This window comes from Streptosporangium sp. NPDC000095 (assembly GCF_042899335.1).
In the GTDB taxonomy this organism is placed as follows: domain Bacteria; phylum Actinomycetota; class Actinomycetes; order Streptosporangiales; family Streptosporangiaceae; genus Streptosporangium.
Window position 1 is genome coordinate 1 of record NZ_JBIAZS010000027.1, and the last position, 57,671, is coordinate 57,671.

A 57,671-nucleotide genomic window follows, 5' to 3' on the forward strand; every position below is an offset into this window, starting at 1 on the left:
CGGAGTCGGTGGAGGTGCGCCGGGAGTTTCGGGAGTTGGGTTTCGACTCGTTGACCTCGGTGGAGTTGCGTAATCGGTTGAACGCGGCGACCGGGCTGAGGCTGCCGGCGACGTTGGTGTTTGATTATCCGACTCCGGTGGTGTTGGCGGAGTTCCTGCTGGGTGAGCTGCTCGGCGAGCGAGCCGACGTGATCATTCCGACCACGCTCGCATCGGTCTCGGACGACCCCATCGTCATCGTGTCGATGGCGTGCCGCTATCCGGGCGGAATCACGTCTCCGGAGGACCTGTGGCGGCTGGTCGACGAAGGCGGGGACGGGATCTCGTCGTTCCCGACGACGCGCGGCTGGGATCTGGCCGCTTTCTACAGCCCCGATCGGGAGAGCCGGGGGACCAGTTACGTGCGTGAGGGTGGGTTCCTGCACGAGGCCGGGGAGTTCGATCCCGGGTTCTTCGGGATCTCGCCGCGTGAGGCGCTCGCGATGGACCCGCAGCAGCGACTGTTGCTGGAGACGTCGTGGGAGGCGGTCGAGCGGGCCGGGATCGACCCGCTCTCGCTGCGTGGCAGCCGTACCGGCGTGTTCGCCGGGATCATGTACCACGACTACGCGTCCAGTGTGGAGCTGCCGCCGGAGGCGATGAGCTTCTTCGGCATAGGTAACGCCGGGAGCGTGCTGTCGGGGCGGATCTCGTACACGCTGGGCCTGGAAGGTCCCGCGATGACGGTGGACACGGCGTGTTCATCGTCTCTCGTCACGATTCACCTGGCGGCGCAGGCGCTGCGCAGCGGTGAGTGCTCGCTGGCGCTGGCCGGTGGTGTGACGGTGATGGCGTCGCCGGGTGCGTTCATCGACTTCAGCGCGCAGGGCGGGCTGGCCGGCGACGGGCGCTGCAAGTCTTTCTCTGACGCGGCCGACGGGGTGAGCTGGGCCGAGGGCGCGGGCATGGTCGTGCTGGAGCGGTTGTCGGACGCGCGCCGCAACGGCCACGAGGTGCTCGCGGTGGTGCGCGGGTCGGCGGTGAACCAGGACGGCGCGTCGAACGGCCTGACGGCGCCGAACGGTCCTTCGCAGCAGCGGGTGATCCGCCAGGCGCTCGCCGGGGCGGGTTTGAAGCCCTCCGAGGTCGACGTGGTGGAAGGTCACGGCACCGGTACCACGCTGGGTGACCCGATCGAGGCGCAGGCGCTGCTCGCGACCTACGGTCAGGATCGGCCGGAGGATCGGCCGCTGCTGCTGGGTTCGATCAAGTCGAACATCGGTCACGCCCAGGCGGCTGCGGGTGTGGCGGGTGTGATGAAGATGGTGCTCGCGATGCGGCACGGGGTGCTGCCTCGGACGTTGCACGTGGACGCGCCGTCGTCGCATGTGGACTGGTCGGCCGGTGCGGTGAGGTTGCTGACCGAGCCGACGCGGTGGCCGCAGGTGGAGCGGCCGTGGCGGGCGGGGGTGTCGTCGTTCGGGATCAGTGGCACCAACGCGCATGTGATCATCGAGCAGTTCCCCGAGTCAGAAGCCGAGGAGCCGGAGGCTCCACGAGGCGAGGTCGAGCCGGACGTGGTGCCGGTGCTGGTGTCGGGAAGATCTGCGGGGGCGTTGCGGGCGCAGGCCGGGCGGTTGGCGTCGTTCCTGGAGGGTGAGCCTGATCTCGGTCTGGTCGATGTGGCGTTCTCGCTGGCGACGACGCGCTCGGCGTTCGATCATCGGGCGGTGCTGGTCGGTGACCGTGACGGCGTGCTGGCCGGGTTGGGTGCGCTGGCCGAGGACCTGCCGGGTGCGGGTGTGGTGCGCGGGGTGGCAGCGGGCGAGCTGAAGCTGGCAGTGTTGTTCACCGGTCAGGGTAGCCAGCGGGCCGGGATGGGCCGGGAGTTGTACGAGCGGTTCCCGGTGTTCGCCGAAGCCTTGGACGAGATTTTCGCCGAGTTCGAGCCGCTGCTGGACGGGTCGTTGCGTGAGGTGGTGTTCGCCGAGCCGGGATCTGTGGAGGCGGAGGCGCTGGATCGGACCGGGTGGGCGCAGCCTGCGTTGTTCGCGGTGGAGACCGCGCTGTTCCGGCTGGTGTCCTCGTGGGGGATCCGGCCCGATGTGCTGGCCGGTCACTCGATCGGAGAGATCACCGCCGCTCATGTGGCCGGTGTGCTGTCGTTGCAGGACGCGTGTGCGCTGGTGGCGGCGCGGGCGCGGTTGATGCAGGCGCTACCTGCGGGCGGGGCGATGGTGGCGGTCCAGGTCGCCGAGGAGCAGGTCGCCGAGCTGCTGGCCGGGCGGGAGAAGGAGGTGTCGGTCGCGGCGGTGAACGGCCCGTCCTCGGTGGTGATCTCCGGGGGTGAGGAGGCGGTGCTGGAAGTGGCCGCCACTCTGGAGGAGCGGGGGATCAGGACGAAGCGGTTGCGGGTGTCGCACGCCTTCCACTCCCCGTTGATGAACCCGATGCTGGAGGACTTCCGCACCCTGGCCCGGACGCTGTCCTACGGCCCGCCGCGAATCCCGGTGGTCTCGACCCTGACCGGGGAATCCGCCACCGACGAGCAGCTGTGCTCGCCGGACTACTGGGTGGAGCAGGTCCGTGGCGCGGTTCGCTTCTCCGACGGCGTCCGCACCCTGCACGACCAGGGAGTACGCGCCTACCTGGAACTCGGCCCCGACGGGGTGCTCACCGCGATGGCCGACGACACCCTGAGGGTGCTCGCCGATTCGGACGAGACCGCCCGTTCCCAGGTGGCAGAGGACTCAGGCGCCCACCACCCCGCCACGGGCACGAACGCGGATGCGAATCCTCTGCTCGTATCGGTGCTGCGGAGAAACCGCGATGATCAGTCGGCGATCCTGGCGGCGCTGGCCGAGCTGCACGTGCACGGGGTACCGCTCGACTGGCAGGCGGTGCTCGCGGGCGGGCGCCGGGTGGCGCTGCCCACCTATGCCTTCCAGCGTCAGCAGTTCTGGCCGACCGGTAAGCGCGCCGGGGACGCTCGTGGCCTGGGTCTGGCCGCGGCCGAGCATCCGCTGCTGGGCGCCGCCGTTCGCCTCGCCGACTCCGACGGCGTACTGCTGACCGGGCGGTTGTCGTCGCAGTCGCACCCGTGGCTGGCCGATCACGTCGTGGCCGGGATGGTGTTCTTCCCCGGTACCGGTTTCCTGGAGCTGGCGGTGCGGGCGGGTGACCAGGTCGGCTGCGACCTGGTGGAGGAGCTGACGCTGGCGACGCCGCTGGTGCTGGGTGAGGACGACGCGGTCGCGGTGCAGGTGTCGGTGGGTGCCCCGGACGAGTCGGGCAGGCGTGTGCTCGGCATCTATGCCCGCCCGGCCGAGGCCGAGGATCACGTGCCGTGGATCCGGCACGCCACCGGCACGCTGACGACCAGGGGCGAGGGCGACGGCCAGGCTGCCGCGTTCGACGCCACGGTGTGGCCCCCCGAGGGGGCGACCGCGATCGGGCTGGACGGGTTGTACGGCCGGCTCGCCGAGGGCGGACTCGCCTACGGGCCGGTGTTCCAGGGACTGAAAGCCGCCTGGCGCGGCCAGGACGGCGAGGTTTTCGCCGAGATCGCCCTGCCCGAGCAGGAGATGTCGAACGCGGCTTCGTTCGGGTTGCATCCGGCGCTGCTGGACGCGGCGCTGCACACGGTGCCGTTCGCCGGGCTGGAGGCGGCCGAGGGCGGAAGGCTGCCGTTCTCCTGGAGCGACGTGAGCCTTCGCGCCGAAGGCGCGTCGGCGCTGCGCGTGCGGCTGGCCGTGACCGGCGCCGACTCCGTGTCGCTGACGGCGGTGGACGCCGTCGGCGCACCGGTGCTGTCGGCGCGCTCCCTGGTGCTGCGGCCGGTCTCGTCCGACCAGGTCGCCGCGGCCTCCCCCGACCGTGGGGTGGAGCGGGACTCGCTGTTCCGGCTGGACTGGGTCACCGTGCCGATGACGGTCTCCCCGGTGGACGCCGTGATCGGGTTGGAGGTGGCCGAGCTCACCGGCGACCTCGATTCGCTGGAACTGCCGTTCGGCAGGATGCCCGACCTGGTGACCGTCGAGATCGACACCGATGACTCCACGGACGTGGTGGAGGCGGCGCACGCGCTGACCACACGGGTTCTCGGCCTGCTTCAGCAGTGGCTGGCCGACGAGCGGTTCGGTGACTCGCGTCTGGTGTTCGTCACCCGGGGCGCGGTCGCGACCGATGACAGCGAGACCGTGTCGAACCCGGTCGCGGCCACCGTGTGGGGACTGGTCCGCAGCGCCGAGGCGGAAAACCCCGGCCGCTTCCTGCTGGCCGATGTGGAGGAGTACGAGACGGCCCTGTCCGCGCTGCCCGTCGTACTGGCTTCCGGTGAGCAGCAGGTGGCGGTGCGCGAGGGTGGGGTGCGGGTGCCGAGGCTGGCGTCGCTGACCTCGGGTGCGGGTCTGTTGCCTCCGTCGGGTACGCCGTGGCGGTTGGGCAGCCGGGCCAAGGGCAGCCTGGACGCGCTGGAGTTGCTGCCGTTCCCGCAGGCGGCCGAGCCCCTGGAGGCCGGACGGGTTCGGATGGCCGTGCACGCGGCGGGGGTGAACTTCCGTGACCTGCTGGACGGTTTGAACGCGCTGGGCTGGTTCCAGGACAAGGTCGGCCTGATGGGTGGCGAGGCCGCGGGCGTGGTGCTCGAGGTCGGTCCCGGCGTCGAGGACCTGCGGCCGGGGGATCGGGTGGTCGGCCTGGTCGAGGGCGGCTTCGGTCCGATGGCGATCACCAGCACCCAGGTCCGGGCGAAGATCCCCGACGGGATCTCCTTCGAACAGGCCGCGACGATCCCGGTGACGTTCCTCACGGCCTTCTACGGGCTGATGGATCTGGCCAGGTTGCGAGAAGGCGAGCGGCTGCTCGTGCACGCGGGTACCGGTGGTGTGGGTATGGCGGCGATCCAGCTGGCGCAGCGGCTCGGGGTGGAGGTGTTCGCGACCGCGAGTCCGGCGAAGTGGGGCGTGCTGCGGTCGATGGGCATCCCGGATGATCACATCGCCTCGTCGCGGAGTGTGGAGTTCGAGGAGCGTTTCCGCGCGGTGTGTGGTGAGCGGGGCGTCGATGTGGTGCTCAACTCGTTGACGGGTGAGTTCATCGACGCCTCGGCGCGTCTGCTGCGTCCGGGTGGCCGGTTTGTGGAGATGGGCAAGCTCGACATTCGTGATCAGGAGAGTTTCCCGGGGCTGGAGTATCACTGGTTCGATGTGATGGATGCCGGCTCTGAGCGGCTGGAGCGGATTCTCGCCGAGTTGATGGAGTTGTTCGCGGCGGGTGAGTTGCGGCCGTTGCCGGTGACGGCGTGGGATGTGCGCCGTGGCCGGGAGGCGTTCCGGTTCATGAGCCAGGCCAAGCACACCGGCAAGATCGTGCTGACCATGCCCCGGCGCTGGGACGCGCAGGGCACGGTGTTGATCACCGGCGGCACCGGCGGTCTGGGCGCGGAGCTGGCCCGGCACCTGGTGGCCGAGCACGACGTACGGCACCTGCTGCTGGCCAGCCGCCGGGGTCTGGAGGCTCCGGGCGCGGTGGAGTTGCAGGCGGAGTTGATCGCGCACGGGGTCGAGGTCACCGTCGCGGCGTGTGACGTGGCCGACCGGGATCAGGTGGCCGAGGTGCTGGCCGGGGTTCCGGAGGAGCACCCGCTGACGGCGGTGATCCACACCGCGGGTGTGCTGGACGACGGCACGATCGCCTCGCTCACGCCGGAGCGGCTGGCCGGGGTGCTGCGGCCGAAGGTCGACGCGGCCTGGCACCTGCACGAGCTCACCCGCGACATGGACCTGGTGGAGTTCGTGGTGTTCTCGTCGGTGGCGGGAACGTTCGGCGGGGCGGGGCAGGGCAACTACGCGGCGGGCAACGCGTTCCTGGACGCGCTGGTCCAGCACCGGAGAGCCGCGGGACTGCCGGCGGTGTCGCTCGCCTGGGGCCCGTGGTCGCAGGACGTCGGGATGACGAGCCGGATGTCACAGGCGGACGTGCAGCGGTGGGGCATGAGCGGCCTGCTGCCCATCTCACCTCCGCAGGGCATGGCGCTGTTCGACGCGGCCATCGGGTCCGGTGCGCCGGCGGTGGCCCCTGTCCGCCTGAACATGCCGGCGCTGCGGGCGCACACGGAGCTGCCGCCGATGCTGAGCGGGCTGCTTCCCGCCGCACGCCGCTCGACGGCCGCCGCCCCGCAGGTGCGGAGCAAACTGCCGCAGAGGCTGGCCTCGCTGGGGACCGCGGAACGCATCGAGGTCCTGCTGGACGTGGTGCGGACCGAGGTGGCGCTGGTGTTGGGGCACACCACGCCGGACACGGTGGAGGTGCGGCGTGAGTTCCGCGAGCTGGGCTTCGACAGCCTCACCGTGATCGAACTGCGTAACCGGCTGAACGCGGCGACGGGTCTGCGCCTGTCGGCCACGCTGGTGTTCGACTATCCGACGCCGACCGTGCTGGCCAGGCACCTGCTCGACGAGCTCATGGGCGCGCAGGCGGAGGTTCAGGAGACGGCGCCGTCGGTGCTGCCGCCGGTGGACGACGACCCGATCGTGATCGTGAGCATGGCCTGCCGCTTCCCGGGCGGGGTGAACTCCGCCGAGGATCTGTGGCGGCTGGTGGCCGAGGGCGGGGACGGGATCAGCGGGTTCCCGACGACCCGCGACTGGGACCTCGACGGGCTGTACAACCCGGATCGGGAGAACCGCGGGACCAGCTACGTGCGTGAGGGTGGCTTCCTGCACGAGGCCGGGGAGTTCGATCCCGGGTTCTTCGGGATCTCGCCGCGTGAGGCGCTCGCGATGGACCCGCAGCAGCGACAGCTTCTTGAGGTTTCCTGGGAGGCGATCGAGCGGGCCGGAATCGACCCGGTCTCGCTGCATGGCAGCCGTACCGGCGTGTTCGCCGGGATGATGTACCACGACTACCGGTCGGGGCGCCTGGAGTTCCCCCCGGACGTGATGAGCTTCATGGGAACCGGCACCGCGGGCAGCGTGCTGTCCGGCCGGATCTCCTACACGCTGGGCCTGGAGGGTCCGGCGGTGACCGTGGACACCGCCTGTTCCTCCTCCCTGGTGGCGATCCACCTGGCGACGCAGGCGCTGCGCTCGGGTGAGTGCTCGCTCGCGGTGGCCGGTGGGGTGACGGTGATGGCGTCGCCGGGTGCGTTCATCGACTTCAGCGCGCAGGGCGGGCTGGCCGGCGACGGGCGCTGCAAGTCCTATTCGGACGCGGCCGACGGGGTGAGCTGGGCCGAGGGCGCGGGCATGGTCGTGCTGGAGCGGCTGTCGGACGCGCGCCGCAACGGTCACCAGGTGCTCGCGGTCGTGCGCGGGTCGGCGGTGAACCAGGACGGTGCCTCCAACGGCCTGACCGCGCCGAACGGTCCCTCGCAGCAGCGGGTGATCCGCCAGGCGCTCGCCGCCTCCGGGTTGTCGCCCGCCGAGGTCGACGCGGTGGAAGGGCACGGTACGGGCACGACGCTGGGTGACCCGATCGAGGCGCAGGCGCTGCTCGCCACCTACGGTCAGGATCGGCCGGAGGACCGGCCGCTGCTGCTGGGGTCGGTGAAGTCCAACATCGGTCACACCCAGGCCGCCGCCGGTGTCGCGGGTGTGATCAAGATGGTGATGGCTCTGCGGCACGGCGTGCTGCCTCGGACGCTGCACGTGGACGAGCCCTCCTCGCATGTGGACTGGTCCCTGGGGTCGGTGGAACTGCTGACCGAGACCACGCCCTGGCCGCAGACGGACCGCCCGTGGCGGGCGGGTGTGTCGTCGTTCGGGATCAGCGGCACCAACGCGCACATGATCCTGGAGCAGGGACCGGAAGCGCCGGAAGTGTCTGAAGGAGAGAACAGGGCTCCGGTCGCGGGTGTGGTGCCGTGGGTGGTCTCGGCCCGCACCGATCAGGCGTTGCGCGCGCAGGCCGGACGCATGGTCTCGTACGTGGACGGCGAGCCCGATCTGAGCCTCGGCGATGTGGCGTTCTCGCTGGCCACGACGCGCTCGGCGTTCGAGCACCGGGCGGTGGTGGTCGCCGGGGACCGGGCCGACGCGCTGGCCGGGCTGCGGGCCGTTGCCGAGGACCTGCCGGGTGCGGGTGTGGTGCGCGGGGTGGCAGCGGGCGAGCTGAAGCTGGCGGTGTTGTTCACCGGCCAGGGCAGCCAGCGGGCCGGGATGGGCAGGGAGCTGTACGACCGTTTCCCGGTGTTCGCCGAGGCGCTGGACGCGGTGATCGCCGAGCTGGACCCGCTGCTGGACGGGTCGTTGCGTGAGGTGCTGTTCGCCGAGCCCGGTACGGCTGAGGCGGAGCCGCTGGATCGGACCGGCTGGGCGCAGCCGGCCCTGTTCGCGGTGGAGACGGCACTGTTCCGGCTGGTGGAGTCCTGGGAGGTGCGGCCGAACGTGCTGGCCGGGCACTCGGTCGGGGAGATCGCCGCTGCTCATGTGGCTGGTGTGCTGTCGTTGCAGGACGCGTGTGCGTTGGTGGCGGCGCGGGCGCGGTTGATGCAGGCGCTGCCCGAGGGTGGGGCGATGGTGGCGGTCCAGGTCGCCGAGGAGCAGGTGGCCGAACTGCTGGCCGGACGCGAGGGTGAGGTGTCGGTCGCGGCGGTGAACGGCCCGTCCTCGGTGGTGATCTCCGGGGTCGAGGAGGCGGTGCTTGAGGTGGCCGCCGCCCTGGAGGAGCGGGGAGTGCGGACGAAGCGGTTGCGGGTGTCGCACGCCTTCCACTCGCCGCTGATGGACCCGATGCTGGAGGACTTCCAGGCGGTGGCCGGGTCGCTCACCTACGACCCGCCGCAGATCCCGATCGTGTCCACGTTGACCGGGCGGGCGGCCACGGCCGAGCAGCTGTGCTCACCGGACTACTGGGTGGAGCAGGTCCGCGGCGCGGTCCGCTTCGCCGACGGCGTGCGCACCCTGCACGGCCAGGGCGTGCGGGCCTACCTGGAGCTGGGCCCCGACGGGGTGCTCACCGCGATGGCCGCCGACACCCTCGCCACCGACGCGGAGGCGCACGAGTCGGACGCCGTGCTCGTGCCGATGCTGCGCAGGGACCGCGACGAGCAGGTCACGTCCATGACGGCGCTCGCCGAACTGCACGTGCACGGGGTGGAGATCGACTGGAAGGCCGTCCTCCCCGGCGCTCGCCGGGTCGACCTGCCGACGTACGCCTTCCAGCACCAGCGGTTCTGGCCCAGGAGGGTGAGGGCCGGCGTGGGCAACGTGGCCGCGGCCGGGTTGGCGACGGCCGGGCACCCGCTGCTGGGCGCCGCCGTGGGCCTCGCCGACTCCGACGGGGTGCTGCTGACCGGGCGGTTGTCGGTGCGATCGCACCCGTGGCTGGCCGATCACGTCGTGTCCGGATCGGTGCTCTTCCCGGGTACCGGGTTCCTTGAGCTGGCGGTGCGGGCCGGTGACCAGGTCGGTTGTGACCTGGTGGAGGAGCTCACCCTGACGGCGCCGCTGGTGCTGGGCGAGAGCGACGCCGTCGCGGTGCAGGTGTGGGTGGGGGCCGCGCAGGAGACGGGCCACCGGAGCGTGAACGTCTACGCACGGTCGGCCGAGGCGGCCGACGATGTGCCGTGGGTGCGGCACGCCACCGGCACGCTCGCGACCGGGGTTTCCGAGGCCGCGCCGTTCGACGCGGGGGTGTGGCCTCCGCAGGGCGCGACCGCCGTCGAGTTGGACGAGTTGTACGAGAACCTGGCCACCGGAGGGTTCGCATACGGCCCGGTCTTCCGGAACCTCCGCGCCGCCTGGCACGGCGCGGACGGAGAGGTGTTCGCCGAGGTCGCGCTGCCCGAGCAGGTCGGTGACGCCGGTTCGTTCGGGATGCATCCGGCGCTGCTGGACGCGGCGCTGCACGCGGTGCCGTTCGTCGGGCTGGAGCCGGTCAAGGGCGGCCGGATGCCGTTCTCCTGGGGTGAGGTGAGCCTGCGCGCGGCCGGCGCGTCGATGCTGCGGGTACGGCTGGCCAGGACGGGCGACGATTCCGTGTCGCTGGCGGCCGCGGACGCCGCCGGGGAACCGGTGCTGTCGGCGCGCTCCCTGGTGCTGCGTCCGGTCACGTCCGACCAGCTCGCCGTCGACGGCGGTCGTGGCGTGGAGCGGGACGGGCTGTTCCGGGTGGAGTGGAGCACACTGCCTGAGACGTCGGAATCGACCACCGGGGTGAGCGTGGCCGAGACGACCGGAGACCTCGCTTCGCTGGATCCGGTGCCGGACGTGGTGACGTTCACCGTTGATTCCTCCGAGAACACCGGCGTGGTGGAGTCGGCGCACGCGGTGACGGCCGGGGTGCTGGATCTGCTGCGACGGTGGCTGGCCGATGAGCGGTTCGCCGACTCGCGGTTGGTGGTGGTGACGCGGGGTGCGGTGGCCGCGGGTGAGGGTGAGGCGGTCGCCGATCTGGCGGCCGCGGGAGTGTGGGGCCTGGTGCGCTCCGCACAGTCGGAGAACCCGGGCCGGTTCGTGCTGGTCGACGTCGACACGGAGGTGCCTCCCGCCTCGTTGGCCGTGGTGCTGGCTTCCGGTGAGCCGCAGGTGGCGGTGCGTGAGGGTGGGGTGCGGGTGCCGAGGTTGGCGTCGCTGACCTCGGGTGCGGGTCTGTTGCCTCCGTCGGGTACGCCGTGGCGGTTGGGCAGCCGGGCCAAGGGCAGCCTGGACGCGCTGGAGTTGCTGCCGTTCCCGCAGGCGGCCGAGCCCCTGGAGGCCGGTCAGGTTCGGATGGCCGTGCACGCGGCGGGGGTGAACTTCCGTGACCTGCTGGACGGTTTGAACGCGCTGGGCTGGTTCCAGGACAAGGTCGGCCTGATGGGTGGCGAGGCCGCCGGTGTGGTGCTTGAGGTCGGCCAGGGGGTGGAGGACCTGCGCGTGGGTGACCGCGTGGTCGGCCTCACCGAGGGCGGCTTCGGTCCACTGGTCGTCGCCGAGGCGAAGACCTTGGCGAAGATCCCCGATGGGATCTCCTTCGAGGGGGCCGCGACGATCCCGGTGGTGTTCCTCACCACCTACTACGGGCTGATGGATCTGGCCAGGTTGCGAGAAGGCGAGCGGCTGCTCGTGCACGCGGGTACCGGTGGTGTGGGTATGGCGGCGATCCAGCTGGCGCAGCGGCTCGGGGTCGAGGTGTTCGCCACGGCCAGTCCGGCGAAGTGGGATGTGCTGCGGTCGATGGGCATCCCGGATGATCACATCGCCTCCTCTCGGAGTGTGGAGTTCGAGGAGCGGTTCCGCGCGGTGTGTGGTGAGCGGGGCGTCGATGTGGTGCTCAACTCGTTGACGGGTGAGTTCATCGACGCCTCGGCGCGTCTGCTGCGTCCGGGTGGCCGGTTCGTGGAGATGGGCAAGCTCGACATTCGTGATCAGGAGAGTTTCCCGGGGTTGGAGTATCACTGGTTCGATGTGATGGATGCCGGCTCCGAGCGGCTGGAGCGGATTCTCGCCGAGTTGATGGAGTTGTTCGCGGCGGGTGAGTTGCGGCCGTTGCCGGTGACGGCGTGGGATGTGCGCCGTGGCCGGGAGGCGTTCCGGTTCATGAGCCAGGCCAAGCACACCGGCAAGATCGTGCTGACGATGCCCCGGCGCTGGGACGCGCAGGGCACGGTGCTCATCACCGGCGGCACCGGCGGTCTGGGCGCGGAGCTGGCCCGGCACCTGGTGGCCGAGCACGACGTACGGCACCTGCTGCTGGCCAGCCGCCGAGGCGCGGAGGCGGCCGGCGCGCGGGACCTGGAGCGTGAGCTGGCAGCGCGAGGCGCTCAGGTGACCGTGGCCGCCTGTGACGTGGCCGATCGCGATCAGGTGGCGGCGCTGCTGGCCGGGGTTCCGGAGGAGTACCCGCTGACGGCGGTGATCCACACTGCGGGTGTGCTGGACGACGGCACGATCGCCTCGCTCACGCCGGAGCGGCTGGATGCGGTGCTGCGGCCGAAGGTCGACGCGGCGTGGCATCTGCACGAGCTCACCGAGGGCATGGATCTGGCCGGGTTCGTGGTGTTCTCCTCGCTCGCCGGGCTGATGGGCGGCGCGGGTCAGGGCAACTACGCGGCGGCGAACGCCTGGCTGGACGCGCTGACGGCGCGGCGCCGGGCGCAGGGATCGCCGGGGCTCTCGCTGGCCTGGGGACTGTGGGCGCAGACGACCGGGATCACCGAGGGTATGTCGCAGGCCGACGTGCAGCGGATGACCGCCGCCGGGCTGCCGCCGATCACCACCGATCAGGGGCTGGCGCTGTTCGACGCGGCGATCGGGTCGGACTCACCACTCGTGATCCCGGTGCGGCTGAACCCGCCGACACTGCCGCAGGAGCAGGTGCCGCCGTTGTTCCGCGGCCTGGTGCGCGGCACTCGCCGTACGGCCGCCGCGCTCTCGGAGACCGGCGGTGCCGGCGCGGGCGCGGCACTGTCCCGGCGACTCGCCGACCTGCCCCACCCCAAGCGGATCCGCATGCTGATCGACCTGGTCCGCGCCCAGGCCGCCGCCGTACTCGGACACCCCGACTCCACGGCGGTGGAGGTACGGCGCGAGTTCCGCGAGCTGGGCTTCGACTCGCTGACCGCGATCGAGCTGCGCAACCGGCTCAACACCGCCACCGGGCTGCGGCTGCCCTCCACCCTCGTCTTCGACTACCCCACTCCCACCGTGCTCGCCGAGCATCTCCTCGCGGAAATCGCGCCCGGAGAGACCGAGGTCGCGAAGCCCTCGTTGCTGGAGGACCTCGACCGGTTCGAGGCCGCCCTTTCCGAGGACACGATGGACGAAATCACTCGGAACGGCATCGCGACCCGGCTTCGGCAGCTGCTGGGCAAGGTGAGCGGCAGCGGCGCAGGAACTAGTGAAATCGCTGTCGCAGACATGCTCGAATCAGCGAGTGCCGAGGACCTTCTCGGCATCATCGAAAGCGAACTGGGTCACTTGAAAGAGCTGTGATCCCGGCTCGCCTCGGAGTACTTCGGAGGTACGCGCCGATGTCGCAGGACCGGAAGCTCGTTGACTACCTGAAGTCGGTCGCCGCCGACCTGCGCGAGACCCGTCGGCGGCTCCAGGAGGTCGAGTCGGGCAGGCACGATCCGATCGCGATTGTCTCGATGGCGTGCCGCTTCCCCGGTGATGTCAACTCCCCTGAGGACCTGTGGCGTCTTGTGGCCGAGGGTGGGGACGGGATCGGGGAGTTCCCGACGTCGCGTGGCTGGGACCTCGGGATGGTGTACAACCCGGACCGGGAGAGCCGGGGGACCAGTTATGTGCGTGAGGGCGGCTTCCTGCACGACGCGGGGGTGTTCGATCCCGGGTTCTTCGGGATCTCGCCGCGTGAGGCGCTGGCGATGGACCCGCAGCAGCGGTTGCTTCTTGAGGTCTCCTGGGAGGCTTTCGAGCGGGCCGGGATCGACCCGATCTCGCTGCGCGGCAGCCACACGGGCGTGTTCGCCGGTGTGATCTACCACGACTACGGTCCGAGCGTCGAGTTCCCGCTGGACGTGCGGGGCTTCGTCAGCACCGGCACCGCGGGAAGCATCGCCACCGGGCGTATCGCCTACACGCTGGGCCTGGAGGGTCCGGCGGTGACGGTGGACACCGCCTGCTCGTCGTCGCTGGTGGCGCTGCACCTGGCCGCGCAGGCGCTGCGCTCGGGCGAGTGCGACCTGGCCCTGGCCGGAGGCGTGACCGTGATGGCCACGCCCGGAATGTTCATCGACTTCAGCGCGCAGGGCGGCCTGGCGGGTGACGGGCGGTGCAAGGCGTTCTCCGACGCGGCGGACGGCACGAGCTGGGCCGAGGGCATCGGCATGCTGGTGCTGGAGCGGCTGTCGGACGCCCAGCGCAACGGCCACGAGGTGCTGGCGGTGGTGCGGGGTTCGGCGATCAACCAGGACGGCGCGTCCAACGGGTTGACCGCGCCGAACGGTCCGTCCCAGCAGCGGGTGATCCGCCAGGCGCTCGCCGGCGCCGGACTCACTCCCGCGAACGTGGACGTGGTGGAGGCACACGGTACCGGCACCACGCTGGGTGACCCGATCGAGGCGCAGGCGCTGCTGGCGACGTACGGCCAGGACCGGCCGGAGGATCGGCCGCTGCTGCTGGGTTCGGTGAAGTCGAACATCGGTCACACGCAGGCGGCCGCCGGTGTGGCGGGTGTGATGAAGATGGTGCTCGCGATGCGGCACGGGGTGCTGCCTCGGACGCTGCACGTGGACGCACCGTCCTCGCACGTGGACTGGGCCTCCGGTGCGGTGGAACTGCTGACCGAGAGCAGGCCGTGGCCCCAGGTGGATCGGCCGTGGCGGGCGGGTGTGTCGTCGTTCGGTTTCAGCGGCACGAACGCGCACGTCATCATCGAACAGGGGCCGGGAGCTCCTGACGCCGAGCCGGGCGCGGATGAGCGGGCACCGGCGGGCGCGGGTGTGGTGCCGGTGGTGGTGTCGGGTCGTACGGCGGGGGCGTTGCGGGCGCAGGCCGGGCGGTTGGCGTCGTTCCTGGAGGGTGAGCCCGGTCTGGGGCTGGCCGATGTGGCGTTCTCGCTGGCGACGACGCGGTCGGCGTTCGAGCATCGGGCGGTGGTGCTGGCCGATGGTCGTGAGGGTGTGCTGGCCGGGTTGGGTGCGCTGGCCGAGGATCTGCCGGGTGCGGGTGTGGTGCGCGGGGTGGCCGGGGCGCAGCCGGAACTCGCGGTGCTGTTCACCGGTCAGGGCAGCCAGCGCGCCGGGATGGGCAGGGAGCTGTATGCGCGGTTCCCGGTGTTCGCGACCGCGTTGGACGCGGTGATCGCCGAGCTGGATCCGCTGCTGGACGGGTCGCTGCGTGAGGTGCTGTTCGCCGAGCCGGGGTCGGCGCAGGCGGAGTTGCTGGATCGGACCGGGTGGGCGCAGCCGGCGCTGTTCGCGGTGGAGACCGCGTTGTTCCGGCTGGTGGAGTCCTGGGGAGTGGCGCCGGATGTGCTGGCCGGGCACTCGGTCGGGGAGATCGCGGCGGCTCATGTGGCCGGTGTGCTGTCGTTGCAGGACGCGTGTGCGTTGGTGGCGGCGAGGGCGCGGTTGATGCAGGCGCTTCCTGCCGGTGGGGCGATGGTGTCGGTTCGGGCCTCCGAAGAGGTGGTCGTCGAGCTGCTGGCCGGGCGGGAGAAGGAGGTGTCGGTCGCGGCGGTGAACGGCCCCGCGTCAGTGGTGATCTCCGGTACCGAGGAGGCCGTGCTGGAGGTGGCCGCCGCCCTGGAGGAGCGGGGAGTGCGGACGAAGCGGCTGCGGGTGTCGCACGCGTTCCACTCGCCGTTGATGGACCCGATGCTGGAGGAGTTCCGGGCGGTGGCGGCGACGCTCACCTACGACCCGCCGCAGATCCCGGTGGTCTCGACGCTGACCGGGGAACCCGCCACCGACGAGCAGCTGTGCTCACCGGAGTACTGGGTGGAGCAGGTCCGTGGCGCGGTCCGCTTCTCCGACGCCGTGCGCACCCTGCACGGCCAGGGGGTGCGGGCGTATCTAGAGCTGGGCCCCGACGGGGTGCTCACCGCGATGGCCGCCGACACCCTCGCCACCGACGCGGAGGCGCGCGAGCCGGACGCCGTGTTCGTGCCGGTACTGCGTAAGGACCGCGACGAGCACACGGCGGCGATGACGGCGCTCGCCGAGCTGCACGTGCACGGGGTGCCGGTGGAGTGGCGCTCGGTGCTGCCGGGCGGGCACCGGGTCGACCTGCCCACCTACCCGTTCCAGCACGAGTGGTACTGGCCCCGCGAACGGCGGATGGGCGACGCCAGAAACCTGGGACTGGCCGCGGCGGGGCACCCTTTGCTGGGCGCCGCCGTGGCGCTCGCCGCCTCGGACGGCGTACTGCTGACCGGTCAGCTGTCGTTGCGGTCGCAGGCGTGGCTGGCCGATCACGTCGTGGCCGGAAGGGTGCTCTTCCCCGGCACCGCGTTCCTGGAGCTCGCCATCCGAGCCGGTGACCAGGTCGGCTGCGACCTGGTGGAGGAGCTCACCCTGGCGACGCCGCTGGTGCTGGGCGAGACCGACACCGTCGCGGTGCAGGTGTGGGTGGGCGCCGAGGAGTCCGGCCGGCGCGACCTGAGCATCTACACCCGGCCGGCCACGGCCGACGACGACGAGCCGTGGGTACGGCACGCGGTCGGTGTCCTCGCCGCCGGCGGCCAGGTCGCCGAGCGACTCGACACCGACGTCTGGCCGCCCCGGGGCGCGTCCGCGATCGAGCTGGACGGGCTGTACGAGCAGCTCGCCGAGGGCGGACTGAGCTATGGGCCGCTGTTCCAGGGACTGCGGGCGGCCTGGCGGCATGATGACGAGATCTTCGCCGAGGTGAGCCTGCCGAGCCGGCTTGAGTCGGACGCCGGTTCGTTCGGCGTGCATCCGGCCCTGCTGGACGCGGCACTGCACGTGGTGACCTTCGCGGGACTGGACGATGCCGAAGGCACCCGCCTGCCGTTCTCCTGGGGTGAGGTGTGCCTGCACGCCGGTGGGGCGTCGGCACTGCGGGTACGACTGGCCAGGACCGAGGGCGACGCCGTCTCGTTGACGGTGACCGATGTCACGGGTGAACCGGTGCTGACGGCGCGGTCACTCGTACTGCGCCCGATCGCGGCGACCACCGGCGAAGGCGGCCGCCGGAGCGAGCAGGACCCCCTGTTCAGGGTGGAGTGGACGGCGCTGCCGTCGGCGCGGGTGGCACCGGTGGCCGACCCCGCGCCCAGGGTGACGGTGGCCGCCCTCGACGCGCTCGACCTCGCGGATCCGTCGGCCTTCGGGGACACGGACCGGGCACCGGGGGTCGTGGTGACCGAAGTGGTCTCCGATCGGGCCGGCGCGGTGGTGGACGCGACGCACCTCCTCACCACGCGTGTTCTCGACCTGCTGCGCCAGTGGCTCGCCGACGAGCGGTATCGCGATTCACAGCTGGTGTTCGTGACCCGGGGTGCGGTCGCCGCCGAAGACGGTGAGGTGGTGTCGGATCTGCCGGCCGCCGCGGTGTGCGGATTGGTGCGCAGTGCCCAGTCGGAGAACCCGGGCAGGTTCCTGCTGGTCGACATCGACGAAGACCAGGAGTCGCTGGCGGCTCTGCCCGGGATGCTGCCCATGGTGTTCGCCTCCGGTGAGCCGCAGGTGGCGGTACGAGCGGGTGGGGTGCGGGTGCCGAGGCTGGTGTCGCTGACCTCGGGTGCGGGTCTGTTGCCTCCGGCCGGTGCGGGTTCGTGGCGGTTGGGCAGCCGGGCCAAGGGCAGCCTGGACGCGCTGGAGTTGCTTCCGTTTCCGGCGGCGGCCGAGCCGCTGCAGAGCGGGCAGGTTCGGGTGGCGGTGCGTGCGGCGGGGGTGAACTTCCGCGACCTGCTGGACGGTCTGAACGCACTCGGCTGGTTCCAGGACAAGGTCGGCCTGATGGGCAGCGAGGCCGCCGGAGTGGTCCTTGAGGTCGGTCCCGGTGTCGAGGACCTGCGAGTGGGTGACCGCGTGGTCGGCCTGGTCGAGGGTGGTTTCGGCCCGGTGGTGGTCGCCGGTGCCGGCGGGTTGGTCAAGATTCCCGACGGGTTCTCGTTCGAGCAGGCCGCGACGATCCCGGTGGCGTTCCTCACCACCTACTACGGGCTGATGGATCTGGCCGGTTTGCGTGAGGGTGAGTCGCTGCTGGTGCACGCGGGCGCCGGTGGGACCGGGATGGCGGCGATCCAGCTGGCGCAGCGGCTCGGGGTGGAGGTCTTCGCGACCGCGAGTCCGGCGAAGTGGGATGCGCTGCGGGCGATGGGCATTCCGGATGATCACATCGCGTCGTCGCGGAGCGTGGAGTTCGAGGAGCGTTTCCGCGCTGTGTGCGGTGAGCGGGGTATCGATGTGGTGCTCAACTCGTTGACGGGTGAGTTCATTGACGCCTCGGCGCGCCTGCTGCGCCCCGGGGGCCGGTTCGTCGAGTTGGGCAAACTCGACATCCGCGACCAGGAGAGCTTCCCGGGGCTGGAGTACCACTGGTTCGACGTGATGGACGCCGGGCCCGAGCGGCTGCGGCAGATCCTGGCCGAGTTGATGGAGCTGTTCGCGGCGGGTGAGCTGCGGCCGTTGCCGGTCACGACCTGGGACGTGCGCCGGAGCCGGGAGGCGTTCCGGTTCATGAGCCAGGCCAAGCACACCGGCAAGATCGTGCTCACCATGCCCCGGGCCTGGGACCCGCAGGGCACGGTGCTCATCACCGGCGGCACCGGCGGTCTGGGCGCGTTGTTCGCGCGGCATGCGGTGGCTGAGCACGGGGTACGGCGCCTTTTGCTGGTCAGCCGCCGGGGTCTGGAGGCTCCGGGCGCGGTGGAGCTGCAGGCCGAGCTGATCGCGCACGGAGTCGAGGTCACGGTCGCCGCCTGCGATGTGACCGACCGAGGTCAGGTCGAGGACCTGCTGGCCGGGATCGATGCCGATCATCCGCTGACCGCGGTGATCCACACCGCCGGTGTGCTGGACGACGGGACCATTCTCTCGCTGACACCGGAGCGGCTGGATGCGGTGCTGCGGCCGAAGGTGGACGCCGCCTGGCATCTGCACGAGCTCACCCAGGGCCTGGATCTGGCCGAGTTCGTCATGTTCTCGTCAGTGGCGGGTGTGATCGGAGCTCCCGGGCAGGGCAACTACGCCGCGGCGAACTCGTTCCTCGACGCGCTGGCTCAGCACCGTGGGGCCGCCGGGCTGGCCGGGTTGTCACTGGTCTGGGGTGCGTGGGCTCAGGACAGTGGGATGACCGGCACCCTGAGCGACGGCGACATGGAGCGGCTGGCCCGTGCCGGCACGCCACCGATCGCACCGGAGCAGGGCGTCGCCCTGTTCGAGGCGGCGATCCGTTCCGGCGAACCGGTCGTGGCCCCGGTCCGGCTGGATCTGCCGGTGCTCCGCGCGCAGGGCGAGGTTCCGCCGCTGCTGCGCAAGCTGGTGCGGGGAAGGCGCCGGTCCGCCGCGGGGAGGTCGGAGGCGGCCAGCACGCTGCTCCAGCGACTGGCTCCGCTCACGGTGGCCGAACGCGCCGAGGTCCTGGTGGACCTGGTACGTACCGAGGTGGCCCTGGTGCTGGGGCACGTCTCGCCGGAGACGGTGGAGGTGCGGCGGGAGTTCCGCGAGCTGGGGTTCGACTCGTTGACCTCGGTGGACCTTCGCAACCGGCTGAACGGCACGACCGGGTTGCGGTTGCCGGCCACGCTGGTGTTCGACTACCCGACGCCGGCCGTGCTGGCGGAGTTCCTGCTGGCCGAGTTGCTCGGCGAGCACGCGGACGTGGTGGCTCCCAGCGCGGTCCGGCCGGTGGCCGACGACCCCATCGTGATCGTGGGCATGGCGTGCCGCTATCCGGGCGGAGTCACCTCTCCGGAGGACCTGTGGCGACTGGTCACCGAGGGCGCGGACGCGATCTCACCGTTCCCGACCACGCGTGGCTGGGATCCGGCGGCGTTCTACAGCCCCGATCGGGAGAACCGGGGCACCAGTTACGTGCGTGAGGGCGGCTTCCTGCACGAGGCCGGGGAGTTCGACCCCGGGTTCTTCGGGATCTCGCCGCGTGAGGCGCTGGCGATGGACCCGCAGCAGCGGTTGCTGCTGGAGACGTCGTGGGAGGCGATCGAGCGGACCGGGATCGACCCGGCGTCGCTGCGCGGCAGCCGTACCGGCGTGTTCGCCGGGGTCATGTACCACGACTACGCGACCAGCGTGTCGTTCCCGCCGGAGGTGATGGGGTTCGTCGGCACCGGCACCGCCGGAAGCGTGGCGACCGGTCGCCTTTCCTACACCTTCGGGCTGGAGGGCCCGGCGGTGACGGTGGACACCGCGTGCTCCTCCTCGCTGGTGGCGTTGCATCTGGCATCGCAGGCGCTGCGGAGCGGTGACTGCTCGCTGGCGCTGGCCGGCGGTGTGACCGTGATGGCCAACCCGGGACCGTTCATCGACTTCAGTGCCCAGGGCGGGCTGGCCGGTGACGGCCGGTGCAAGTCGTATTCGGATGCGGCCGACGGGGTCAACTGGTCCGAGGGTGTGGGCATGCTGGTGCTGGAGCGGCTGTCGGATGCCCGCCGCAACGGCCACCAGGTGCTGGCGGTGGTGCGGGGTTCGGCGGTGAACCAGGACGGCGCGTCGAACGGGTTGACGGCGCCGAACGGTCCCTCCCAGCAGCGGGTGATCCGTCAGGCGCTGGCCGGGGCCGGGCTCTCGGTGTCCGAGGTGGACGCGGTCGAGGGCCACGGTACGGGGACGACGCTGGGTGACCCGATCGAGGCGCAGGCGTTGCTGGCGACCTACGGTCAGGATCGGGACGAGGATCGGCCGCTGCTGCTGGGATCGATCAAGTCGAACCTCGGTCACGCCCAGGCGGCCGCGGGTGTGGCCGGTGTGATCAAGATGGTCATGGCGATGCGCCATGGGGTGCTGCCCAGGACGTTGCACGTGGACACGCCGTCCTCGCACGTGGACTGGTCGGCGGGTGCGGTGGAGCTGCTGACCGAGCAGGTCGAGTGGCCTCAGACGGATCGTCCGCGCCGGGCGGGTGTGTCGTCGTTCGGGATCAGCGGCACCAACGCGCACGTGATCTTGGAACAGGGGCCGGAGGCTCCTGAGCGGGAGTCGCGTGACCAGGGACAGGCGCCGGGTGCGGTGCCGTGGGTGGTGTCGGCGAGGACCTCTGAGGCGTTGCGCGAGCAGGCGAGCCGTCTGGGTGCGCTGGTGGAGACGGCCGACGAGCTTGACCCGGTGGATGTGGGGTCGTCGCTGGTGGTGTCGCGGTCGGTGTTCGAGCACCGTGCGGTGGTGGTCGGCGGGGATCGTGAGGGTTTGCTGGCGGGGCTGGCGGCGGTGGCTTCGGGTGAGCCCACGGCGGGTGTGGTGTCCGGGGTGGCCGATGTGGTTGGGAAGTCGGTGTGGGTGTTCCCGGGTCAGGGGGCGCAGTGGGTGGGGATGGGTGCGGCTCTGTTGGAGGAGTCGGCGGTGTTCGCGGCTCGGATGGCCGAGTGTGCGGCGGCGTTGGAGCCGTTCGTGGAGTGGTCGCTGCTGGATGTGGTCCGGGGTGTGGAGGGTGCTCCGGGGCTGGATCGGGTGGATGTGGTGCAGCCGGTCTCGTTCGCGGTGATGGTGTCGTTGGCGGCGGTGTGGGAGTCGTTGGGGGTTCGTGCGGATGCGGTGGTGGGTCATTCGCAGGGGGAGATCGCGGCGGCGGTGGTGGCCGGTGGCCTGTCGTTGCAGGACGGTGCGCGGGTGGTGGCGTTGCGCAGTCAGGTGATCGGGCGCGGGCTGGCGGGGTTGGGGGCGATGGCGTCGGTCGCGCTCCCGGTCGAGCAGGTCACCGAGCGGGTGGCGGCGTGGGACGGGCGGATCTCGGTGGCGGCGGTCAACGGCCCCAGTTCGGTGGTGGTGGCCGGTGAGGTCGCGGCCGTTGAGGAGTTGGTCGAGCAACTGGGCACTGAAGAGGTGCGGGTGCGGCGGATCGCGGTGGATTACGCCTCGCATTCGGCGCAGGTGGATCTGATCGCCGAGGAGCTGGCCGGGGTGCTGGCGGGGGTGGCGCCGCAGCCGGTGCGGGTGCCGATGTTGTCGACGGTGACCGGTCAGTGGCTGGAGGGCCAGGAGCTCGATGGCGGGTACTGGTGTGAGAACCTGCGGCGCACGGTGGGCTTCGCTCCGGCGGTCGGGCAGTTGCTGGAGCAGCGGTATCGGGTGTTCGTCGAGGTGAGCTCGCATCCGGTGCTCACCGTCGGGGTCGGCGAGTGCGTGGACGCGGCTGAGGTGGAGGCCGTGATCGCCGGGACGCTGCGCCGTGACGAGGGCGGCCTGGAGCGGGTGCTGACGTCGGCGGCCGAGCTGTTCGTCCGTGGCGTGACGGTCGACTGGCAGCAGGTGCTGACCGGCGGCCGCAGGGTGGATCTGCCCACCTACGCCTTCCAGCATGAGCGGTTCTGGCCGGTGGGAGCGGGTTCCCAGGTGGGGAATGTGGCCGCGGCGGGGCTGGCGGTGGCGGGGCATCCGCTGCTGGGCGCCGCCGTGGGCCTGGCCGACTCCAACGGTGTGCTGCTGACCGGGCGGTTGTCGCTCTCGTCGCATCCGTGGCTGGCCGATCACGCGGTGGCCGGGACGGTGATCTTCCCGGGTACCGGTTTCCTTGAGCTGGCGGTGCGGGCCGGTGACCAGGTCGGTTGTGACCTGGTGGAGGAGCTCACTCTGACGGCGCCGCTGGTGCTGGGTGAGACCGATGCCGTCGCGGTGCAGGTGTGGGTGGGGGCCGCGCAGGAGACGGGCCACCGGAGCGTGAACGTCTACGCCCGGTCGGCGCAGGCCGCCGACGACGTGCCGTGGGTGCGGCACGCCACCGGCACGCTGGCCGTCGGCGCCCCGGCCACCGGTGCTCCCGATGCCGGGCCGTTCGACGCGACGGTCTGGCCTCCGGCCGGCGCGACCGCGATCGGGCTGGACGGGGCGTACGAAGGGCTGGCCGCGGGCGGGTTCGAGTACGGCCCGGTGTTCCAGGGGCTGCGGGCGGCCTGGCGTGGTGCCGATGGTGAGGTGTTCGCCGAGGTCGCGCTGCCCGAGCAGACGGCGTCGAGCGCGGGTTCGTTCGGGGTGCATCCGGCGCTGCTGGACGCGGCGCTGCACGCGGTGCCGTTCGTCGGGCTGGAGCCGGTCGAGGGCGGCCGGTTGCCGTTCTCCTGGGGGCAGGTGAACCTGCAGGCCACCGGAGCGGCGATGCTGCGCGTGCGACTGCTCCGGACGGGTGATGACGCCGTGTCGCTGACGGCGGTGGACGCCGCGGGCGAGCCGGTGCTGTCGGCGCGGTCGCTGGTGCTGCGCCCGTTCACGCCTGATCAGCTCGCCGTCGGCGGCGGTCAGGTGGCGGAGCGGGATGGGCTGTTCCGGCTGGACTGGACGCCGCTTTCCGAGATTTCGGTGGCTGACCCTGCGCCGGTGGCGGTGGTCGGTTTCTCCGGGTTCGAGCCGGACGCCCTGGGCCTCGTGGCGATGTGGGAGTCGGCCGGGCACTCGGTGCCGGTTCACCGTGATCTGCCGGCATTGGGCGAGGCGGGGCCGGTGCCGGGGACGGTGCTGGCCGAGGTGGTGGCCGATTCCGCCGGGGACGCGGTGGCCTCGGCGCGTGCGGTGACGGCCGGGGTGCTGGCTCTGTTGCAGGGGTGGCTGGCCGACGAGCGGTTCGGCGATTCGCGTCTGGTGTTCGTCACCCGGGGCGCGGTCGCGGCCGGTGACGATGAGACGGTCTCCGATCTGGCGGCAGCTGCCGTGTGGGGCCTGGTGCGTAGTGCGCAGTCGGAGAACCCGGGCCGGTTCGCGCTGGTCGATCTGCGCCATGGTGAGTACGGAGACGAGTATCCGGACCCGGCTGCGGATGAGACCTCGCCCGATGCGCCGAGGGTTGCGCTTCCCGTGCTTCCCGCACTGCTGAGCGGGGTGCTGGCTTCCGGTGAGCCGCAGGTGGCGGTGCGTGAGGGTGGGGTGCGGGTGCCGAGGTTGGCGTCGCTGACCTCGGGTGCGGGTCTGTTGCCTCCGTCGGGTACGCCGTGGCGGTTGGGCAGCCGGGCCAAGGGCAGCCTGGACGCGTTGGAGTTGCTGCCGTTCCCGCAGGCGAGCGAGCCGTTGGAGGCCGGTCAGGTTCGGGTGGCGGTGCGTGCGGCGGGGGTGAACTTCCGTGACCTGCTGGACGGGTTGAACGCGCTGGGGTGGTTCCAGGACAAGGTCGGCCTGATGGGTGGCGAGGCCGCCGGTGTGGTGGTCGAGGTCGGTCCCGGGGTGGAGGACCTGCGCGTGGGTGACCGCGTGGTCGGCCTCACCGAGGGCGGTTTCGGCCCGGTGGTGGTCACCGGTGCCGGCGGGGTGACCAGGATCCCCGACGGGGTCTCCTTCGAGGAGGCCGCGACGATCCCGGTCTCGTTCCTCACCACCTACTACGGGCTGATGGATCTGGCCGGGTTGCGCGAGGGCGAGTCGCTGCTGGTGCACGCGGGCACCGGTGGGACCGGGATGGCGGCGATCCAGCTGGCGCAGCGGCTCGGGGTGGAAGTCTTCGCGACCGCGAGTCCGGCGAAGTGGGATGTGCTGCGGTCGATGGGCATCCCGGACGATCACATCGCCTCCTCGCGCACCCTGGAGTTCGAGGAGCGTTTCCGCGCTGTGTGCGGTGAGCGGGGTATCGATGTGGTGCTCAACTCGTTGACGGGTGAGTTCATCGACGCCTCGGCACGTCTGCTGCGCCCCGGTGGCCGGTTCGTGGAGATGGGCAAGCTCGACATCCGTGACCAGGAGCAGTTCCCCGGCCTGGAGTACCACTGGTTCGACGTGCTGGACGCCGGGCCCGAGCGGTTGCGGCAGATCCTGGCCGAGTTGATGGAGTTGTTCGCGGCGGGTGAGTTGCGGCCGTTGCCGGTGACGGCGTGGGATGTGCGGCGGGGCCGGGAGGCGTTCCGGTTCATGAGCCAGGCCAGGCACACCGGCAAGCTCGTGCTGACGATGCCCCGGGTCTGGGACGCGCAGGGCACGGTGTTGATCACTGGCGGTACGGGTGGTCTGGGTGCGGAGGTGGCCCGGCATCTGGTGGCCGAGCACGGGATGCGTCATCTGCTGCTGGTCAGCCGCCGGGGTCTGGAGGCTCCGGGTGCGGTGGAGTTGCAGGCGGAGTTGATCGCGCACGGGGTCGAGGTCACGGTCGCCGCGTGCGACATGGCCGACCGGGACGCGGTGGCCGGTCTGCTGGCCGGGGTGTCGGAGGAGCATCCGCTGACCGCGGTGATCCACGCGGCCGGTGTGCTGGACGACGGCACGATCGCCTCGCTCACGCCGGAGCGGCTGGATGCGGTGCTGCGGCCGAAGGTCGACGCGGCGTGGCATCTGCACGAGCTGACCGAGGGCATGGATCTGGCCGGGTTCGTGGTGTTCTCCTCGCTCGCCGGGCTGATGGGCGGCGCGGGTCAGGGCAACTACGCGGCGGCGAACGCCTGGCTGGACGCGTTGATGGCGCGGCGCCGGGCGCAGGGACTGCCGGGGCTGTCGCTGGCCTGGGGTTTGTGGGCGCAGGCCACCGGGATGACCGGGGCCATGTCGCAGGCCGACGTGCAGCGGATGACCGCCGCCGGGCTGCCGCCGATCACCACCGAGCAGGGGCTGGAGCTGTTCGACGCCGCCATCGACTCGGATGCGCCGCTGGTGGTCCCGGTGCGGCTGAACGTACCGGCGATGCCCGCTCAGCTGGTGCCGCCGCTGCTGCGCGGCCTGGTGCGCGGCACCCGCCGTACGGCGGCATCGGCGCCCGTCCTGGGTGAGGGCACCCTGTTGCGGCAGTTGGCCGGGTTGACGCAGGCCGAGCGGACCCGGTTCGTGACCGACCTGGTCCGCACCCAGGCCGCGGCCGTCCTCGGGTACCCCTCGCTGGAGGCGGTGGACGTCAGGCGGGAGTTCCGCGAGCTGGGCTTCGACTCGCTGACCGCGATCGAACTGCGCAACCGCCTCAACACCGCCACCGGGCTGCGGCTGCCCTCCACCCTCGTCTTCGACTACCCCACCCCCACCGCGCTGGGAGAGTATCTGCTGAGCGAGGTGCTCGGCGCGCACGGCGACGCCATCCTGCCGGTGGCCACGGTCTCGGTCGGAGACGACCCGATCGCGATCGTCTCGATGGCCTGCCGCTACCCCGGAGGGGTGAACTCCCCGGACGACCTGTGGCGGCTGGTCATCGAGGGACAGGACGCCATCACCCCGCTGCCGACCGACAGAGGCTGGCAGACCCACGGTGACATCGACCTGAAGGGCGGATTCGTCTTCGACGCGCCCGAGTTCGACGCGGAGTTCTTCCGGATCTCGCCACGTGAGGCGCTCGCGATGGACCCGCAGCAGCGGCTGCTGCTGGAGGCGGCCTGGGAGGTCCTGGAGAACGCGGGCATCGACCCGGACTCGTTGCGCGGCAGCGACACCGGCGTCTTCATCGGTTCCGTCGGCTCGGGCTACATGCCGGGGGAGGAGTCTCGCGGTCACATCATGACCGGGCAGCTGGCCAGTGTGGCCTCCGGCCGGATCTCCTACACCCTGGGCCTGGAGGGTCCGGCGGTGACGGTGGACACCGCGTGCTCGTCGTCGCTGGTGACCATCCACATGGCGGCACAGGCCCTGCGCAACGGGGAGTGCTCGCTCGCGGTGGCCGGTGGCGTCACCGTCATATCGACGCTCGCGGCGTTCGGAGAGCTCGGTGAGCAGGGCGGCCTCGCACCGGACGCCCGCTGCAAGGCGTTCTCCGACTCGGCGAACGGCATCGGATGGTCCGAGGGCGTCGGCCTGGTGATGCTGGAGCGGCTGTCGGACGCCCAGCGTAACGGCCACCAGGTGCTCGCGATCGTTCGCGGGTCGGCGATCAACCAGGACGGCGCGTCCAACGGTCTGACCGCGCCGAACGGCCCCTCGCAGCGGCGGGTGATCCGCAAGGCCCTGGCCGTCGCCGGGCTGTCCGCCGACGAGGTGGACGCGGTCGAGGCGCACGGCACCGGCACCGCCCTGGGCGACCCGATCGAGGCGCAGGCGCTGCTGGCGACGTACGGCCAGGACCGGCCGGAGGATCGGCCGCTGCTGCTGGGTTCGGTGAAGTCGAACATCGGGCATACCCAGGCCGCCGCGGGCGTCGCAGGTGTGATCAAGATGGTGATGGCCCTGCGGCACGGCATGCTGCCCCGGACGCTGCACGTGGACGAGCCGTCCTCGCACGTGGACTGGGCCTCGGGCGCGGTGGAGCTGCTGACCGAGCCGGTCGAGTGGCCGCGGAACGGTCACCCCCGCCGGGCGGCGGTGTCGTCGTTCGGCATCAGCGGCACCAACGCCCACATGATCCTTGAGCAGGGACCCGAGGCGGCGGAGCCGGCGGCCGAGGAGCCCGCCGGACCGGCGGGCGGCGTACTGCCCTGGGTGATCTCGGCTCGTACGGCCGACGCGGTACGGGCGCAGGCCGGGCGGTTGGCGGCGCACGTTCGGGCCAGGGGCGAGCTCGACCCGGTGGACGTGGGCTCGTCGCTGGTGTCGTCGCGGTCGATGTTCGACCACCGCGCGGTGGTGGTCGGGGGCGACCGGGAGGAGTTGCTGGCAGGGCTGGCGGCGGTCGTCTCCGGAGACTCCACGGCGGGCGTGGTGCGCGGCGCGGCGGACGTGAACGGCCTGACGGTGTGGGTGTTCCCCGGTCAGGGGGCGCAGTGGGCGGGCATGGGCGCCGCCCTGCTGGAGGAGTCGGCGGTGTTCGCGGCTCGGATGGCCGAGTGCGCGGCGGCGCTGGAGCCGTTCGTCGACTGGTCGCTGCTGGAGGTGATCCGGCAGAGCGAGGGCGCCCCGTCACTGGAGCGGGCAGACGTGGTCCAGCCGGTCTCGTTCGCGGTGATGGTGTCGCTGGCGGCGGTGTGGGAGTCGCTGGGGGTTCACCCGGACGCGGTGGTGGGCCATTCGCAGGGCGAGATCGCGGCGGCGGTGGTGGCCGGTGGCCTGTCGTTGCAGGACGGCGCCCGGGTGGTGGCGCTGCGCAGCCGCCTGATCGCCGAGCGGCTGTCCGGGCACGGGGTGATGCTGTCGGTGATGGCGCCGGTGGAGCAGGTGCGTGCGGCGCTCGCCGAGGACGGCCTGCTGGACCGGATCTCGATCGCCGCGGTCAACGGGCCCAGGGTGGTCACCGTCGCCGGCGACGGAGAGGCCATGCGGGTGCTGGAGCGGCGCCTGTCGGCCGGAGGCGTCATGCGCTGGCAGCTGGCCGGCGCGGACTTCGCCGCGCACTCGCCCCAGGTCGAGCGGTTCCGTGACGACCTGCTGGCGGACCTGGCGGAGGTGGCGCCGCGTGCGGCGCGGGTGGCGATGCTGTCGACGGCGACCGGGCGGTGGCTGGACGGCACGGAGCTGGACGCCGGCTACTGGTACGAGAACGTGCGGCGGACGGTGGAGTTCGCCCCGGCGGTCGAGCGGCTGCTGGAAGAGCGGTACCGGGTGTTCGTCGAGGTCGGCCCGCACCCGCTGCTGACGCTGGGAATCGAGCAGGCCGTGGACGCGGCGGGAGTGGCCGCGGTGGTCGCCGGGACGCTGCGCCGCGACGAGGGCGGCCTGGACAGGGTGCTGGTCTCGGCGGCCGAGCTGTTCGTGCGCGGCGTGACGGTGGACTGGCAGCAGGTGCTGACCGGCGGCCGGCGGGTCGACCTGCCGACCTACGCCTTCCAGCATCGGCGTTACTGGCCCAGCGGGGTGCGGATCGCCGACGCCCGAGGGCTCGGCCTCGTCGCGGCCGGGCATCCGCTGCTGGGCGCCGCGGTCGGGCTCGCCGACTCCGACGGCGCGCTGCTCACCGGCCTGATGTCGGTGCGCGCGCACCCCTGGCTCGCCGACCACGCGGTGGCCGACACGGCGCTGTTCGCCGGCACCGGCTTCCTCGAACTGGCGATCAGGGCGGCGGACCAGGTCGGCTGCGACCGGGTGGAGGAGCTCACCCTGGCCGCCCCGCTGGTGCTCACCCGGGACGGCGCCGTCGCCGTCCAGGTGGTGGTGAGCGCGTCCGACGAGACGGGCCGCAGGAACATCGCGATCTACGCGCGGCTCGCCGACGCACCGGACCAGCCCTGGGTGCGGCACGCGGCCGGTGTGCTGGGGGTCGGAGCACGTACGGCGCGGTTCGACACGGCCGTCTGGCCGCCCGAGGGCGCGGCGCCCATCGCGCTGGACGGGCTGTACGACGATCTGGCCGAGGGCGGCGTGGTCTACGGACCCACCTTCAAGGGACTGCGGGCGGCCTGGCAGCGCGACGGGGAGATCTTCGCCGAGGTCGAGGTGCCGGAGGAGGTCGGCGACGTCGGTCTGTTCGGCCTGCATCCCGCGCTGCTGGACGCGGCGTTGCAGCCCGCCTCGTTCATGGATCTGACGGAGCCGGGCCAGGGGCGGCTGCTGTTCTCCTGGAGCGGCGTCTGCCTGCACGCCAACGGCGCTTCGGCGTTGCGGGTGCGGCTGGTCAAGACCGGAGGCGGTTCGGTGTCGCTGGCGGCGGTGGACGCCGAGGGCGCGCCGGTGCTGACGGCGGAGTCGCTGGTGTTCCGGCCGGTGTCCGCGGACCAGATGCTCGCCTCCGGCGGCCAGGGACCGGAGCGGGACGCGCTGTTCACCCTGGAGTGGGTGGTCGCGCCCACGGTCGTCTCTCCGACGGACGCGGTGGCCGGCCTGGACTGTGTCGAGCTGGACTGGTCGGAACCGGGCCGTCCGGAGCTGAGCGAACTGCGCTGGGCCGAGCCGGGTCAGGCCGAGCCCGGGGCACTGGACCGGGTGCCGGACGTCGTGACCGTCGAGATCGGCTCGCCCGCCGAGGCGGCCGGGGCGTCGGCGGCACGGGAGCTGACCGGCCGGGTGCTGGAACTGCTGAGGCAGTGGCTGGCCGACGACCGGTTCAGCGAGTCGAGGTTGGTGCTGGTCACCCGAGGTGCGGTCGACGGCGGGGAGGACGAGATCGTCACGGATCCGGCGGCGGCCGCGGTCTGGGGCCTCGTACGCGTCGCGCAGGCCGAGAATCCCGGACGCTTCGTACTGGTCGACGTGGACGAGCAGGAGACCGGGCTGTCGGCACTGCCCGAGGCGCTGGCCTGCGGCGAGCCCCAGATGGCGATCCGCGAACACGTGGTCCGCGTTCCCCGGCTGGTCCGCCTGACCCCGGGGGAGGACGGCGCGCGACGGCCGGACCTCGAAGGCACCGTGCTGATCACGGGCGGTACGGGTGGTCTGGGAAGCAACCTGGCCCGGCATCTGGTGGCCGAGCACGGGGTCCGGCACCTGCTGCTGACCAGCAGAAGAGGGCTGGACGCTCCGGGCGCGGTGGAGTTGCAGGCGGAGCTGATCGCGCACGGGGTCGAGGTCACCGTCGTCGCCTGCGACCTGGCCGACCGTGACCAGGTGGCGGAACTGCTCGCCGGCGTGCCGGCGGAGCACCCGCTCACCGCGGTCGTGCACACCGCGGGCGTCCGTGACGACGGCATGATCCCGTCACTGGACGCGCGGCGGCTGGCCAACGTGTTCGGGCCCAAGGTCGACGGCGCCTGGCACCTGCACGAGCTCACCCGGGACCTCGACCTGACCGCCTTCGTCATGTACTCCTCGATGGCCGGGCTGGTCGGCGGCGCGGGACTGGGCGGTTACGCGGCGGCCAACGCCTACCTGGACGCCCTCGCCCAGCATCGCCGGGCCCAGGGCATGGCGGGCCTGTCCCTGGTGTGGGGGCCGTGGGCGGCGGACGCCGGTATGGCCGGAGAGCTCTCCGAGACGGACCTGCGCCGGCTGACGGCCGCGGGATTCCAGCTCTTCTCCTTCGCCGAGGGGCTGGCGCTGTTCGACGCGGTCCTGGGCTGCGACACGCCGGTGGTCGCGCCGGTCCGGCTCAACCTGCCGGCGCTGCGGGCGTTCGGTGAGGTGCCGCCGCTGCTGCGCTCGCTGGTGCGGGGCACCCGCCGTACGGCGGCGGCCCCGGTGTCGGGCGCGGACGGGGCGCTGCTGCGGCAGCTGGCCGGGCTGCCCCCCGCCGACCGCGGCCGGCTGGTGACCGAGCTGGTCCGAGCCCAGGCCGCCACGGCGCTGGGACACGACTCTCCGCAGATGGTGGAGGTGCGGCGGGAGTTCCGTGAGCTGGGCTTCGACTCCCTCACCGCCGTCGAACTGCGCAACCGGCTCAACGCCGCCACCGGGCTGCGGCTGCCCGCCACCCTGGTGTTCGACTACCCGACCCCCGTGGTGCTGGCGGAGTTCCTGCTCGCCGAACTGCTGGGTGAGCACGGTGACGTCGTCGTTCCGACGGCGATCGCGTCGGTGGCCGACGACCCGATCGTGATCGTGTCGATGGCCTGCCGCTATCCGGGTGAGGTGCGCTCTCCCGAGGATCTGTGGCGGCTCGTCACCGAGGGGCGCGACGCCATCTCCCCGCTGCCGGTCGACCGGGGCTGGCAGGTGAACGGCGAGCTGGACTTCCACGGCGGCTTCATGTCCGACGCCGCGGACTTCGACGCCGGCTTCTTCGGGATCTCGCCGCGTGAGGCCCTGGGGATGGACCCGCAGCAGCGCGTCCTGCTGGAAACCACCTGGGAGGCGTTCGAACGCGCCGGAATCGACCCGCTGTCGCTGCGGGGCAGCGACACCGGTGTCTACGTCGGTGCGAGCGGTTCTGGCTACATCCCGTCGGACGAGGCCCGCGGTTTCATGGTGACGGGCCAGGCGGGAAGCGTGACCTCGGGCCGGCTGTCCTACACGCTGGGGCTGGAGGGCCCGGCGGTGACGGTGGACACCGCGTGTTCGTCGTCGCTGGTGGCGATGCACATGGCGGCGCAGGCGCTGCGTTCGGGCGACTGTTCGCTGGCCCTGGCCGGCGGTGTGACCGTGGTGGCCACGCCGATGGGGATCGTGGAGTTCAGCGCTCAGGGCGGGCTCGCCGCCGACGGACGCTGCAAGTCCTACTCCGACGCCGCCGACGGCACCAGCTGGGCCGAGGGCGTCGGCATGGTGGTCCTGGAGCGGTTGTCCGACGCGCGACGCAACGGCCACCAGGTCCTGGCCGTCCTGCGGGGTTCCGCGGTGAACCAGGACGGCGCGTCCAACGGTCTGACGGCGCCGAACGGCCCCTCGCAGCAGCGGGTGATCCGCCAGGCCCTGGCCGGTGCCGGTCTGACCCCCGCCGAGGTGGACGCGGTCGAGGGCCACGGCACGGGCACCGCGCTGGGCGACCCGATCGAGGCCCAGGCGCTGCTCGCCACCTACGGCCAGGACCGGCCGGAGGACCGTCCGCTGCTGCTCGGATCACTGAAGTCGAACATCGGTCACACCCAGGCGGCCTCCGGCGTGGCCGGTGTGATCAAGATGGTCATGGCGATGCGGCACGGCGTGCTGCCCAGGACGTTGCATGTGGACGAGCCGTCCTCGCACGTGGACTGGACCTCGGGCGCGATAGAGCTGCTGACCGAGCCGGCCGAGTGGCCCTCGGCCGACCACCCCCGCCGGGCGGCGGTGTCGTCGTTCGGCATCAGCGGCACCAATGCGCACGTGATCATCGAACGGCCGGAAGAGCGGGACGCGAAGTCCGAGGGCACGGAGTCCGAGAACCGCCCGCCCGTGTCGGACGGCGCCGTCCCGGTCCTGGTCTCCGGCCGGTCGGCGGAGGCGCTGCGGGCACAGGCCGAGCGGCTCACGGCGTACGTGGACGACGAGCCCGGTCTGCGTCTGGCCGACGTGGCGTACTCGACGGCCACCACGCGCTCGGCGTTCGAGTACCGGGCGGCCGTGCTGGCCACCGACCTCGAAGGTCTGGGCGCCGGCCTGCGGGCACTGGCGGAAGGCCGGTCCGGTGCGGGCGTGCTGCGGGGGTCGGCCGCGGCCGAATCGAAGCCGGCGGTGCTGTTCACGGGTCAGGGCAGCCAGCGGGCCGGGATGGGCCGTGAGCTGTACGACCGGTTCCCGGTGTTCGCGACGGCGCTGGACGAGGTGATCGCCGAGCTGGACCCGCTGCTTGACGGGTCGCTGCGTGAGGTGGTGTTCGCCGAGCCGGGGTCGGCGCAGGCGGAGGCGCTCGACCAGACCGGGTGGGCGCAGCCCGCGCTGTTCGCGGTGGAGACGGCGCTGTTCCGGCTCGTCGAGTCGTGGGGAGTCCGCCCCGAGATCATGGCGGGACACTCGATCGGCGAGATCACCGCGGCGCACGTGGCCGGGGTGCTGTCCCTGCCGGACGCCTGCGCGCTGGTGGCGGCGCGCGGCCGGTTGATGCAGGCGCTGCCCGCCGGCGGGGCGATGGTGGCGGTGCGGGCCTCGGAAGAGGAGATCGCCGAGCTGCTGACCGGGCGTGAGACCGAGGTGTCGATCGCGGCCGTGAACGGCCCGGCGTCCGTGGTGATCTCCGGGGATGAGCGGGCCGTTCTCGAGGTCGTGGCCGCACTGGAGAAGCGGGCGGTCAAGACCCGGCGGCTGCGGGTGTCGCACGCCTTCCACTCGCCGCTGATGGACCCGATGCTGGAGGACTTCCGCGCGCTGGCCCGGACGCTGACCTTCAGCGCGCCACGGATTCCGATCGTGTCCACGGTGACCGGTGAGATGGCCACGGCCGAGCGGCTGTGCTCGCCGGACTACTGGGTGGAGCAGGTGCGGAGCGCGGTGCGCTTCGCCGACGGGGTGCGCACGCTGCACCGGCAGGGTGTCACGGCCTACGTGGAACTCGGGCCGGACGGGGTGCTCACCGCGATGGCCGCCGACACCCTGGCCGAGCTCACCGCCCAGGACTCGCCCGCCCAGCTCTCCGGCGCCGACGCGGTACTCGCGCCGGTGCTCCGCGGCGACCGCGACGAGCAGTCGTCGATCATGACGGCCCTGGCCGAGCTGCACGTGCGCGGAGTACCGGTGGACTGGCGGGCGGTGCTCCGGGGCGGGCATCGGATCGACCTGCCGACGTACGCGTTCCAGCGTCAGCGGTTCTGGCCCGACGCGGTCGGCTCCCAGCCGGGGAACGTGGCGGCGGCTGGCCTGGCCTCCGCGGGACACCCGCTGCTGGGCGCCGCGGTCGGCCTGGCCGACTCGGCCGGAGTCCTGCTCACCGGCAGGCTGTCGCTGCGGACACATCCGTGGCTGGCCGACCACGCGGTGGCCGGAACGGTGATCTTCCCGGGTACCGGGTTCCTCGAGCTGGCGATCCGTGCCGGTGACCAGGTCGGCTGCGACCTGGTCGAGGAGCTCACCCTCACCGCGCCGCTGATGCTGGGCGAGCGGGACGCCGTCGCGGTGCAGGTATGGGTGGGCGCGGCGGCGGAGTCCGGCCGCCGCAACCTGAGCGTCTACGCCCGCCCGGCCGAGGCCGCCGACGACGAGCCGTGGGTGCGGCACGCCACCGGCGTACTGGCCGTGGCCGACGGCCGCTCTCGCTCGCTCGCCGACATCGCGGCCGGCTTCGACGCGGCGGTGTGGCCGCCGCGTGACGCGACGGCCATCCAGCTGGACGACCTCTACGACCGGTTCGCCGCGGGCGGGTTCCACTACGGGCCGGTGTTCCAGGGACTGGGCGCGGCCTGGCGGGGCACGGACGGCGCGGTGTACGCCGAGGTCGTCCTGCCCGAGCAGGCGCAGTCGAGTGCGGGTTCGTTCGGGATGCATCCCGCGCTGCTGGACGCGGCGCTGCACTCGGTGAGTTTCGTCGGCCTGGACGACTCCGAGAGCGGCCGGATGCCGTTCTCCTGGGGTGAGGTGTGCCTGCACGCCGGTGGCGCGTCGGTGCTGCGGGTGCGGGTGGCCAGGACCGGTGGTGACGCGGTCTCGGTGGTCGCGGTGGACGGCGCGGGGGAACCGGTGCTGTCGGCGCGTTCCCTGGTGCTGCGACCGGTCGCGGCCGACCAACTGACCGTCGGCGGCGGCGACCTGTACCGGGACTCGCTGTTCCGGCTGACCTGGACGGCGTCGTCCGAGACGACGACGGAGGACGGCGCCGGGCTCGACCCGGTCGAGCCCGTCCTGGATCTGGCGTCGGATCCGGCGGCGGCGCTGGCGGCGCTGGAGACCGTCCCGGAGACGGTGACCGTCGCGGCCGGTTCCACCGAGCAGGGCGACGTGGTCGCCGGGGTTCACGAGTTGACCGCCGCGGCGCTGGGCCTGCTGCAGGCATGGTCGGCCGACGACCGCTGCCGCCGCTCCCGGCTGGTCTTCGTGACCAGGGGCGCCGTCACGACGAGCGAGGGCGAGACCGTCGCGGACCTGGCGGCCGCCGCGGTGTGGGGGCTGGTGCGGTCGGCCCAGTGGGAGGACCCGGGCCGCTTCGTCCTGGTCGACGTCGACGACGAGCCGTCCTCGTCCGTACTGGCCGGAGTGCTGGCCTCCGGCGAGCCGCAGGCGGCGGTCCGTGAGGGCGGGGTGCGGGTCCCGCGCCTGGCGCGGGTGGCACCGGCCGATGAGGCCGGACAGCCCTGGGACCCGGACGGCACGGTGCTGATCACCGGTGGTACCGGTGGTCTGGGAGCGCAGTTCGCGCGGCACGTGGTGGCCGAACGCGGGGTGCGGCACCTGCTGCTGACCAGCCGTCGAGGCCTGGACGCTCCCGGTGCGGTGGAGTTGCAGGCGGAGCTGATCGCGCACGGCGTCGAGGTCACGATCGCGGCGTGCGACATGGCCGATCGGGACGCGGTGGCGGCGCTGCTGGCAGAGGTGCCGGCCGAGCACCCGTTGACCGCGGTGATCCACACCGCGGGTGTGCTGGACGACGGCATGATCACCTCGTTGACGCCGGAGCGGCTGGCAGGAGTGCTGCGGCCGAAGGTGGACGCGGCCTGGCACCTGCACGAGCTGACCCGGGGCCTGGACCTGGCGGCGTTCGTGCTGTTCTCCTCGCTGGCCGGGGTGATGGGCAACGCGGGACAGGGCAACTACGCCGCAGCCAACGTCTTCCTGGACGCGCTGGCCCAGCACCGGCGGGCCGAAGGGCTGCCCGCGCTCTCGCTGGCCTGGGGTGCCTGGACCCAGGACGTCGGAATGACCAGCACGCTGGACGACACCGACATGCGCAGGATGGCGCGGGCGGGGATGCCGTCGCTGTCGCTGGAGCAGGGCCTGGCCTTGTTCGAGGCCGCCGTCGCGCTTGAGCAGGCGGTTCTGGTTCCCGTCCGGCTGCACCTGCCGTCGCTGCGGACGCAGGGTGACGTGCCGGCGCTGCTGCGCGGTTTGGTACGGGGCGGGCGCCGGTCGGCGGCGTCGGGCTCGGTGGTGGCCGCGACGCTGCTGCAGCGGCTCGCCCCGCTGGGCCTGGCGGAGCGCACCGAGGTCCTGCTGGATCTGGTGCGCACCGAGGTGGCGGTCGTGCTCGGGCACGCGTCGCCGGAGACCGTGGAGGTGCGCAGGGAGTTCCGCGAGCTGGGCTTCGACTCCCTCACCGCCGTCGAACTGCGCAACCGGCTGAACACGGTGAGCGGGCTGCGCCTGCCGGCCACCCTGGTGTTCGACTACCCGACACCGGCCACGCTGGCGGAGTTCCTGCTGTCCGAACTGCTCGGCGAGGACGCCGACGTGGTCATCCCCGTGTCGGTGGTGCCGGTCGCGGACGACCCGATCGTGATCGTGGGCATGGCCTGCCGCTACCCGGGCGGGGTCACCTCGCCGGAGGACCTGTGGCGCCTGGTCAGCGAGGGCGGGGACGCGATCACCCCCTTCCCGACGACGCGCGGCTGGAGTCGCGGACCCCTTGAGGGGAGCACCGAGAGCCGGGCCGTGAACTACGTGGAAGCGGGCGGCTTCCTGCACGAGGCGGGAGAGTTCGATCCCGGCTTCTTCGGGATCTCACCGCGTGAGGCGCTCGCGATGGACCCGCAGCAGCGGCTGCTGCTGGAGACCACCTGGGAGGCGATCGAGCGCACCGGGATCGACCCGACCTCGCTGCGCGGCAGCCGTACCGGCGTGTTCGCCGGGGTCATGTACCACGACTACGCGACCAGCATGCCGTTCCCGGCGGACGTGGTGGGCTTCATGGGTACCGGCACCGCGGGCAGTGTCGCGACCGGCCGCATCTCCTACACGCTGGGCCTGGAGGGCCCGGCGGTGACGGTGGACACCGCGTGTTCGTCGTCGCTGGTGGCGATGCACCTGGCCGCGCAGGCGCTGCGCGGCGGTGACTGCTCGCTGGCGCTGGCCGGCGGCGTGACCGTGATGGCCACTCCGAGCCCGTTCATCGACTTCACCGGTCAGGGCGGCCTCGCCGGCGACGGACGGTGCAAGTCGTACTCGGACGCGGCCGACGGCGCGGGCTGGTCCGAGGGTGTGGGCATGCTGGTGCTTGAGCGGCTGTCGGACGCGCGCCGCAACGGGCACGAGGTGCTGGCGGTGGTGCGGGGTTCGGCGGTGAACCAGGACGGTGCGTCGAATGGTCTGACGGCGCCGAACGGTCCCTCGCAGCGGCGCGTCATCCGTCAGGCGCTCGCCGGGGCGAGGTTGTCGCCGAACGAGGTGGACGCGGTCGAGGGCCACGGTACGGGTACGACGCTGGGCGACCCGATCGAGGCGCAGGCGCTGCTGGCGACCTACGGTCAGGATCGGGACGAGGACCGTCCGCTGCTGCTGGGGTCGATCAAGTCGAACCTCGGTCACACCCAGGCGGCGGCGGGTGCGGCCGGTGTGATCAAGATGATCATGGCGATGCGGCACGGGGTGCTGCCCAGGACGCTGCACGTGGACGAGCCGTCGTCGCATGTGGACTGGGCCTCTGGCTCGGTGGAGCTGCTGACCGAGCAGGTCGAGTGGCCTCAGACGGGTCGTCCGCGCCGGGCGGGTGTGTCGTCGTTCGGGATCAGCGGCACCAACGCGCACGTGATCATCGAGCAGCCCGAGGCCGCGACGGTGGCCCGTCCGCAGGACGGTGGCGTGCTGCCCGGTGCGGAGACAGAGCCGCCCGCGGTTCCGCTGGTGGTGTCGGGTCGTACGGGTGAGGCGCTGCGGGCCCAGGCGGGGCGGCTGGTCTCGCACCTGCAGGGTCGCGATGCCGCGCTGACCGATGTGGCGTTCTCGCTGGTGGCGTCGCGGTCGGTGTTCGAGCACCGTGCGGTGGTGGTCGGCGGGGATCGTGAGGGGTTGCTGGCGGGGTTGGGGGCGGTGGCTTCGGGTGAGCCGGTGCCCGGTGGTGTGGTCGAGGGTGTGGCCGACGTCGACGGGAAGTCGGTGTGGGTGTTCCCGGGTCAGGGGGCGCAGTGGGTGGGGATGGGTGCGGCTCTGCTGGAGGAGTCGGCGGTGTTCGCGGCTCGGATGGCGGAGTGTGCGGCGGCGTTGGAGCCGTTTGTGGAGTGGTCGCTGCTGGATGTGGTGCGTCAGGTGGAGGGTGCGCCGGGGCTGGATCGGGTGGATGTGGTGCAGCCGGTGTCGTTCGCGGTGATGGTGTCGTTGGCGGCGGTGTGGGAGTCGCTGGGCGTTCGTGCGGACGCGGTGGTGGGCCATTCGCAGGGGGAGATCGCGGCGGCGGTGGTGGCCGGCGGGTTGTCGTTGTCCGATGGCGCCCGGGTGGTGGCGTTGCGGAGCCGGTTGATCGGTGAGCGGTTGGCGGGGTTGGGGGCGATGGCGTCGGTGGCGCTGCCGGTCGAGCGGGTTGAGGCCGCTTTGATCGAGGGGGTGTCGGTGGCGGCGGTGAACGGTCCGAACTCGGTGGTGGTGGCCGGTGAGGTCGCGGCGGTCGAGGAGCTGGTCGAGCGGTTGTCGGCTGAGAATGTTCGGGTGCGGCGGATCGCGGTGGATTACGCCTCGCATTCGGCGCAGGTGGATCTGATCGCCGAGGAGCTGGCCGGGGTGCTGGCGGAGGTGACTCCGGGTTCGGTGCGGGTGCCGATGCTGTCGACCGTGACCGGCCAGTGGGTGGAGGGCCAGGAGCTCGATGGCGGGTACTGGTGTGAGAACCTGCGGCGCACGGTGGGCTTCGCTCCGGCGGTCGGGCAGTTGCTGGAGCAGCGGTATCGGGTGTTTGTCGAGGTGAGTCCGCATCCGGTGCTGACGGTCGGGGTTGGTGAGTGTGTGGACGCGGCCGAGGTGGAGGCCGTGATCGCCGGGACGCTGCGCCGTGACGAGGGTGGCCTGGAGCGGGTGCTGGTCTCGGCGGCGGAGCTGTTCGTGCGTGGTGTGACGGTGGATTGGCTGCAGGTGCTGCCGGGCGGTCGCCGGGTGGATCTGCCGACGTACGCCTTCCAGCACCAGTGGTTCTGGCCCGAGAGCACCGGTTCCGGTGCGGGGAATGTGGCCGCGGCCGGGCTGGCAGCGACGGATCATCCGCTGCTGGGCGCGGCGATGGGTCTGGCCGACTCCAACGGGGTGGTGCTGACGGGCCGGTTGTCGCTCTCGTCGCATCCGTGGCTCGCCGATCACACGGTGGCCGGGATGGTGATCTTCCCGGGGACCGGGTTCCTGGAGCTGGCGGTGCGGGCCGGTGACCAGGTCGACTGTGACGTGGTGGAGGAGCTGACGCTGGCGGCGCCGCTGGTGCTGGGCGAGGATGACGCGGTCGTGGTGCAGATCGCGGTGGGTGCGCCGGAGGAGAGTGGCCGGCGTGCGGTGAACGTCTATTCCCGGTCGGCGTCGGCCGTCGACGATGTGCCGTGGGTGCGGCACGCCACCGGCACGCTCGCCACGGGCGGGCGGGCCGCGGTGCCGTTCGACGCGTCCGTGTGGCCCCCGCAGGGTGCGACGGCGATCGAGCTGGACGGGCTGTACGACGAACTGGCCACTCGGGGGCTGGGCTACGGTCCGGTGTTCCAGGGGCTGCGGTCCGCGTGGCAGCGCGATGGGGAGATCTTCGCCGAAGTCGCCCTGCCGGAGCAGGCGACCTCGAGCGCGGGTTCGTTCGGGGTGCATCCGGCTCTGCTGGACGCGGCGTTGCACGCGGTGAGCTTCGCAGGTCTCGACGTGGTTGAGGGAGGTTGGCTGCCGTTCTCCTGGGGTGAGGTGAGCCTGCACGCGGGCGGGGCGGCGCTGCTGCGGGTCCGGCTGACCAGGACGGGTGCCGACTCGGTCTCGCTGACGGCGGTGGACCTGGCGGGAGAGCCGGTGCTGTCGGCGCGGTCGTTGATCGTGCGTCCCTTCACCCCCGACCAGCTGGTCGGCGCCGGTGGGGGGCGTGGTGTGGAGCGGGACTCGCTGTTCGGGGTGGACTGGGTCTCGTTGCCGGAGGCGGGGAATGCGGAGCCCAGGGCGGACGTGGTCGAGCTGAGTGGAGAGCTCGCCTCGCTGGATTCGGCGCCGGATGTGGTCATGGTCTCGGTGGGGTCGGCCGATGCCGAGGACGTGGTGGAGTCGACGCACGCGGTGGTCGCGCAGGTCCTGGGGTTGTTGCAGGAGTGGTTGGCCGATGAGCGGTTCGTCGGCTCGCGGTTGGTGTTCGTGACCCGGGGCGCGGTCGAGGCGCGGGACGGTGATGTGGTCGTTGATCTGGCGGCTGCGGCGGTGTGGGGGTTGGTGCGGTCGGCGCAGTGGGAGAATCCGGGCCGGTTCGTGCTGGTCGACGTCGATGGTGACGGTGGGTTGTCGTCGTCGGTGTTGGCGGGGGTGCTGGTTTCGGGTGAGCCGCAGGTGGCGGTGCGTGAGGGTGGGATTCGGGTGCCGCGTCTGGTGCGGGTGGCGCCTGCCGAGGAGGCGGGACGGTCGTGGGATCCGGAGGGGACGGTGTTGATCACTGGTGGTACCGGTGGTCTGGGAGGGAGTCTGGCTCGGCATGTGGTGGCCGAGCGTGGGGTGCGGCATCTGGTGCTGACCAGCCGTCGAGGCTTGGAGGCTCCGGGTGCGGTGGAGTTGCAGGCTGAGCTGATCGCGCATGGGGTCGAGGTCACGGTCGCGGCCTGTGACATGGCCGACCGCGACCAGGTGGCGGCTCTGCTGGCCGGGATCGATGCCGACCACCCGCTGACCGCGGTCATTCACACCGCCGGTGTGCTGGAAGACGCGACGATCCCGTCACTGACCCCGGAGCGGCTGGGCAGGGTCCTGCGGCCCAAGGTCGACGCCGTCTGGCACCTGCACGAGCTGACCCGGGAACTGGATCTGGCGGCGTTCATCACCTACTCGTCCCTGTCGGGTGTCATGGGAGCACCCGGCCAGGGCAACTACGCGGCCGCGAACACGTTCCTCAACGCCTTGGCGCAGGCGCGCAGGGCCGAAGGGCTGCCCGCGCTCTCACTGGCCTGGGGAGCCTGGACCCAGGACACCGGAATGACCGGCACGCTGAGTGACGCCGACATGCGGCGGATCACCCGTACGGGCATGCCGCCGCTCTCGGTGGAGCAAGGACTGGCACTGTTCGACGCCGCCGGACGGGTGGCCCGGTCGGTGGTGATCCCGCTCCGGTTGGAGCTCGCGGTGCTGCGCGCCCACGGCGAGGTGCCGGCGTTGTTGCGTGGTCTGGTGCGGGGTGGTCGGCGGTCGGCGGCGTCGGGTTCGGTGGTGGCCGCGACGTTGTTGCAGCGGTTGGCTCCGTTGGGGGCGGCCGAGCGGGCCGAGGTGCTGGTGGACCTGGTGCGTGTCGAGGCGGCGATGGTGCTGGGTCATGCCTCGTCCGACATGGTGGAGGTGCGTCGGGAGTTTCGTGAGCTGGGCTTCGACTCCCTTACCGCGGTCGAGTTGCGTAACCGGCTGAACGCCGCGACGGGGCTGCGGTTGCCGTCCACGCTGGTGTTCGACTACCCGACACCGACCGCGCTGGCGGACTTCCTGCTGGCCGAACTGCTCGGCGAGCACGCTGACGCGATCATTCCGGCGCCCGTCATGCCGCTGAACGACGATCCGATCGTGATCGTGGGCATGGCCTGCCACTTCCCGGGCGAGGTCGACTCACCGGAGGATCTGTGGCGGCTGGTCTCCGAGGACGGAGATGCGATCTCCGAGTTCCCGACCACGCGAGGCTGGGATCTGGGGGCGCTGTACAACCCGGACCGGGAGAGCCGGGGCACCAGCTATGTGCGCGAGGGTGGTTTCCTGGAGAGTGCCACGCAGTTCGACCCCGGGTTCTTCGGGATCTCGCCGCGTGAGGCGCTGGCGATGGACCCGCAGCAGCGGTTGCTGCTGGAGACGTCGTGGGAGGCGATCGAGCGGACGGGCGTGGACCCGAGCTCGTTGCGCGGCAGCCGCACCGGCGTGTTCGCCGGCATCTTCTACCACGACTACGGGATGAGCGCGGAGTTCCCGCCGGAGGCGATGGGCTTCCTCGGTACCGGTACGGCGGGCAGCGTCGCGACCGGTCGGATTTCGTACGCGCTGGGCCTGGAGGGTCCTGCGGTGACGGTGGACACGGCGTGTTCGTCGTCGCTGGTGGCGATGCACATGGCGGCGCAGGCACTGCGCTCGGGTGACTGCGACCTGGCACTTGCCGGAGGCGCGACCGTGATGGCCACCCCGGCGGTGTTCATCGACTTCAGCACCCAGGGTGGGCTGGCAGGTGACGGCCGGTGCAAGTCCTTCGCCGACACCGCGGACGGCACCAGCTACTCCGAGGGTGTGGGCATGCTGGTGCTGGAGCGGCTGTCGGACGCGCGCCGCAACGGCCACCAGGTGCTGGCGGTGGTGCGCGGGTCGGCGGTGAACCAGGACGGCGCGTCCAACGGTCTGACCGCGCCGAACGGCCCTTCTCAGCAGCGGGTGATCCGTCAGGCGCTCGCCGGCGCGGGCTTGTCCTTCACCGAGGTGGACGCGGTCGAGGGCCACGGCACCGGCACCACGCTGGGTGACCCGATCGAGGCGCAGGCGCTGCTGGCGACCTACGGTCAGGATCGGGACGAGGATCGGCCGCTGCTGCTGGGGTCGATCAAGTCGAACCTGGGTCACACGCAGGCGGCGGCCGGTGTGGCGGGTGTGATCAAGATGGTGATGGCTCTGCGGCACGGGGTGCTGCCTCGGACGCTGCACGTGGACGAGCCGTCGTCGCATGTGGACTGGGCCTCGGGTGCGGTGGAGTTGCTGACCGAGCAGGTCGAGTGGCCTCAGACGGGTCGTCCGCGTCGGGCGGGTGTGTCGTCGTTCGGGATCAGCGGCACCAACGCGCACGTGATCATCGAGCAGGGGCCCGAGGCCGCGGCGGTGGCTCCTTCGCAGGACCTGGTACCGGCTGCGGACGTGGTTCCGATGGTGGTGTCGGGTCGTACGGGTGAGGCGCTGCGGGCCCAGGCCGGGCGGCTCGCGTCGTACCTGGAGGGCGAGCCTGCTCTTGGGCTGACCGATGTGGCGTTCTCGCTGGTGTCGTCGCGGTCGGCGTTCGAGCACCGGGCCGTGGTGGTCGGCGGGGATCTCCTGACAGGGCTGGGGGCGGTTGCCTCGGGTGAGTCGGTGCCCGGCGTGGTGTCCGGGGTGGCGGATGTGGATGGGAAGTCGGTGTGGGTGTTCCCGGGTCAGGGGGCGCAGTGGGTGGGGATGGGTGCGCGGTTGTTGGAGGAGTCGGCGGTGTTCGCGGCTCGGATGGCCGAGTGTGCGGCGGCGTTGGAGCCGTTCGTGGACTGGTCGCTGCTGGACGTGATCCGGCAGGTGGAGGGTGCTCCGTCGCTGGATCGGGTGGATGTGGTCCAGCCGGTCTCGTTCGCGGTGATGGTCTCGTTGGCGGCGGTGTGGGAGTCGCTGGGCGTTCGTGCGGACGCGGTGGTGGGCCATTCGCAGGGCGAGATCGCGGCGGCGGTGGTGGCCGGTGGCCTGTCGTTGCAGGACGGCGCGCGGGTGGTGGCGTTGCGCAGTCAGGTGATCGGGCGTGGGCTGGCTGGGTTGGGGGCGATGGCGTCGGTTGCGCTCCCGGTCGAGCGAGTCGCCGAGCGGGTGGCGGTGTGGGACGGGCGGATCTCGGTGGCGGCGGTCAACGGCCCGAACTCGGTGGTGGTGGCCGGTGAGGTCGCAGCCGTTGAGGAGTTGGTCGAGCAACTGGGCACTGAAGAGGTGCGGGTGCGGCGGATCGCGGTGGATTACGCCTCGCATTCGGCGCAGGTGGATCTGATCGCCGAAGAGCTGGCCGAGGTCCTGGCGGGGGTGGCGCCGCAGCCGGTGCGGGTGCCGATGTTGTCGACGGTGACCGGTCAGTGGCTGGAGGGCCAGGAGCTCGATGGCGGGTACTGGTGTGAGAACCTGCGGCGCACGGTGGGCTTCGCTCCGGCGGTCGGGCAGTTGCTGGAGCAGCGGTATCGGGTGTTCGTCGAGGTGAGTCCGCATCCGGTGCTGACGGTCGGCATCGGTGAGTGCGTGGACGAGACCGACGCCACCACCGTGATCGCCGGGACGTTGCGCCGTGACGAGGGCGGCCTGGAGCGGGTGCTGACGTCGGCGGCGGAGCTGTTCGTGCGCGGTGTGACGGTCGACTGGCTGCAGGTGTTGCCGGGCGGTCGCCGGGTGGATCTGCCGACGTACGCCTTCCAGCACCAGCGGTTCTGGCCGAACGCGCGGCAGAGCGGTGATGCCCGTGTTCTGGGCCTGGCTGCTACGGGTCATCCGTTGCTGGGCGCGGCGGTGGGCCTGGCCGATTCCGACGGTGTGTTGTTGACGGGCCGCTTGTCGCTCTCGTCGCAGCAGTGGCTGGCCGACTACGTGGTGGCGGGCTCGGTGCTGGTGCCCGGTTCGGCGTTCGTGGAGCTGGCGGTGCGTGCCGGTGACCAGGTCGGCTGCGAGGTGGTCGAGGAGTTGATCCTGGACGCTCCGCTGGTGCTGGGCGAGGACGACGCGGTCGTGGTCCAGATCGCGGTGGGTGCGCCGGAGGAGACCGGTCGGCGGAGTGTGAGCGTCTACGCCCGTTCGGCGGATGCGGCCGAGGAGGTGCCGTGGGTGCGGCACGCCACCGGCACGTTGGCGACCGGTGCTTCCGAGGTCGTGCCGCTCGACGCGGCGACGTGGCCGCCGGTCGGCGCTACCGAGATCGAGCTGGACGGCTTGTACGAGGAGCTGGCCGAGGACGGTTTCGCCTATGGTCCGGCGTTCCAGGGGTTGCGGGCGGCGTGGCGTCGCGACGGTGAGATCTTCGCCGAGGTGAGGCTGCCCGAGCAGATCGGTGGAGCCGCTTCGTTCGGGGTGCACCCGGCTCTGCTGGACGCGGCGCTGCACGCGGTGGCCTTCGCCGGGCTGGAGCCGGTGGAGGGTGGCCGGTTGCCGTCCTCGTGGGAGCAGGTGTGCCTGCACGCCGGTGGGGCGTCGGTGCTGCGGGTGCGGCTGGCCAGGACAGACACGGATGCGGTGTCGCTGCTGGCGGCGGATGTGACGGGTGCGCCGGTGGTGTCGGCGCGGTCGGTGGTGCTGCGGCCGGTCCCGGCCAAGCAGCTGGGGGTCTCCGACGGTCGCGGAGTCAGCCAGGATGCGTTGTTCCGGGTGGAGTGGGGGCTCGCGGGCACTTTGCCGGAGGCCGGTGAGGTGTCGGTGGGGATCCTCGGCCCGGACACGTTGGGTGTCGCCTCCACGCTGCGGGCGGACGGGGAGCCGGGTGGCCTTCCGGTGCACGCGGATCTGTCGTCGCTGGCCGAGGCGGGCCCGGTGCCGGCGGTGGTGCTGGCCGAGGTGGTCTCCGACCCGGCGGTCGGGGTGGTGGATTCGGCGCATGCGCTCACCGCTCACGTTCTGGATGTGGTGCAGCGGTGGCTGGCCGAGGAGCGGTTCGCCGAGTCGCGGCTGGTGTTCGTCACCCGGGGCGCGGTCGCGGCGGACGACGGTGAGGTGGTCACCGATCTGCCGGCTGCGGCGGCGCGAGGTCTGATCCGTAGCGCTCAGTCGGAGAACCCTGGCCGGTTCGGCTTGGTCGACGTGGACGGACAGGAGTCCTTGCCCGGTGTGCTGCCGGGGGTGTTGGTCTCGGGTGAGCCTCAGGTGGCGGTGCGCGAGGGTGGGGTGTTGGTGCCGCGTTTGGCGCGGGTGGTGTCCGGTGAGGTTCCGGCCGAGGTTTCCGGTGAGGATGTCGGTCGGGTCTGGGATCCGGAGGGAACCGTTCTGATCACCGGTGGTACCGGTGGTCTGGGTGCGTTGTTCGCGCGGCATGTGGTGGCCGAGCGTGGGGTGCGGCATCTGCTGCTGACCAGCCGCCGGGGCCTGGACGCTCCGGGTGCGGTGGAGTTGCAGGCGGAGCTGATCGCGCACGGGGTCGAGGTCACGATCGCGGCCTGTGACATGGCGGATCGGGACGCGGTGGCGGGACTGTTGGCGCAGGTGGACGCCGGGCATCCGTTGACCGCGGTGATCCACACCGCGGGTGTGCTGGATGACGGCACGATTCCGTCGCTGACGGCCGAGCGGCTGGACGGCGTGTTGCGGCCGAAGGTGGATGCGGCCTGGTATCTGCACGAGCTCACCCGTGACGCGGATCTCGCGGCGTTCGTGGTGTTCTCGTCGATGGCGGGGGTGATGGGCAACGCGGGTCAGGGTAACTACGCGGCGGCGAACGCGTTCTTGGACGCTCTGGCCCAGCAGCGCCGGGCCGAAGGGCTGGCGGGGTTGTCGCTGGCGTGGGGCTTGTGGGAGCAGGAGACCGGGATGACCGGCACGCTGGGCGCTGTCGATCTGCGCAGGATGGCGCGGGCGGGGATGCCGGCGCTCTCGGCCGAGCAGGGACTCGGGGCGTTCGAGCGGGCGGCGGTGTCGGATCACGCGGCGGTGGTGGCGGCGCGGCTGGAACTGTCGGTCCTGCGCACACTCGCCGAACTGCCGCATCTGATGCGTGGCCTGGTTCGTGCGGGCCGTCGGTCGGCGGTTTCCGTCCTCGCGGGTGGGGATTCGGAGTTGTTGCGGCGGTTGGCGGGGTTGGGTGAGGCCGAGCAGGTTCGGCTGGTGGTGGAGTTGGTGCGGGCTCAGGCGGCGGTGGTGCTGGGGCACGCTTCTGGGGAGGCGGTTCAGCCTGGGCGGGAGTTCCGTGAGCTGGGCTTCGACTCCCTCACCGCGGTGGATCTGCGTAACCGGCTGAATGTCGCCACCGGCCTGCGGTTGCCGGCGACGTTGGTGTTCGACTATCCGACGCCGACCGTGCTGGCGCGGTTCCTGGTGTCGGAGTTGCTGGGCCGCCAGGAGGTGGCGGTCGGGTCGGGTGTGGTGGCCGGGCCGAGGGTGTCGGTGGCCGATGATCCGATCGTGATCGTGGGGATGAGCTGCCGCTTCCCCGGTGGGGTGAACTCTCCGGAGGAGTTGTGGCGGTTGCTGGTCGAGGGTGAGGACGCGATCTCGCCGGTCCCGGCCGACCGAGGCTGGAATCTGGGGATGTTGTCGGGGACGGGGGTCGATGTTCAGGGTGGGTTCCTGGCGGATGTGGCGGGGTTTGATGCCGGGTTCTTCGGGATCTCGCCGCGTGAGGCGCTCGCGATGGATCCGCAGCAGCGTCTGTTGCTGGAGGGGGTGTGGGAGGCGGTCGAGCGGGCCGGGATCGACCCGCTCTCACTGAAGGGCAGCTCCACCGGGGTGTTCGTGGGCACCAACGGTCAGGACTACATGAGCCTGATGATGAACACCCCGGCAGATGTGGAAGGCCACGCCATCACCGGTATGTCGGCCAGCGTGCTGTCGGGCCGCCTGTCGTACACGCTGGGCCTGGAAGGTCCTGCGGTGACCGTGGACACGGCGTGTTCGTCGTCGCTGGTGGCGATGCACATGGCGGCACAGGCGCTGAGGTCGGGTGAGTGCAGCCTGGCGCTGGCCGGCGGTGCCACGGTGATGACCACCCCGATCGGGTTCATCGGCTTCAGCGCGCAGGGGGGATTGGCCCCCGATGGACGGTGCAAGGCGTTCTCCGACACCGCGGACGGCACCACCTGGTCCGAGGGCCTGGGCATGCTGGTGCTGGAGCGACTGTCGGACGCCCGCCGCAACGGGCACGAGGTGCTCGCGATCGTTCGTGGATCGGCGATCAACCAGGACGGTGCGTCGAACGGGTTGACGGCGCCGAACGGTCCGTCTCAGCAGCGGGTGATCCGTCAGGCGTTGGCCGGTGCGGGATTGTCGGCGTCTGAGGTGGACGCGGTGGAGGCGCACGGTACGGGTACCAAGCTGGGTGACCCGATCGAGGCCCAGGCCCTGCTGGCGACCTACGGCAAGGACCGGGACGAGGACAGGCCGCTGCTGCTGGGTGCGATCAAGTCGAACTTCGGTCACACCCAGGCGGCGGCGGGCGTGGCCGGTGTGATCAAGATGGTGCTGGCTCTCCAGCACGGTGTGCTGCCCAGGACGTTGCATGTGGACGAGCCGTCGTCGCATGTGGACTGGGCCTCGGGTGCGGTGGAGTTGCTGACCGAGGCGACGGAGTGGCCGAAGACGGGTCGTCCGCGTCGGGCGGGTGTGTCGTCGTTCGGGATCAGTGGCACGAACGCGCACGTGATCCTTGAGCAGGGGCCGGCAACCCTGCGTATCGAAGCCGAAACGGTGGCGCGGGACGATGCGCCGGCCACGGGTGCGGATGTGCTGCCGGTGCTGGTGTCGGCTCGTACGGCAGGGGCGTTGCGGACGCAGGCGGATCGGCTGGCCTCGCATGTGGAGGGCCGTCGTGAGGTGGCGCTCACCGATACGGCGTTCTCACTGGCCACGACCCGCCCGGCGTTCGAGTATCGGGCGGTGGTGCTGGCCGATGGTCGTGAGGGTGTGCTGGCCGGGTTGGGTGCGTTGGCCGGGGATCTGCCGGGTGCGGGTGTGGTGCGCGGGGTGGCCGCGGGTGAGCCGCAGTTGGCGTTCCTGTTCACCGGTCAGGGGTCGCAGCGGGCCGGGATGGGCCGGGAGCTGTATGGACGGTTCCCGGTGTTCGCGACCGCGTTGGACGCGGTGATCGCCGAGCTGGATCCGCTGCTTGAGGGGTCGTTGCGCGAGGTGCTGTTCGCCGAGCCGGGTACGGCCGAGGCGGAGGCGCTGGATCGGACCGGGTGGGCGCAGCCTGCGTTGTTCGCGGTGGAGACGGCGTTGTTCCGGCTGGTGTCCTCGTGGGGGGTGCGGCCTGATGTGCTGGCCGGTCATTCGGTCGGGGAGATCGCGGCGGCGCATGTGGCGGGGGTGTTGTCGCTGGCGGATGCGTGTGCGTTGGTGGCGGGCCGGGCGCGGTTGATGCAGGCGCTGCCTGCGGGTGGGGCGATGGTGGCGGTGCAGGCCTCCGAGGAGCAGGTCGCCGGGCTGCTGGCCGGGCGCGAAGACCAGGTGTCCATCGCGGCCGTCAACGGTCCGACCTCGGTGGTGATCTCCGGTACCGAAGAGGCGGTGCTGGAAGTGACCGCCGCTCTGCGGGGACGGGAGATCAGGACGAAGCAGCTGCGGGTGTCGCACGCGTTCCATTCGCCGCTGATGGACCCGATGTTGGAGGACTTCCGCACGTTGGCGAGCAGGCTCACCTACGGGGCACCGAGGACCCCGATCGTGTCGACCCTGACCGGACAGGCGGCGACAGCCGAGCAGTTGTGCTCGCCGGAGTACTGGGTGGAGCAGGTCCGCGGCGCGGTCCGTTTCGCCGACGGCATCCGTACGTTGCAGGCGCAGGGTGTGCGGGCGTATCTGGAGCTGGGCCCCGACGGGGTGCTGACCGCGATGGCCCAGGACACGCTGACGACCGACCCGGACCCGACTGCCGCGACGTCCGGTTCTGACGTGGAGCCGGATCCGGACGTGGTGCTGGTGCCGGTACTGCGCAGGGACAGAAACGAGCACGAGTCCGTTACCGAGGCGCTGGCCCGTCTGCACGTACACGGGGTGCCGGTGAACTGGCAGACGGTGCTCCCGCGCGGGCGCCGGGTCGACCTGCCGACCTATCCCTTCGAGCACCAGCGGTACTGGCCCGAGGGGGCAGGCTCCTCGGTGGGCAACGTGGCCGCGGCCGGGCTGGCTACAGCCGGGCACCCGCTGCTGGGCGCGGCGGTGGGCCTGGCCGATTCTGACGGTGTGCTGCTGACCGGGCGGTTGTCGCTCTCGTCGCATCCGTGGCTGGCCGATCACGCGGTGGCCGGGACGGTGATCTTCCCGGGTACCGGGTTCCTCGAGCTGGCGATCCGTGCCGGTGACCAGGTCGGCTGCGACGTGGTCGAGGAGCTCACCCTGGTCGCGCCGCTGGTGCTGGGCGAGAGCGACGCCGTCGCGGTGCAGGTGTGGGTGGGCGCCGAGCAGGAGACGGGCCACCGGAGTGTGAGCGTCTACGCGCGGCCGGCGCAGGCCGCGGACGACGTGCCGTGGATGCGGCACGCGACCGGCACGCTCGCGACCGGGGCTTCCGAGGTCGCACCGTTCGACGCGTCTGTGTGGCCCCCGCAGGGGGCGACCGCCATCGAGGTGGGCGGGCTGTACGAAGGGCTCGCCGCGAGCGGGTTCGAGTACGGCCCGGTGTTCCAGGGGCTGCGGGCGGCCTGGCAGGGCGCCGACGGTGAGGTGTTCGCCGAGATCGTCCTGCCCGAGCAGGCGCAGTCGAGCGCGGGTTCGTTCGGGGTGCATCCGGCGCTGCTGGACGCGGCGCTGCACGCGGTGGCCTTCGCCGGGCTGGACGATTCCGAGGGCGGTCGGCTGCCGTTCTCCTGGAGCGAGGTGAGCCTGCACGCCGGTGGCGCGGCGATGCTGCGCATTCGGATGAGCCGGACCGCTGCCGACTCGGCCACGCTGACGGCGGTGGACGCCGCAGGGGAGCCGGTGCTGTCGGCGCGCTCGCTGGTGCTGCGCCCGTTCTCCCCCGGTCAGCTCGCCGCGGGCGGTGACCACGCGACGGAGCGCGACGGGCTGTTCCGGCTGGAGTGGACCGCGCTCTCCGAAGTCACCGCTGCAGACCCGGCGCCGATGGCGATGGTCGGCTTCGCGGCGTTCGAACCGGGTCTCGCGGGTACGTGGGAGTCGGTCCCGGTTCATCGTGACCTGTCGGCGCTGGCCGAGGCGGGCGCGGTGCCGGGTGTGGTGCTGGCCGAGGTCGAGACCTCGTCGACCGCGGACGCGGTGGCATCGGCGCATCAGGTGACGGCCGGGGTGCTGGGGCTGTTGCAGGAGTGGCTGGCCGATGACCGGTTCGCCGAGTCGCGACTGGTGCTCGTCACGCGGGGCGCGGTCGCGGCGGGTGAGGGTGAGGCGGTCACCGATCTGGCGGCCGCGGCGGTGTGGGGTCTGGTGCGCAGCGCGCAGTCGGAGAACCCGGGCCGGTTCGTGCTGGTGGACGTGGACGAGGAGTCGGTGCGACTCGGTGCGCTGAGCGGATTGCTGGCCGGAGTACTGACCTCCGGCGAGCCGCAGGCGGCGGTGCGCGGAGGTGGGGTCTGGGCGCCGAGGTTGGCGTCGCTGACCTCGGGTGCGGGTCTGTTGCCTCCGTCGGGTACGGCGTGGCGGTTGGGCAGCCGGGCCAAGGGCAGCCTGGACGCGCTGGAGCTCATCTCGTACGCGGAGACGGCCGAGCCGCTGCAGGCCGGTCAGGTTCGGGTCGCGGTGCACGCGGCGGGGGTGAACTTCCGTGACCTGCTGGACGGGCTGAACGCACTCGGCTGGTTCCAGGACAAGGTCGGCCAGATGGGTGGCGAGGCCGCGGGCGTGGTGCTTGAGGTCGGCCCCGGCGTCGAGGACCTGCGCCCGGGGGACCGGGTGGTCTGTCTGACCGAAGGCGCGTTCGGCCCGGTGGTCACCAGCGCCCACGTCCTGTCCAAGATCCCCGACGGCATCTCGTTCGAGCAGGCCGCGACGATCCTGGTGACGTTCCTGACGGCCTACTACGGCCTGATGGACCTGGCCAGGTTGCGGGCGGGCGAGCGGCTGCTCGTGCACGCCGGCACCGGTGGCGTGGGTATGGCGGCGATCCAGCTGGCGCAGCGCCTTGGCGTGGAGGTGTTCGCCACCGCGAGTCCGGCCAAGTGGGAGGTACTGCGTTCCCTGGGCATCCCGGACGACCACATCGCCTCCTCCAGGACTTCGGAGTTCGAGGAGCGCTTCCGCGCTGTGTGCGGTGAGCGGGGCATCGACGTGGTGCTCAACTCGCTGACCGGGGACCTCATCGACGCCTCGGCGCGACTGCTGCGCCCCGGTGGCCGGTTCGTGGAGATGGGCAAGCTCGACATCCGCGACCAGGCACAGTTCCCCGGCCTGGAGTACCACTGGTTCGACATGCTGGACGCCGGCGCCGAGCGGCTGCGGCAGATCCTGGTCGAGCTGATGGAGCTGTTCGCGACCGGTGAGCTGCGGCCGCTGCCGGTCACGGCATGGGACGTGCGCCGGAGCCGCGACGCCTTCCGGTTCATGAGCCAGGCCAGGCACACCGGCAAGATCGTGCTGACCATGCCCCGGCGCTGGGACCCGCAGGGCACGGTGCTCATCACCGGCGGTACGGGTGGTCTGGGTGCGGAGCTGGCCCGGCATCTGGTGTCCGAGCACAAGGTGCGGCACCTGCTGCTGACCAGCCGCCGGGGTCTGGAGGCTCCGGGGGCGGTGGAGCTGCAGGCCGAGCTGATCGCGCACGGCGTCGAGGTCACGGTCGCCGCGTGCGACATGGCCGACCGGGACGCGGTGGCCGGTCTGCTGGCCGGGGTGGATGCCGATCACCCGCTGACCGCGGTGATCCACGCGGCCGGAATCGTGGACGACGGAGCGATCACCTCGTTGACGCCGGAGCGGGTGGACACCGTGCTGCGGCCGAAGGTCGACGCCGCCTGGCATCTGCACGAGCTCACCCGGGACATGGACCTGGCCGGATTCGTGGTGTTCTCCTCGCTCGCCGGACTGATGGGCAACGCGGGTCAGGGCAACTACGCGGCGGCGAACGCCTGGCTGGACGCGCTGATGGTCCAACGGCAGGCGCAGGGGCTTCCGGGGCTGTCGCTCACCTGGGGACTCTGGGCGCAGGCCACCGGGATGACCGGAGGACTGTCACAGGCCAGCGTGGAGCGGATGGCCGCCGCCGGGATGCCGGCGATGACCACCGAACAGGGGCTCGCCCTGTTCGACGCGGCCCTGGGCTCGGACTCACCGCTGGTGGTCCCGGTGCGGTTGAACCTGCCGGCGATGCCCGCTCAGCTGGTGCCGCCGCTGCTGCGCGGCCTGGTGCGCGGCACCCGCCGTACGGCCGCCGCGCTGTCGGCGGCCGGAGGCGGTGGCGCGGGCGAGGCACTGTCGCGGCAGCTGGCCGGCCTGGACCACCCCAAGCAGCTCCAGGTGCTGATCGACCTGGTCCGGGCTCAGGCCGCCGCCGTACTCGGGCACCCGTCGCTGGATTCGGTGGACGTCCGGCGGGAGTTCCGTGAGCTGGGCTTCGACTCGCTGACCGCGCTTGAGCTGCGCAACCGGCTCAACGGCGCCACCGGGTTGCGGCTGCCCTCCACCCTCGTCTTCGACTACCCCACTCCCACCGTGCTCGGCGAGTACCTGCTCAGCGAAGTGCTCGGCGTGCACGGCGACGCGATTCTCCCGGTGGTCGCCACCTCGGTGACCGATGACCCGATCGTCATCGTCTCGATGGCCTGCCGCTACCCCGGAGGGGTGAGCTCTCCGGAGGATCTGTGGCGACTGGTCGCCGAGGGGCAGGACGCCATCTCCCCGCTGCCACGGGACCGAGGCTGGCAGGCACGCGGCGAGCTGGACTTCGACGGTGGATTCCTCGTCGACGCGACCGACTTCGATCCCGGGTTCTTCGGGATCTCGCCGCGTGAGGCGCTGGCGATGGACCCGCAGCAGCGGCTGCTGCTGGAGGCGTCCTGGGAGGCGATCGAGCGAGCGGGGATCGACCCGACCTCGCTGCGCGGCAGCCGTACCGGCGTGTTCGCCGGGGTGATCTACCACGACTACGGGTCGAGCGCCGAGTTCCCGCCGGATGTGATGACCTTCGTCAGTACCGGTAACTCCGGAAGCATCGTCACCGGTCGTGTCGCCTACGCGCTGGGCTTGGAGGGTCCTGCGGTGACGGTGGACACGGCGTGTTCGTCGTCGCTGGTGGCGATGCACATGGCGGCGCAGGCGCTGCGCTCGGGTGAGTGCTCGCTGGCACTGGCCGGTGGTGTGACGGTGATGGCCACGCCGGGGGTGTTCATCGACTTCAGCGCCCAGGGCGGGCTGGCCGCCGATGGGCGGTGCAAGGCGTTCTCCGACACCGCGGACGGTACGAGTTGGTCCGAGGGCGTGGGTGTCCTGGTGCTGGAGCGGCTGTCGGACGCCCGCCGCAACGGCCACGAGGTGCTCGCGGTGATGCGCGGGTCGGCGATCAACCAGGACGGTGCGTCCAACGGCCTGACCGCACCGAACGGTCCCTCGCAGCAGCGGGTGATTCGTCAGGCACTTGCCGGCGCCGGGCTGACCGCCGCCGAGGTGGACGTCGTGGAGGCGCACGGTACGGGGACGACGCTGGGCGACCCGATCGAGGCGCAGGCGCTGCTGGCCACCTATGGTCAGGATCGGCCGGAGGACCGGCCGGTTCTGCTGGGGTCGATCAAGTCGAACATCGGTCACACCCAGGCTGCGGCCGGTGTGGCGGGTGTGATCAAGATGGTCATGGCGATGCGGCACGGGGTGCTGCCTCAGACGTTGCACGTGGACGAGCCGTCGTCGCACGTGGACTGGGCCTCGGGCGCGGTGGAACTGCTGACCGAGGCCAGGGAGTGGCCGGAGGCCGGGCGCCCGTGGCGGGCGGGTGTGTCGTCGTTCGGGATCAGCGGCACCAACGCGCACCTGATCCTTGAGCAGGGACCGGAGGCTCCTGAGGCGGAGTCGCGTGACGAGGATGAGGCTCCGGCCGCGGGTGTGGTGCCGTGGGTGGTGTCGGGCAAGAGCGAGGAGGCACTGCGGGCGCAGGCGGGTCGTCTGGCGTCGTTCATGGACGCGCGCGACGAGCTGGGCCTGGTGGACACGGCGTTCTCGCTGGTGGCGTCGCGGTCGGTGTTCGAGCACCGGGCCGTGGTGGTCGGTGCCGGCCGTGAGGGGTTGTTGGCGGGGCTGGGTGCGGTGGCTTCGGGTGAGTCGGTGCCCGGTGTGGTGTCCGGGGTGGCGGATGTGGATGGGAAGTCGGTGTGGGTGTTCCCGGGTCAGGGGGCGCAGTGGGTGGGGATGGGTGCGGCTCTGTTGGAGGAGTCGGCGGTGTTCGCGGCTCGGATGGCGGAGTGCGCGGCGGCGTTGGAGCCGTTCGTGGAGTGGTCGCTGCTGGATGTGGTCCGGGGTGTGGAGGGTGCTCCGTCGCTGGATCGGGTGGATGTGGTGCAGCCGGTCTCGTTCGCGGTGATGGTGTCGTTGGCGGCGGTGTGGGAGTCGCTGGGGGTTCGTGCGGACGCGGTGGTGGGCCATTCGCAGGGCGAGATTGCGGCGGCGGTGGTGGCCGGTGGCCTGTCGTTGTCCGATGGTGCGCGGGTGGTGGCGTTGCGGAGCCGGTTGATCGGTGAGCGGTTGGCGGGGTTGGGGGCGATGGCGTCGGTGGCGCTGCCGGTCGAGCGGGTTGAGGCCGCTTTGATCGAGGGGGTGTCGGTGGCGGCGGTGAACGGTCCGAACTCGGTGGTGGTGGCCGGTGAGGTCGCGGCGGTCGAGGAGCTGGTGGAGCGGTTGGCCGCTGAGGGGGTGCGGGTGCGGCGGATCGCGGTGGATTACGCCTCGCATTCGGCGCAGGTGGATCTGATCGCCGAGGAGCTGGCCGGGGTGCTGGCGGAGGTGACTCCGGGTTCGGTGCGGGTGCCGATGCTGTCGACCGTGACCGGCCAGTGGCTGGAGGGCCCAGAGCTGGCAGCCGGTTACTGGTGTGAGAACTTGCGGCGCACGGTGGGCTTCGCTCCGGCGGTCGGGCAGTTGCTGGAGCAGCGGTATCGGGTGTTCGTCGAGGTGAGTCCGCATCCGGTGCTGACGGTCGGTATCGGTGAGTGCGTGGACGAGACCGACGCCACCACCGTGATCGCCGGCACGTTGCGCCGCGATGAGGGCGGCTTGGAGCGGGTGCTGACGTCGGCGGCGGAGCTGTTCGTGCGTGGTGTGACGGTCGACTGGCTGCAGGTGCTGCCGGGCGGTCGCCGGGTGGATCTGCCCACCTACGCCTTCCAGCACCAGCGGTTCTGGCCGAACGCCAAGCAGAGCGGTGACGCTCATGTGTTGGGCCTGGCCGCGACAAGGCATCCGCTGCTGGGTGCGGTGATGCCTCGGGCCGACTCCGATGGAGTGGTGCTGACCGGGCGGTTGTCGTCGGCGTCGCATTCGTGGCTGGCCGACTACGTGGTGGCGGGCTCGGTGGTGATGCCCGGTTCGGCGTTCGTGGAGCTGGCGGTGCGGGCCGGTGACCAGGTCGGCTGCGAGGTGGTCGAGGAGTTGATCCTGGACGCTCCGCTGGTGCTGGGTGCGGGTGACGCGGTGGCGGTGCAGGTGTGGGTGGGGGCTGCGGAGGAGACCGGTCGGCGGAGTGTGAGCGTCTACGCCCGTTCGGCGGACGCGGCCGAGGAGGTGCCGTGGGTGCGGCACGCCACCGGCACGCTCGCCATGGGTGCTTCGCCTGCCGAGCCGTTCGACACGGCGGTGTGGCCCCCGGTCGGCGCGACCGCGATCGAGCTGGACGGCTTCTACGAGGAGCTGGCCGCGGACGGCTTCGCCTACGGTCCGGCGTTCCAGGGGCTGCGGGCGGCGTGGCGTCGCGACGGTGAGATCTTCGCCGAGGTGAGGCTGCCCGAGCAGGTCAGCGAGGCGGATTCGTTCGGGGTGCATCCGGCGCTGCTGGACGCGGCGCTGCACGTGGTGCCGTTCGCTGGACTGGACGATTCCGAGGCTGCCCGGGTGCCGTTCTCCTGGGGTGAGGTGAGCCTGCACGCGGCCGGGGCGTCGGTGCTGCGGGTGCGGCTGGCCAGGACGGGCGGCGAAGTGGTTTCGCTGAACGCGGTGGATGCGACGGGTGCGCCGGTGCTGTCGGCCCGGTCGGTGGTGCTGCGGCCGATCTCCACCGAGCAGCTGGCGATCTCCGACGGTCGCGGGGCAGTGCAGGACACGCTGTTCCGGCTGGAATGGTCCGCGGCTGGCGGGCTATCCGAAACCGATCGGGTGCCGGTGGCGGTGCTCGGTCCGGACACGCTGGGTGTCGCGGCGGCCTCGCGGGAGGCCGGGGACGTGGTGCCGGTGTATGCGGATCTGCCCGCGCTGGCCGAGGCGGATCCGGTCCCGGCGGTGGTGCTGGCTGAGGTGGTCTCCGACCCGGCGGTCGGGGTGGTGGATTCGGCGCATGCGCTCACCGCTCACGTTCTGGACCTGCTGCAGCGGTGGCTGACCGAGGAGCGGTTCGCCGAGTCGCGGCTGGTGTTCCTCACCCGGGGCGCGGTCGCGGCGGGCGATGGCGAGGTGGTGGCGGATCTGTCGGCTTCCGGGGTGTGGGGCCTTGTCCGCAGTGCTCAGTCGGAGAACCCGGACCGGTTCGTACTGGTCGACATGGACCGGGATCAGGCATCGTCGGTCCTGCTCGATGTGCTGCCCGGGGCGTTGGTCTCGGGTGAGCCTCAGGTGGCGGTGCGCGGAGGTGAGGTGCTGGTTCCGCGGATGGCGCGGGTGGTGCCCGGCTCTGACGTCGGCGACGAGGTGGGCCATGCCTGGGATCCGGAGGGAACCGTTCTGATCACCGGTGGTACCGGTGGTCTGGGTGCGTTGTTCGCGCGGCATGTGGTGGCCGAGCGTGGGGTGCGGCACCTGGTGCTGACCAGCAGAAGAGGGCTGGACGCTCCGGGTGCGGTGGAGTTGCAGGCGGAGCTGATCGCGCACGGCGTCGAGGTCACCATCGCGGCCTGCGACATGGCGGATCGGGATCAGGTCGCGGGTCTGCTGGCCGGGATCGACGCCGGGCATCCGCTGACTGCGGTGATTCACACCGCGGGTGTGCTGGATGACGGCACGATTCCGTCGCTGACGGCCGAGCGGCTGGACGCGGTGCTGCGGCCGAAGGTCGACGCCGCCTGGCATCTGCACGAGCTCACCCGGGACATGGACCTGGCCGGATTCGTGGTGTTCTCCTCGTTCGCCGGGGTGATGGGCAACGCGGGTCAGGGTAACTACGCGGCGGCGAACGCGTTCCTCGACGCTCTGGCCCAGCAGCGCCGGGCAGACGGGCTGGCGGGGTTGTCGCTGGCCTGGGGCATGTGGGCGCAGGAGACCGGGATGACCGGGGGACTCGGGGCGATCGACCTGCGGCGGATGGCGCGGGCGGGGATGCCGGCGCTCTCGGCCGAGCAAGGGCTCGCGGCGTTCGAGTCGGCTACTACGACAGGTGACTCGCCAGTGGTGGTGGCGCGGTTGGATCTCTCGGTGCTGCGTACGGTCCCCGAGGTGCCGCATCTGATGCGTGGCCTGGTGCGCGGAAGCCGCCGCCTGGCGATCTCCACGTCGGCGG

The 57,671-nt window shown here is 71.7% G+C and carries 2 protein-coding genes (1 of these 2 running past the window's edge); both read left to right on the forward strand.

The window, feature by feature from the left end; translation table 11 throughout:
- Positions 1 to 12,896 (forward strand): SDR family NAD(P)-dependent oxidoreductase (locus ACFY3V_RS37150; protein ID WP_389779947.1); only part of this gene is annotated, 12,896 nt, incomplete at its 5' end.
- A gap of 38 nt (positions 12,897 to 12,934) precedes the next feature.
- Positions 12,935 to 57,671, forward strand: the 5' portion of a protein-coding gene (locus tag ACFY3V_RS37155; RefSeq protein ID WP_389779949.1) for an SDR family NAD(P)-dependent oxidoreductase. Its footprint extends 5,852 nt past the window's final position; only the first 44,737 of its 50,589 coding nucleotides appear in the window; the start codon lies at positions 12,935 to 12,937; its stop codon lies beyond the right edge, outside the window.